This is a genomic window from Nocardia sp. NPDC003979, assembly GCF_053605015.1.
On the sequence record NZ_JBSGIJ010000003.1, the window covers coordinates 170,568 to 228,238 of the forward strand.

Annotated in this window: 40 protein-coding genes (2 of these 40 cut by a window edge); 8 read left to right on the top strand and 32 right to left on the bottom strand. The window is 68.7% G+C overall.

Annotation, left to right across the window (positions count from 1 at the left end; translation table 11 throughout):
- A protein-coding gene (locus ACWEVR_RS07550) for a TetR/AcrR family transcriptional regulator (protein ID WP_452466241.1) crosses the window boundary here: on the top strand, positions 1-164 show its final stretch. 1,048 nt of this gene lie to the left of the window's left edge; only the last 164 of its 1,212 coding nucleotides appear in the window; the start codon falls outside the window, past its left edge; the stop codon is at positions 162-164.
- A 35-nt stretch (positions 165-199) separates the two neighbouring features.
- Here ACWEVR_RS07550 and ACWEVR_RS07555 read toward each other — a convergent pair whose 3' ends face one another.
- From ACWEVR_RS07555 to mftA, 8 genes are all read right to left on the bottom strand, one after another.
- The gene (locus tag ACWEVR_RS07555) at positions 200-424 is read right to left on the bottom strand and encodes an MbtH family protein (protein WP_067485237.1); all 225 of its coding nucleotides are present in this window, start codon (positions 422-424) and stop codon (positions 200-202) included.
- Entirely contained in the window at positions 421-2,964 is a 2,544-nt protein-coding gene (locus ACWEVR_RS07560; RefSeq protein WP_452466242.1) for an AMP-binding protein, read from the bottom strand. The genes ACWEVR_RS07555 and ACWEVR_RS07560 overlap by 4 nt, the downstream gene beginning before the upstream one ends.
- Positions 2,964-21,452 carry a non-ribosomal peptide synthase/polyketide synthase gene (locus ACWEVR_RS07565; RefSeq protein WP_452466243.1) on the bottom strand — a complete coding sequence of 6,163 codons (18,489 nt, stop codon included), beginning with the start codon at positions 21,450-21,452 and terminating at the stop codon, positions 2,964-2,966. The genes ACWEVR_RS07560 and ACWEVR_RS07565 overlap by 1 nt, the downstream gene beginning before the upstream one ends.
- 433 nt (positions 21,453-21,885) lie before the next feature.
- Positions 21,886-23,256 carry a GAF domain-containing protein gene (locus ACWEVR_RS07570; RefSeq protein WP_452466244.1) on the bottom strand — a complete coding sequence of 457 codons (1,371 nt, stop codon included), beginning with the start codon at positions 23,254-23,256 and terminating at the stop codon, positions 21,886-21,888.
- Positions 23,257-23,361: 105 nt separating this feature from the next.
- Positions 23,362-24,741 carry a mycofactocin dehydrogenase MftG gene (gene mftG / locus ACWEVR_RS07575; RefSeq protein WP_452466245.1) on the bottom strand — a complete coding sequence of 460 codons (1,380 nt, stop codon included), beginning with the start codon at positions 24,739-24,741 and terminating at the stop codon, positions 23,362-23,364.
- Between the two features lie 10 nt (positions 24,742-24,751).
- Positions 24,752-26,149 carry a mycofactocin biosynthesis glycosyltransferase MftF gene (mftF, locus tag ACWEVR_RS07580; RefSeq protein WP_452466246.1) on the bottom strand — a complete coding sequence of 466 codons (1,398 nt, stop codon included), beginning with the start codon at positions 26,147-26,149 and terminating at the stop codon, positions 24,752-24,754.
- A gap of 142 nt (positions 26,150-26,291) precedes the next feature.
- Positions 26,292-27,782, bottom strand: coding sequence for a mycofactocin radical SAM maturase (gene mftC / locus ACWEVR_RS07585; protein WP_452466524.1), 1,491 nt, complete (start codon positions 27,780-27,782; stop codon positions 26,292-26,294).
- A gap of 2 nt (positions 27,783-27,784) precedes the next feature.
- The gene (mftA, locus tag ACWEVR_RS07590) at positions 27,785-27,889 is read right to left on the bottom strand and encodes a mycofactocin precursor MftA (protein ID WP_067485222.1); all 105 of its coding nucleotides are present in this window, start codon (positions 27,887-27,889) and stop codon (positions 27,785-27,787) included.
- Positions 27,890-28,052: 163 nt separating this feature from the next.
- On the opposite strand from mftA, the gene mftR2 reads away from it, so the two are divergent.
- Together mftR2 and ACWEVR_RS07600 are read left to right on the top strand one after the other, a co-directional pair.
- Entirely contained in the window at positions 28,053-28,691 is a 639-nt protein-coding gene (gene mftR2, locus ACWEVR_RS07595) for a mycofactocin system transcriptional regulator MftR2 (RefSeq protein WP_067485219.1), read from the top strand.
- A gap of 37 nt (positions 28,692-28,728) precedes the next feature.
- Positions 28,729-29,784, top strand: a complete 1,056-nt coding sequence (locus ACWEVR_RS07600; protein ID WP_357148362.1) for a ferredoxin--NADP reductase — start codon at positions 28,729-28,731, stop codon at positions 29,782-29,784.
- On the opposite strand, the gene ACWEVR_RS07605 is transcribed toward ACWEVR_RS07600, so the two are convergent.
- The 5 genes from ACWEVR_RS07605 to ACWEVR_RS07625 all read right to left on the bottom strand — a co-directional run bounded on the left by ACWEVR_RS07605 (position 29,781) and on the right by ACWEVR_RS07625 (position 34,528).
- A complete protein-coding gene (locus tag ACWEVR_RS07605; RefSeq protein ID WP_452466247.1) occupies positions 29,781-30,521 on the bottom strand; it encodes a DNA alkylation repair protein in 741 nt (246 codons plus the stop codon). The genes ACWEVR_RS07600 and ACWEVR_RS07605 overlap by 4 nt on opposite strands.
- A gap of 80 nt (positions 30,522-30,601) precedes the next feature.
- Positions 30,602-31,366 (bottom strand): glutamate racemase, encoded by a 765-nt coding sequence (locus tag ACWEVR_RS07610; RefSeq protein ID WP_452466248.1) that lies wholly within the window; start codon positions 31,364-31,366, stop codon positions 30,602-30,604.
- Positions 31,367-31,407: 41 nt separating this feature from the next.
- A complete protein-coding gene (locus ACWEVR_RS07615; protein WP_452466249.1) occupies positions 31,408-31,617 on the bottom strand; it encodes a hypothetical protein in 210 nt (69 codons plus the stop codon).
- 108 nt (positions 31,618-31,725) lie between these two features.
- Positions 31,726-32,922: an NAD(P)/FAD-dependent oxidoreductase gene (locus ACWEVR_RS07620; RefSeq protein WP_452466250.1), complete on the bottom strand. Its 1,197-nt coding sequence runs from the start codon at positions 32,920-32,922 to the stop codon at positions 31,726-31,728.
- 121 nt (positions 32,923-33,043) lie between these two features.
- Complete coding sequence (locus tag ACWEVR_RS07625; protein WP_452466251.1) at positions 33,044-34,528, bottom strand: MFS transporter; 1,485 nt, start codon at positions 34,526-34,528, stop codon at positions 33,044-33,046.
- Between the two features lie 102 nt (positions 34,529-34,630).
- Here ACWEVR_RS07625 and ACWEVR_RS07630 point away from each other — a divergent pair, with 102 nt between their 5' ends.
- Positions 34,631-35,527 (top strand): helix-turn-helix transcriptional regulator, encoded by an 897-nt coding sequence (locus ACWEVR_RS07630; protein WP_452466252.1) that lies wholly within the window; start codon positions 34,631-34,633, stop codon positions 35,525-35,527.
- 27 nt (positions 35,528-35,554) lie between these two features.
- Here ACWEVR_RS07630 and ACWEVR_RS07635 read toward each other — a convergent pair whose 3' ends face one another.
- Positions 35,555-36,007: a MarR family winged helix-turn-helix transcriptional regulator gene (locus ACWEVR_RS07635; RefSeq protein WP_452466253.1), complete on the bottom strand. Its 453-nt coding sequence runs from the start codon at positions 36,005-36,007 to the stop codon at positions 35,555-35,557.
- 99 nt (positions 36,008-36,106) lie between these two features.
- Here ACWEVR_RS07635 and ACWEVR_RS07640 point away from each other — a divergent pair, with 99 nt between their 5' ends.
- Complete coding sequence (locus tag ACWEVR_RS07640; protein WP_452466254.1) at positions 36,107-36,625, top strand: nuclear transport factor 2 family protein; 519 nt, start codon at positions 36,107-36,109, stop codon at positions 36,623-36,625.
- A 37-nt stretch (positions 36,626-36,662) separates the two neighbouring features.
- Here the strand turns inward: ACWEVR_RS07640 and fusA (ACWEVR_RS07645) are convergent, their stop codons facing one another.
- Positions 36,663-38,741: an elongation factor G gene (fusA, locus tag ACWEVR_RS07645; RefSeq protein WP_452466255.1), complete on the bottom strand. Its 2,079-nt coding sequence runs from the start codon at positions 38,739-38,741 to the stop codon at positions 36,663-36,665.
- A gap of 260 nt (positions 38,742-39,001) precedes the next feature.
- Between fusA (ACWEVR_RS07645) and ACWEVR_RS07650 the strand changes: the two genes are divergently transcribed.
- Complete coding sequence (locus ACWEVR_RS07650) at positions 39,002-39,430, top strand: PPOX class F420-dependent oxidoreductase (protein WP_452466256.1); 429 nt, start codon at positions 39,002-39,004, stop codon at positions 39,428-39,430.
- Between the two features lie 99 nt (positions 39,431-39,529).
- A complete protein-coding gene (locus ACWEVR_RS07655) occupies positions 39,530-39,865 on the top strand; it encodes a hypothetical protein (protein WP_452466257.1) in 336 nt (111 codons plus the stop codon).
- A gap of 30 nt (positions 39,866-39,895) precedes the next feature.
- On the opposite strand, the gene ACWEVR_RS07660 is transcribed toward ACWEVR_RS07655, so the two are convergent.
- The 8 genes from ACWEVR_RS07660 to hppD all read right to left on the bottom strand — a co-directional run bounded on the left by ACWEVR_RS07660 (position 39,896) and on the right by hppD (position 47,667).
- Entirely contained in the window at positions 39,896-40,708 is an 813-nt protein-coding gene (locus ACWEVR_RS07660) for an alpha/beta fold hydrolase (protein WP_452466258.1), read from the bottom strand.
- Positions 40,709-40,857: 149 nt separating this feature from the next.
- The gene (gene tuf / locus ACWEVR_RS07665) at positions 40,858-42,048 is read right to left on the bottom strand and encodes an elongation factor Tu (RefSeq protein ID WP_067485177.1); all 1,191 of its coding nucleotides are present in this window, start codon (positions 42,046-42,048) and stop codon (positions 40,858-40,860) included.
- Positions 42,049-42,162: 114 nt separating this feature from the next.
- Positions 42,163-44,265, bottom strand: a complete 2,103-nt coding sequence (fusA, locus tag ACWEVR_RS07670) for an elongation factor G (protein ID WP_452466259.1) — start codon at positions 44,263-44,265, stop codon at positions 42,163-42,165.
- 33 nt (positions 44,266-44,298) lie between these two features.
- A complete protein-coding gene (gene rpsG / locus ACWEVR_RS07675; RefSeq protein WP_067485171.1) occupies positions 44,299-44,769 on the bottom strand; it encodes a 30S ribosomal protein S7 in 471 nt (156 codons plus the stop codon).
- A 1-nt stretch (position 44,770) separates the two neighbouring features.
- Positions 44,771-45,145 carry a 30S ribosomal protein S12 gene (rpsL, locus tag ACWEVR_RS07680; protein ID WP_056814220.1) on the bottom strand — a complete coding sequence of 125 codons (375 nt, stop codon included), beginning with the start codon at positions 45,143-45,145 and terminating at the stop codon, positions 44,771-44,773.
- 272 nt (positions 45,146-45,417) lie between these two features.
- The gene (locus ACWEVR_RS07685) at positions 45,418-45,969 is read right to left on the bottom strand and encodes a DUF3558 domain-containing protein (protein WP_452466260.1); all 552 of its coding nucleotides are present in this window, start codon (positions 45,967-45,969) and stop codon (positions 45,418-45,420) included.
- Entirely contained in the window at positions 45,966-46,493 is a 528-nt protein-coding gene (locus ACWEVR_RS07690) for a DUF3558 domain-containing protein (protein ID WP_067485165.1), read from the bottom strand. Before ACWEVR_RS07690 ends, ACWEVR_RS07685 begins: the two co-directional genes overlap by 4 nt.
- Before the next feature lie 31 nt (positions 46,494-46,524).
- Entirely contained in the window at positions 46,525-47,667 is a 1,143-nt protein-coding gene (gene hppD, locus ACWEVR_RS07695; RefSeq protein ID WP_452466261.1) for a 4-hydroxyphenylpyruvate dioxygenase, read from the bottom strand.
- A gap of 131 nt (positions 47,668-47,798) precedes the next feature.
- Here hppD and ACWEVR_RS07700 point away from each other — a divergent pair, with 131 nt between their 5' ends.
- Entirely contained in the window at positions 47,799-48,347 is a 549-nt protein-coding gene (locus ACWEVR_RS07700; RefSeq protein ID WP_067641846.1) for an Lrp/AsnC family transcriptional regulator, read from the top strand.
- 173 nt (positions 48,348-48,520) lie between these two features.
- Here ACWEVR_RS07700 and ACWEVR_RS07705 read toward each other — a convergent pair whose 3' ends face one another.
- The 9 genes from ACWEVR_RS07705 to ACWEVR_RS07745 form a co-directional block, all read right to left on the bottom strand.
- The gene (locus ACWEVR_RS07705) at positions 48,521-49,195 is read right to left on the bottom strand and encodes a GntR family transcriptional regulator (RefSeq protein WP_452466262.1); all 675 of its coding nucleotides are present in this window, start codon (positions 49,193-49,195) and stop codon (positions 48,521-48,523) included.
- A 28-nt stretch (positions 49,196-49,223) separates the two neighbouring features.
- The gene (locus ACWEVR_RS07710; protein WP_452466263.1) at positions 49,224-50,213 is read right to left on the bottom strand and encodes an isopenicillin N synthase family dioxygenase; all 990 of its coding nucleotides are present in this window, start codon (positions 50,211-50,213) and stop codon (positions 49,224-49,226) included.
- Positions 50,214-50,224: 11 nt separating this feature from the next.
- On the bottom strand, positions 50,225-51,385 hold the full coding sequence (locus ACWEVR_RS07715; protein WP_452466264.1) for a nitrate ABC transporter substrate-binding protein: 1,161 nt from the start codon (positions 51,383-51,385) through the stop codon (positions 50,225-50,227).
- Between the two features lie 11 nt (positions 51,386-51,396).
- Positions 51,397-52,245 (bottom strand): ABC transporter permease, encoded by an 849-nt coding sequence (locus ACWEVR_RS07720; RefSeq protein WP_452466265.1) that lies wholly within the window; start codon positions 52,243-52,245, stop codon positions 51,397-51,399.
- Complete coding sequence (locus ACWEVR_RS07725; protein ID WP_452466525.1) at positions 52,245-53,030, bottom strand: ABC transporter ATP-binding protein; 786 nt, start codon at positions 53,028-53,030, stop codon at positions 52,245-52,247. The genes ACWEVR_RS07720 and ACWEVR_RS07725 overlap by 1 nt, the downstream gene beginning before the upstream one ends.
- Positions 53,031-53,136: 106 nt before the next feature.
- A complete protein-coding gene (locus tag ACWEVR_RS07730) occupies positions 53,137-54,444 on the bottom strand; it encodes an amidohydrolase family protein (RefSeq protein ID WP_452466266.1) in 1,308 nt (435 codons plus the stop codon).
- Between the two features lie 125 nt (positions 54,445-54,569).
- Complete coding sequence (locus ACWEVR_RS07735; RefSeq protein ID WP_452466267.1) at positions 54,570-55,676, bottom strand: winged helix DNA-binding domain-containing protein; 1,107 nt, start codon at positions 55,674-55,676, stop codon at positions 54,570-54,572.
- 67 nt (positions 55,677-55,743) lie between these two features.
- Positions 55,744-56,718, bottom strand: coding sequence for an NADPH:quinone oxidoreductase family protein (locus ACWEVR_RS07740; protein ID WP_452466268.1), 975 nt, complete (start codon positions 56,716-56,718; stop codon positions 55,744-55,746).
- Positions 56,719-56,770: 52 nt separating this feature from the next.
- A protein-coding gene (locus tag ACWEVR_RS07745; RefSeq protein WP_452466269.1) for a serine/threonine-protein kinase crosses the window boundary here: on the bottom strand, positions 56,771-57,671 show its 3' portion. Its footprint extends 797 nt past the window's final position; the window shows 901 of its 1,698 coding nt (coding positions 798-1,698); its start codon lies off the right edge, out of view; the stop codon is at positions 56,771-56,773.

A 57,671-nucleotide genomic window follows, 5' to 3' on the forward strand; every position in this document is an offset into this window, starting at 1 on the left:
GCCTCGTCCGCGAGGTCCGCCCCACCCTCACCCCCGCCGAGGCCCGCTTCCTCGTCCACGCCGCCTTCGCCATGGTCATCGACCTCGGCCAAGCGTTCGGCAACACACCCCTGGCCGGTCGCGCCCGAGTCGGCTTCCTCATGCGCCGGGTACTGCTCGGCTAGTTGTCGCGCCGCGGCCTGCCGCGACGGTGACGGACCTATTCGGGGCGGGGGTCGTTGGCCATGGCGGCGATGAGGGAGTTGGGGCGCATGTCGAGCCAGTGGGATTCGACGTAGTGCAGGCACGAGGTGCGGGGGGCGGCGCCGAAGGCCACGGTCCAGCCGCCGGGGACGGCGGCGAAGGTCGGCCAGAGGGAGTGTTCGCCTTCGGAGTTCACGAGGACGTAGAACTGGGCGTTGTCGTCGTCGAACGGGTTGGTCATGGGAGTGCCTTCCTGGTGGGGTTGGTAGTGCCGAGGCGGACCAGAGCGGCGGTGGTTCCGTCGATTTCCCAGCGGGCGCGTTCGCCGGTGCGGAACATGCGTTCGCCGGGGATGCCGAAGGGGTTGGCGACGAAGCGTTCGGCGGTGACGGTCGGGTCGTCGCGGTAGCCGCGGGCCAGTTGCGCGCCCGACAGGTACAGCTCGCCCGCGACGCCGGGACTGGTCGGGCGCAGTCGCGCATCGAGCACGTAGACGCGGCGGTTCCACTCCCGAACCCGGACCGGCGGGGGTTCACCCGAGTCGGCGCGGGGTTGTTCGGGGTAGGTGAGGGTGACGGTCGCTTCGGCGCGACCGTAGTCGTGGTGCAGGTGCGCGGCGGAGACGGCGGCGAAGTCGCGGATCTGTGCGGCGGTGAGCGGGGCGCCGAGAACGACGGCGCTGCGCAGGGTCGGCACGCCGTCGGCGGCGCCGGTGAGGTGCTCGGTGAATTCGGTGAGCCGCTGGGGCGTGAAGTCGGCGGCGGTGATGCCGTAGGTGGCGATCAGGTCGGTCAACCGGGCCGGATCAGGAGGTTCGGTGAGGACAACGGTGGCGCCGACCCGCAACGGCAGCACATATCCGTGCCATTCAGTGGCCTGGTGCAGATACACGTCGCGGCCGGTGAGCCCGTGCCTGCTCTGCATGGCGGTGATCCGGTGCACCGCCGCCGCGTGGCTCACGGTGACGCCCTGCCCGGCGCCGCGCGGATACAGCACGAAGGCCGGATGCTGCGGGAGTACGGGCGCGCGCCGCTCACCGGGCGTGACGGGTTCGTCGGAGTAGTCCGACAGCGTCACGTCGTCGATGACCACCCGCGGAATGTCGTACACCGCAGTGTGTTCGCGCCCGGCCACGGTGACGATCAGCGCGGGACCGACGACCGGCGGCAGCACCCCGGCCTCGACCGGCACCACCGCGCCACCCGCCTTCAGCACGGCGTACACACCGACGACCAGCTCGATCGAGCACGGAATATCCACCAGCACCGGGCATTCCGGCCCGATGCCGAGCGCGGCCAGGTGCCGGGCGAGCTGATTGGTCCGCCGGTCGAGGTCACCGTAGGTGATGATCGACCCGGAACCCGCCGCGTGGACGACAGCCGGATCGAAAGGCGTCGCGGCGGCCTGGGCTTCGAACTCGTCGAGCAGGAGTTCGCCCGGCAGTCCGCCGCGGGCCGGGACGACCGCGTACCGGTCGGCGCGATCGTCCACCCGCCCGACGTATTCGAGTTCGGCCGCCCACCCCTCCCCCGGCGGCCTGCGGCGCACCAGGTCGCCGGTGGCGAACATGCGGTCGTCGACGGGTCCGATGGGGTTGGCGAGGAAGGTGGCGGCGGTCGCCTGCCTGCCGAGGTAGCCGCGCGCCAATTGCACGCCGGAGATGTACAGTTCGCCCACTTCACCGTCGGCGACGGGTTCGAGATGTTCGTCGAGAACGAGCAGTTCCACGTCGTCGGCGGCGCACCCGAGTGGCACCACTTCGAGGTCGGCGCCGGTCACCTCGTGGGCGACGACCTCGCCCGCGGTTTCCGGTCTGCCGTACACCTGCCACAGGGTGGCGCCACTCACCGAACGCAGGGCCGCGGCGGTTTTCGCCGGAAGGGTCGCGCCTCGGGCCAGTACCACGCGTAGCGAGTCGAGTAGTTCCTCGGCGTCGGGTAGCTCGGTCAGTTCCGCGAGCTGGACCGGGTCGAATGCGGCTGTGGTCACCCGGGTTTCGGCGATATCCTCGGCGAGGGTGTCGCCGACCGGCAGCACGAGTGCCGCGCCCGATTGCAGGGCGAGCAGGAGTTCACCGATCGCGGCCTGGGAGCCCAGCGGTGCGTGCCACAGCACGGAATCGCCTGCCCCGATGCCGCACATGCGATACCGCCAGACCGAATTGGCGTGTGCCGCACGGTGTCCGATTACGACGGCGGTCGAGGCGGTCGGGTCGACGACGAGGTAGGCGGGATTGTCGGCACCCGGGCCCGGAAGGGCACGCGAACCTTCAACGGGAGGGTTGTCGGCGCCGGTCAGTACCTGAACCGAAATCGCCTGTTCGGCAATGCCTTCGGTGTTCGAGCCGGTGTCGAGACCCGGGTCGGCGGACGTGGGAACGGCCTCGGTGAGCAGCAGGGTGGGCGCCGCCAGCGCAAGGGTGCGGGCACGCAGGTCGGCGGGCGCGTCGGGATCGAGCAGAACGAACGCCGCCCCCGAGGCGATCACGGCGTGCACGGCCACCACCAGTTCGGCGGAACGTGGCAGGCATACCGCGACCGTGGTCTCGGGACCGGCATCGCGTTCCACCAGCACCGCCGCCAGCGCCTCGGCGCGGTCGGCGACCTCGGCGTAGGTGAGGGCGCGTTCGCCGTCGACGACAGCGAGCGCATCGGGGTCGTCGGCGACCTGGTCGATGAATGCGGCGAGCAGGGTCGCCGGATCACGCCCGTCTTCGTTCGGGAGCTCACGCCCCAGCGTGTCGAACGGGACGGCGGCCGTGACCGAATTCGTGTGCGACATCAGAGTTGTCCTTCCGAGTCGTCAGCCGACCCCGCCCCGGCGATCACCGCGGCGGCATCGGTCACCAGTGTGTGCAAAGTGGTGGCTAGACCCGCCGCGCCGAGGGCGCCGAGCACACCGGGCACCAGCCCGGCCAGCGCGACGTTGATCAGCGCTTCGGGTTTCATCTTCGCGCCCATCGACCGGCTCACGGCGGTGAGCTTGGCGTCGAGCTCGGCGAAGGAGATGGCGTGCTCGCCGTGGACGAATGCCACGGTCGCCGGCGCCACACGGGCCGCCGAGCCGATCAGGCTCGGCAGGTCGGCGGTGGTCGGTGCGGTGGGTGCCTGCTCGGCGTCGGTGCGCACGTCGATGGCCCGAACCACCACGGCGGGATCGGCGGCGACGGCGGCGAGCACCTTGCGGAATCGCTCGGTGAGCACCCGGATGGTCTTTTCGTCGAAAAGATCTGTGGCGTAACCGAAATGCATGTCGATGCCGTCGAGTTCGCCGTCGGCGTCGTAGCGCTGCACGGCGGTCAGGTGCAGGTCGAACTTGGCTTCGGTCAGGCCCGGGTCGAGCGGCTGCACGCGTAGGCCGGGTAGGTCGATGCTGCCCGGTGGCATGTTCTGGAAGGTGAGCATCACCTGGAACAGCGGCGTGTAGGCGCCCGATCTGGTCCGCCCGAGCGCGTCTACCACCTGCTCGAACGGGACATCGGCATGCGCGATGGCGGCCAGGTCACGGCGGCGGGCCTGCGCGAGCAGATCGGTGAACGGGGCACGGGAGTCGACCTCGGTGCGCAGCACGACGGTGTTGACGAACATGCCGACGAGATCGTCGAGTTCGCGCGCACCGCGACCGGCGACGGGGGCACCGACGGTGATATCGCTGCTGCCCGACTGCTTGGCGAGCAGCACGGCGAGAACGCTGTGGACGACGGTGAACAAGGTGGTGTTATTGCTGCGCGCCACCTCGTCCAGGCGTCGGGTCAGTGCCGAATCAACCGCGAATTCGACAGCGGCGCCGTGCAACTCGCGCCGCGTGGATCGGGGGCGGTCGGTCGGGAGCGACAGAAGTTCCGGTGCGCCCGCGAGCTCCTGCGACCAGTACCGCAGCTGCTGGGACACCACGCTGTCCGGGTCGTGCTCGTCACCGAGCATGGTGCGCTGCCAGACGCTGAAGTCGCTGTACTGGATTTCCAGTGGCGCCCAGCCTGGTTCGATGCCCTGAGCACGGTCGACGTAAGCGCGCACCAGATCCCGGGTGAGCGGTGCGATCGAGTAACCGTCGCCACTGATGTGGTGGACGACCACGACCAGTACGTGCTCGTTCTCACCGGGTTTGTAGAGCGCCACGCGAACCGGCGGTGCGGCGGTGATGTCGAACGGTTGGGCGACCAGGGCGGTGATCCGGGCCTCGACGTCGTCGGCGGCGACCGGGATGGGCGTCAGGTCGACCGCCGACGACCACGCGGGCAGCACCTGCTGCACCGGTCCGTCCGGGGTGTCCGGGTACCGGGTGCGCAGGCTCTCGTGGCGGGCCAGCAGGTCGGCGATCGCGGCCTGCAGGGCCGCAAGGTCGAGTTCGCCGGTGAGGCGGATGGCGGCGGGGATGTGGTACGCCGACGACTGCGGGGACAGCTGGTGCAGCACCCACATGCGCTGCTGCGCGGGTGCGAGGGCGGCGGGTCCGTCCTCGGTGCGCCGGGTGAGCGGCGGGCGCGCGCCCGTGTATTCGGCGACGGCCAGCCGCTCGGCGAGGGCCGCGACGGTCGGTGCCTCGAAAACGGCCGCGACCGGCACCTGGGCGCCGAGTGCCGCACCGAGCCGGGCGGCGAGCCGGGTCGCCATCAGCGAGTTGCCGCCGAGGGCGAAGAAGTCGTCGTCCAGGCCGGCGCTCGGGCAGTCGATCACCTCGGTGAAGACCTGTGCGACAAGCTGTTCCAGCGCGGTGGCCGGTGCGCGGAAGGCCGCCTCGGTGAAGGCCGGTTCGGGCAGCCGGACTCGGTCGACCTTGCCGTTGGCATTGAGCGGCAGGCTGTCGAGCACCACCACGGCGGCGGGGACCATATAGGCGGGCAGGTGGCCCGCGAGTTCGCCACGCAGGCGCGACGCGATGGTCTGCTCGTCACCGGGTGTCAGGTCGGCAACCGCCGCGTAGGCGATCAGGCGGTTGCCCGCGCGGTCGTCGTCCTTGGCGATCGTGACCGCCGCACGCACATCGGTGCAGCGCAAAAGGGCTGTTTCGACCTCACCGAGCTCGATCCGGAAGCCACCGATCTTGACCTGGAAGTCGGCGCGTTCCAGGTATTCGAGGGTCCCGTCGTCGCGCCAGCGGACGATGTCGCCGGTGCGGTACATGCGTGTCCCGGCCGGCTCGAAGGGGTTGGCGACGAAGCGATCGGCGGTCAGGGCGTAGCGGCCGTGGTAGCCACGCGCCAACTGCGCGCCGGCCAGATACAGCTCGCCCGCCACCCCGATCGGCGCCGGGTTGAGCCGGGTATCCAGCACGTACACCGCACAGTTCCATTCGGGCGAACCGATCGGGACCACATGCGAAGGGTGCTGCGCGACTTCGTGTTCAGTGATCGAGACAGCGGCCTCGGTCGGCCCGTACAGGTTGTGCAGACGAGCCGAGGTGCCGGACGCCAGGAACTGGGTGGCGGTCGCGGCCGGCAGCGCTTCACCGATGGCTAAGACCGCGCGCAGCGACCGGGGCAGGGTCGCTGCGGTCGGGACGTCGACATCGGCACTGGCGAGGAGCATGCCGATCAGTGATGGGACGGCGTGCAGCACCGTGACGCAGTAGCGGCTCATGGTGTCGCGCAGACGTTCTGGTTCGCGTTCGTCGCCCGGGCGAGTGACGATCAGCGCGCCGCCGCTGGTGAGCGGGGACCAGAACTCCCACACCGAGAGGTCGAAGGTGGCCGGGGTTTTCAGCAGCACCCGATCGGTGTCGGTCATGGTGAACCGGTCGTGCAGCCAGGCGAGCTGGTTGACGATCGCCGCGTGCGGAACCGTGACGCCCTTGGGGAGACCGGTGGAGCCGGAGGTGAAGATCACGTACGCCGGATGCTCCGGGCGCAAGGAGGCCACGCGATCGGCGTCGGTGATCGGTTCGTTCGAAACCACTTCCAGTGCACGGTGGTCCAGTTCGAACACGGGCACGTCGACCGTGACGGGCACACCGTCCGCGACAGTGGTGAGCACACACATCGGTGCGGCGGTCTCGATGATGTAGGCGATGCGGTCGGCCGGGTGGTCGGGGTCGATCGGCACGTACGCGCCACCGGCACGGACCACGGCGTGCATGGCGATCACCAGGTCGAGCCCTCGGCGCATGGCGAGCACCACGGTGCGTTCCGGGCCTACACCTTCGGCGATGAGCAGGCGGGCGATGCGGTTCACCCGGGCGTCGAAGGTGCGGTAGTCCAGGGATTCCCCGGTATCGGCGTCGATCAGGGCGGTCGCGTCCGGGGTCCGCGCCGCTTGCCGGGCGCCGAGGTCGGCCAGCGTGGCCGGGGCGACCGGGTGGGCGGTGGCGTTCCATGTCTCGAGCACACGAACGCGGTCGGCACCGAGCAGGTCGAGGTCGCCGACGCGGGTTTCCGGTACGGCGGTGACGGCTTCGAGGATGCGGTGCAGCGACCGGGCGAACCGCTCGGCGGTGGTGTCGTCGAACAGGTCGGTCGCGTAGCCGAGCACCATGTCGATGCCCGAGGGTGAACCGTCGGCGGTGTAGTAGTCCAGGGCGAACAGGTGCAGATCGAATTGCGCTACGCCGGAATCGAATTCGATGTCGGATACGGTGAGGCCGGGCAACTCCAGGTTTCCACGATCGTGGTTCTGGAAGGAGTAGCCCACCTGGAACAGCGGGTGCCGGGCGGTGGAGCGGGCCGGGTTGAGCACCTCGACCAGCCGCTCGAACGGCACATCGGCGTGGGCGAAGGCGGCGATGTCGGCGGTGCGGGCCGCGGTCAGCAGCTCGGTGAACGGCGCCGCGGGCGTCACCGGGGTGCGCAACACCAGGGTGTTGACGAACATGCCGATGACCTCGTCGAGTTCGGCCTCACCGCGACCGGCGGTCGGGGTGCCGACGGCGATGTCGCCGGTGCCGGAGAGCCGCGCGAGCAGGGCGGCGAAGGCCGCGTGCACCACCATGAACAGGGTGGCGCCGTGCGCGCGGCCGAGCGCGGCGAGCCGGGCGTGCAGGTCGGCGTCGACGGTGAAGGTCACCTTGTCGCCGCGCAGGCTCTGCCGGGCCGGGCGCGGACGATCGGTCGGCAGCGCCAGCTGATCCGGGAGGCCCGCGAGCTGTCGCTGCCAGAAGGCGAGTTGCTGAGCGGCAACCGATTCGGGGTCGCTGTCGTCGCCGAGGAGTTCACGCTGCCAGAGGGCGTAGTCGGCGAACTGGACGGCGGGCGGCGTCCAGCCGGGCGCGGTGTCGGCGAGCCGGGCGGTGTAGGCGCGCATCAGATCGGCGACGAACGGTGCGACCGATGAACCGTCGGCGGCGATGTGATGCAGGACCGCCGCCAGCACGAACTCGGACTCGCTCAGGCAGAGCAGGCGCAGCCGGACCGGGATCTCGGCGGTGACGTCGAAGGTGGTCTCGGCGAGCTCCCGAATCATGTGCGGCAGCACCTCGTCGGTGATCTCGACCGGGTTCAGGGCCGGGATCGCGCCGGAGTGCGCAGCGGGGCCGGTGCCGGACGCGTCGGCCGTCGGGCGGACAAGGGCGACCGCCTGCGCAGCGGGGCCGGTGCCGGACGCGTCGGCCGTCGGGTGGGCGGGTGTGATGGCCTGCGCGGCGGGGACGATCGACTGGACGGGGGTGCCGTCGACCTCGGGGTAGACGGTGCGCAGGGACTCGTGCCGGGCGATCAGATCGGCAACGGCCGCCTGGAGTGCGGGGATGTTCAGGTCGCCGGTGAGGCGGAGGGCGAACGGGATGTTGTAGGCCACCGAGGTGCGGTCGAAGCGGTTGAGGAACCACATGCGCTGCTGGGCGGGCGAGAGCGGCAGGCGGTCGGGGCGTGCCCGGCCGACGAGGGCGGGACGGTCCACCTTCGCCTGGGCGTCCACGGCGGCGGCCAGGTCGGCGACACACGGCGCTTCGAACAGGGTGCGCACTCCGACCCGGCGGTCGAGTGCCGCGCCGATGCGGGCCACGGCCTTGGCGGCCAGCAGGGAGCTGCCGCCGAGGGCGAAGAAGTCGTCGTCGGCGCCGACCGGCCGGTCACCGGTCCCGAGTACCTCGGCGAAGACCGCGGCCACGATCTCCTCGGTGACGGTGGCGGGCTTGCGGTACACGGTGGCCTCGAAGACCGGCGCGGGCAGCGCGGCCCGGTCGAGTTTGCCGTTGACCGTCAGCGGAATCCGCTCGACGGGCACGACCGCGGCCGGAAGCATGTGCTCGGGCAGTGTGCGCGACAGTTCCTGGCGCAGCGCCGAGGCATCGATGTGCGCGGTGCCCGGCACGAGGTAGGCCACGATCCTCGGCTCGTCGACGAGGTCCGTGCGCACCAGCACCGCGACTTCGCGGGGCGCCGCCGAGCTGTTCAGCAGCGCAGCCTCGATCTCGCCGAGTTCCACCCGGAAGCCGCGCAGGTTCACCTGCTGGTCGGCACGACCGAGGTACTCGAGGTCGGCGCCCTCGCCGGTCGCCTTCCATCGCGCCAGGTCGCCGGACCGGTACGCGAGGGCACCGGGCGGGCCGTACGGATCGGCGACGAAGCGGCTCGCGGTCAGGCCGGGACGGTTCAGATAGCCGCGCGCCAATTGCGGACCGGACACGTAGATTTCACCGGGCACGCCCGCCGGAACGGGACGCAGCCGCGAATCGAGAACGCGCACGGTGAGTCCGGCGATGGCGCCGCCGATCACGCTGGCCGAGCCGGTGTCCGGGGTGATCTCGCGGTAGGACACATGCACGGTGGTCTCGGTGATGCCGTACATATTCACCAGTCGAGGCGCGTGCGGATGGCGGGCGAACCAAGCATCCAGTCGCTGCGGTTCCAGCGCTTCACCGCCGAAAATCACCGCGCGTAGCGCGAAGTCGGCGGGAGCACCCTCGGCCGAGTCACGCAGACCCGGCGCATTCGCCGTGGCGCGGTCTACCCTCCCGCCCGCAGGAAGCGCATCCGGGTCGGCGTCCCCACTGCCGGATTCGACACCGGCGGACGGGTCACACGGCCGGGCCGCATCGGTGGCGCGCGCGACCGGATCGACAGCGACGGCGGGCGTGACCCCATCGGCGGCGATGGCTGGAGCGTCCAGATCGACGGCGATGGCTGGGGCGTCCAGATCGGCGGCGATGAGCTGATAGAACGCCGATGGGGTCTGGTTGAGGACGGTGACCTGTTCGCGGATCAGGAGTTCGCGGAACTGTTCGGGTGAGCGGGACGTGAAGTAGTCGACGAGGACGATCGAGCCGCCGTGCAGCAGGGCGCCCCACAGTTCCCAGACCGAGAAGTCGAAGGCGTAGGAGTGGAACATCGTCCACACGTCCGACGGCCCGAACTCGAACTTCGCGGCCGTATTGTCCAGCAGCGCGAGTACGTTCGCGTGCGGCACCTGCACGCCCTTGGGGCGGCCGGTGGAACCGGAGGTGTAGATGACGTAGGCCGTGTGCGCGGGTGCGAGCGGGGCACGGCGATCGGCGTCGGTGAGCGGTTCGGCTCCGAAGTCGGCCAGGTTGCCGCAGTTCGGGTCGATCACGGGCCCGCCGAACCAGTCGCGCGGCAGGCCGGTCTCCGCATTGGCGACGGCGCACAGCGGGCGGGCGTCGTCGAGGACGTACTCGATCCGGTCGGCGGGATAGTTGGGGTCGATCGGCAGGTAACCGCCACCGGCCTTCAGCACCGCGAGCAGCGCGACGGTGAGTTCGACAGTGCGCGGAAGAGCGACGGCCACCAGCGTCTCCGGGCCGACTCCTGCCGCGATGAGACGCCGGGCGAGACGGCTGGACCAGGCATCGAGCTCGGCGTAGGTGAGCTGCCGCTCCCCTGCCTTCACCGCGACAGCCCGGGGATCGATGAGGGCGGCGCGGGCGAACCGGTCGACCATGGTGTCGCCGGTCTCGGCCACCGCGGCCTCGACGCTCGCCCAGTCGTGCAGGGTGCGCTGCTGTTCCTCGGCGCTGAGCAACTGGATGTCGCCGACGACGACGGTCGGGTCCGCGACGACAGCGGCCAGCACCTGGGTGAAGCGGCGGGCGAGGACGGCCACGCTGGATTCGTCGAACAAGTCGGTGGCGTAGGCGATCTCGATGGCCATGCCGTCGGCGCGACCGTCGATGTCATCGGATTCGCGCAGGGTGAACTGCAGGTCGAACTTCGCGACGGCGGCGTCGAAATCGACGGGGGCCGCGTGCAATCCGGCCGCGTCGAGTGCGGGAACGGTGAAGTTCTGCAGGACGAGAGCCACCTGGAACAGCGGGTGCCGGTTGCGGGCCCGTGCCGGGTCGACGGTCTCGACGACCTGCTCGAAGGGGACGTCGGCGTGGGAGAGGGCGTCGAGGTCGCCCGCGCGCACGGCATCGAGGGTGGTTTCGAACTCGGCGCGCGGGTCGACCTGGGTGCGCAGGACGAGGGTGTTGACGAACATGCCGATCAGGCCGTCGATGGCGGCCTCACCGCGGCCGGCGACCGGGGTGCCGATGGCGATGTCACCGCTGCCCGACAGCCGCGCCAGCAGCACGGCCAGCGCCGCGTGCACGGTGCTGAACAGGGTCGCCTCGTGCTTGCGTGCGAGTTCCCGCAGCTCACTGTGGAGATCGGAGTCGATCTGGAACCGGTGCACGCCGCCGCGGAAGCTCGAGTCGGCCGGACGTGGCCGGTCGGTCGGCAGTTCCAGCTGTTCGGGCAGACCGGCGAGGGTGCGCTGCCAGAAGGCGAGCTGGGTGTGGGCGAGCGAGCCGGGCTGGGCGGGGTCGCCGAGGGCCTCGTCCTGCCAGAGGGCGTAGTCGGCGTACTGGACCGGCAGTGGCGACCAGGTGGGGGCGATGCCGTCGCGGCGGGCGGCGTAGGCGGTCATCAGGTCGGTGGCCAGCGGGCCGAGGGAGAAACCGTCGGCGGCGATGTGGTGGACGACGAAGACGAGGACGTGCGCGTCGTCCGTCGCGAACAGTGCCGCGCGGAACGGGATCTCGGTGGTCAGGTCGAAGCGCACCGCGGCACATGCCAGCAGGCGGGCCGGCAGTTCCTGCTCGGTGACCGGCTCGGGTGTCAGCGCGAGCGGGGCGGCAGCGGCGATCCGCTGCTCGGCGCCGTCAGGGCCCTCCGGGTAACTGGTCCGCAGGGTTTCGTGCCGGTCGACCACATCGGCGAGGGCCGCCTCGAGCGCGGCGATATCGAGGTCGCCGGTGAGGCGCAGGGCGACCGGGATGTTGTCGACAGCGTCGCCGGGACCGTCGGCGTCGGCGAGGAAGCGATTGAGGAACCACATGCGCCGCTGCGCGGGCGAGAGCGGAATATGTTGCGGGCGTGCGCGAGTCGTGAGCGCTACCCGGCCACCGGCGCCACGCAGAGCCACGCATCGTTCGGCCAGTGTGTGGACGGTCGGCGCGTCGAAGAGCAGACGCACGGGGACCTGCGTGTCGAGGGCGGCGCCGAGCCGGGCAACGACCTGGGTGGCGGTGAGCGAGTTGCCACCGAGGGCGAAGAAGTCGTCGTCGAGACCGACCTGCCGATCGGCCGGGAAGCCGAGCACGGCGGCGAAGGTGGCGGCGACGATCCGCTCCACCTCGGTCGACGGCGCGCGGAAGACCGCGGCCTCGAAAACCGGTGCGGGCAGCGCCTTCCGGTCGAGCTTGCCGGAAGCGTTCAGCGGGAACTCGTCGAGCACCACGAACGCCGACGGGACCATGTAGGCCGGGAGGGTGCGAGCCAGCGTCGACTCGACGACCCCCAGATCCGGGGCGCCGACGAGATAGCCGACCAGCACGTCGTCGCGGACCAGAACCGCGGCCTGGGCAACCTCGGGCACCCTCGACAGCGCTGCTTCGATCTCACCGAGCTCGATCCGGAGCCCCCGCAGCTTGACCTGAAAATCCGTGCGGCCCAAGTACTTCAGCTCCCCCGGTGCGAAGCGCTCCGGCGCACCGTCAACTCCTCCGGCGCGGATGTCGGCGTCGGCGGAGGAATCAGCCCCACCGGTGCGGGCGTCGATTCCCGACACAATCACTGACGAGTCGCTGTCGGTAGGGACCATCCAGCTCACCAGATCGCCGGTGCGGTACATGCGCTCGCCGGGGGTGAACGGGTTGGCGACGAAGCGGTCGGCGGTGAGGTCGGGGCGGCCCGCGTAGCCACGGGCCAGCTGAATACCTGCCAGGTACAGCTCGCCGGGGACGCCGGGCGGGACCGGGCGCAGGCGGGCATCGAGGACGTAGACCTGGGTGTTGTGGACCGGGGCGCCGATCGGGACGGTGACCTCGTCGGCGTCGACGACCTCGTGGAAGGTCACGTCGACCGCGGCTTCCGTCGGACCGTACAAGTTGTGCACAGCTGTACCGGTGAGTTCACGCAGGGCATGGGCGGGCGTCGGTGGCAGCGCCTCGCCCGAGGCGAAGACCAGCCGCAGTGACGCGCACCGGGTCGAGGTGGGCTGCCCGGTCAGGACGCCCGGCACCCCGCTGCGGCCGGTGAGCGGGACGATTCCGGAGGAAGCATCGAGCACAGCCCCCGAGGACCCGAGGTGCCCAGCCGACGGGACTACCGCCGACACAGTGGATCCGGCCGTCGGGTCGATGTCGGCACCCAACGCGCCCACGAACGCGGTGAGCATCGAGGGGACGAAGTGGGCGACGGTGACAGATTCGCGGTCGATCAGGTCGGCGAGGTACACCGGATCGCGGTGACCGTCTGGGGCGGCGAGAAGCAGTCGGGCACCGATCTGCAAGGGCCAGAAGAACTCCCACACCGAGACGTCGAAGGTGGCGGGTGTCTTCTGCAGGACGGTGTCGGCGGGGGTGAGGCGGTAGGCGTCCTGCATCCAGATCAGCCGGTTGACGATCGCGGCGTGCGAGACGACGACGCCCTTGGGCTTGCCGGTGGAGCCGGAGGTGAAGATCAGGTAGGCGGCATTGTCCGGGGTGAGGGTGGCGAGGCGGTCGCCGTCGGTGACCGGATCGGCCGGGTAATCGGTGGTGTCGACCTGATCCAGGTCGAGGACGGCAGCGCGCTCGGCACTGGCCAGATCGAGACCGTCCGCCTCGCGGGTGAGCACGCACACCGGGTCGGCGGCGTCGAGCACCTGCGCGATGCGCTCGGCGGGGTGGTCGGGGTCGAGCGGCACGTACGCCCCACCTGCGGTGAGCACCGCGTAGATGGCGACCACCAGGTCCGTGCTGCGGCGCAGTCCGAGGGCGACCGTGCGGTCGGGGCGCACCCCGATCGAGATGAGCAGGCGGGCAAGCCGATTCACCCGCTCGCCGAACTCGGCGTAGGTGAGGGACCGACCCTCGAATGTCACCGCGGTCGCACCCGGCGTGCGGGCGGCCTGTGCCTCGAACAGCGAGACCAGGTTCGCCCCCTCGATCACCGGGAACGCGGTGTCGTTCCAGGTTTCGAGCAGCAGGGTGCGCTCCGCGGCGCCGAGCAGGTCGATGTCGCCGATCACGACGTTGGGATCGGCGCTCACCGTATCCAGCACCCGTAGGAGGCGGGTGCTGAAATCTGTGATGGTCCGCGCGTCGAAGAGGTCCGTGGCGTACTCGAAGCGGGCGAGCAGGCCGTCGGAGGTTTCGCGCAGCGTCAGGTGCAGGTCGAATTTGGCTGTGCGGGTGTCGATCTCGAGTTCGCTTGCGGTGAGGCCCGCGAGTTCGAGTTCGGTCCGGGTGGTGTTCTGGAAGTCGAGCATCACCTGGAAGAGGGGGTGGCGTGCGGTCGAGCGTTGTGGGTCGACCACCTCCACGAGCCGGTCGAAGGTGACGTCGGCGTTGGCGAGTGCGCGCAGGTCGGCGTCGCGGACGGTGCCGACGAGTTCGGTGAAGGTGGCATCCGACGGGATCCGGGTGCGCAGCACGAGCGTGTTGACGAACATGCCGACGAGCCGGTCGAGAGCCTGGTCACCGCGGCCGGCCACGGGTGCGCCGACCGAAATGTCTTCCTGGCCCGCGAGTTTCGCCAAGGTGGTGGCGAACGCGGCGTGCAGCACCATGAACAGCGATGCGTGGGACTCGGTCGCCAGCGCACGCAGGCGGTCGGTGATCGTCGCGGGAATCGAGAAGGCGTGGCGGGCTCCGCGACCTGATGCCACCGCCGGACGCGGACGGTCGGTGGGAAGCGTCAGCAGGTCGGGCAGGTCCGCGAGTTCTGTTGTCCAGAAATCGATCTGACGGGACATCGGCGACGACGGGTCGTCCTCGGCACCCAGCGCGTCCCGCTGCCAGAGGGCGAAGTCGGCGTACTGCACGGGCAGCGCGGTCCACTCCGGAGCGGTGCCCGCGCGGTGGGCCGCGTAGGCGAGCATCACGTCGTGGGTGAGCGGGGCCACCGACCAGCCGTCGGCGGCGATGTGATGCACCACGAGCACCAGGACGTGCTCGTCGGCGGCGGTGCGCAGCAGGCGCAGGCGGACCGGCGGCTCCTGATCCACCGCGAACGGCACGGCGGCGAGTGCACGGACACGATCGTCGAGCGTCGCGGGATCGATGTCCTCGGGCTCGAGGGCGACGGAGAACCGATCGAGAACCTGCTGGAACGGGATACCGTCGACGGCCGGGTAGCGGGTGCGCAGCGCTTCGTGCCGGGCGACCACCGCGTCCACCGCCGCGGCCAGCGCGGCGTGGTCGAGATCGCCGGTCAGGCGGATGGCGGCGGCGATATTGTCGGCCACCGACTCCGCGTCGAACTGGTTGAGGAACCACATCCGCTGTTGCGCGTAGGACAGTGGAATCCGCTGCGGCCGTGCGAGCGCCGTCAACGCAGGCAGCGCGGTGTCGGGCGCCGAGTCGGCAAGGCGGGCTGCGAGGGCGGTGACGGTGGACGCTTCGAACAGCGTCTTCACAGCGACGTCGACGCCGAGCACGGCCCCCAGCCGGGAGGCGACCTGCGTGGCGATCAGCGAGTTGCCGCCGAGCGCGAAGAAGTCGTCGTCGGCCCCGACCCGCTCGACCCCGAGCACGTCCCCGAATACCTGCGCCACGACGGACTCGGCACCTTCAGCAGGCGCACGGAAGGACCGCGCCGCGAACACCGGCTCCGGCAACGCCCGCCGATCCAGCTTCCCGTTCGGGGTCAACGGCAACGCATCGAGCACCACGAACGCCGACGGCACCATGTGCGCCGCCAGCCGTCCACGCAGCGCCTCGGCGATTCCCTCGACATCCAGAAGCGCTTCAGAGCCTGCGCTTGATCCGACACGCCCGTGAGTCACCGCGGGCGTGGCCCCGGTCTCGTCGGCGGGTCGGCCCGCCGACGGTGTGTCCGGCACGAGGTAGGCGACGAGCTGGTCACCGCGATGGGCATCGCGGCGGACCGTCACGACGGCCTGGCGAACCGAGGCGTCGGCGAGGAGGGCGGATTCGATTTCGCCGAGTTCGATGCGGAAGCCGCGCAGTTTCACCTGGTCGTCGTTGCGGCCGACGTAGACGAGGGTGCCTTCGGGGCTCCAGCGGACCAGGTCGCCGGTGCGGTACATGCGGGCGCCCTGCTCCCAGGGGCAGGCGACGAAACGGGTGGCGGTGAGGGCGGCGCGGTCGCGGTAGCCACGAGCGAGCTGGGCGCCCGCCACGTACAGCTCACCGGTGACGCCCGCGGGCACCGGGCGGAGCCTGCTGTCGAGCACCCACTGGGCGATGCCGCGCAGCGGTGTGCCGAGGGTGAGTGGGGTGTCGGCGGTGAGGGGTGCGCTGATGTTCGTGGCGACGGTGGTCTCGGACGGGCCGTAGGCGTTGACGAACACGCGGCCCACCGGGCCCTCGGTCCAGCGGGCGACCAGCTCGGGCGGGCACGCCTCGCCACCGACCATCACCATCCGCAGGTGTTCGAGCCGGGCGGGATCGAGCACGGCCAGCGCCGACGGGGTCATGAGCGCGTGGGTGACCCGCTGCTCCGAAAGCAGTTGCGCCAGTTCGTCACCGACGTGCCGACCGGGCACGGCGAGCACCAGGGTGGCGGCCGAGTTCACCGCGAGCAGGAACTCCATCACCGAGATGTCGAACGACGGTGAACCCACCTGCAGCACTCGCGCGTCCGGCGAACCGGCCATGCGATCGGTCTCCTCGGCGGCGAACCCGGCGATCCCGGCCTGGGTCACCAGCACACCCTTGGGCAGACCGGTGGAACCGGAGGTGTAGATGACATAGGCGAGGTGCTCGGCCCGCAGCGGACGGACCCGGTCGAGATCGGTGACGGGTTCGCTGGAGCGCGAGGCGCATTCGGCCATCAGCTTGAGTTCGTCGAGGGCCAGCCATTCGATCGAGATGGGCAGCGCGGCAGCCGACCCGTCGACGGTCAGGCCGAGGCGGGCACCGGAATCGGTGACCATGTGGGTGATCCGGTCCAGCGGGTAGCTGGGGTCGACGGGCAGCCACGCCGCACCCGCCTTCGCGACCGCCCACACGGCGAGCACCGATTCGATGGAACGCGGGATGCCGACGGCGACGACGTCGTCCGGTCCGACACCGGCATCGATGAGTACCCGGGCCAGTCGCGACGAGGCCCGCTCGAGCTCCCGGTAGGTGAGGCTGCGGTCGCCGTCGGTGACGGCCTCGCGCTCCGGGTCGGCCGCGACGGCGGCGGCGAGCAGGTCGGGCAGCAGACCGGTGGCGGTGACGGGTGCGCCACGCATGCCGGTGAGCCGGGCCTGTTCTTCCACCGACAGCAGCGGCAGGTCGCCCACGGCGGTTTCCGGAGCGGCCGAGGCGGCGGCGAGCAAACGTACGAAGCGCGCACCGAGGTCACGGATATCGGTTTCGTCGAACAGATCGGTGGCGTACAGGGCGACGGCCTCGATGCCGTCGGCTTCGCCTGTGACGGAACGCTTTTCGCCCAGGGTGATCTGCAGATCGAACTTGGTGATGTCGAGTTCGATCTCGTGCACGGTGACCGGCGAGCCCGCCGGCTCGAAGGTGGTGTCGAGCACCGCCTGGAAGTTCAGAGCCACCTGGAACAACGGGTGGCGTGACTGCGAGCGCGCCGGGTTCACCACATCGACGAGCCGGTCGAAAGGCACCGTGGTGTGCGCGAACGCGGCCAGGTCGGTCTCGCGCGTGTGTTCGAGGGCGGCCGCGAAACTGGCGGCCGGGTCGACCTCGGTGCGCAGCACGAGCGTGTTGACGAACATGCCGATCAGGTCGTCGATGGCCCGGTCACCGCGGCCGGCGACACCGGTGCCGACGGCGATGTCGGTGGTGCCCGACAGGCGGGCGAGCAGCACGGCCAGCGCGGTGTGCAGCACCATGAACAGCGAGGCACCCGCTTGCTGAGCCAAGTCGGTGAGCTGCCGGTGCAGGGCGGGGTCGATGGCGAAGCCCACCCGCGCCCCGCGCATGCTCGGCTCCACCGGACGCGGCCGCGCCGACGGCAGTTCGAGCTGATCGGGCAGTCCCGCCAGAGCCCGTTCCCAGAAGGCGATTTCGCGTGCGGCGAGCGAGTTCGGGTCGCTCTCGGCGCCGAGGAGCTCACGCTGCCACAGGGTGTAGTCGGCGTACTGCACGGTCAGCGGCGACCAGTCGGGGGCGACGCCGTCGGCGGCGGCGCGGTAGGCGGTGAGCACATCGCGGACGAGCACCTGCAGCGAAACACCGTCCGCCGCGATGTGATGCAACACGACGGCGAGCACGCATTCACCGTCACCCGCACCGACCGCGGCGCCGTTTTCGTGACGGGCTTCGGGGCCGAGCTCGTCGGAGTCCGTGTGCGGTTCGCCTCGCGCTGCGGTGTCGGCCACCACGAACACCTGCGCGCGGAACGGCGCCTCGCGCTCCAAATCGAAACCGGTGGAGGCGAATCGGGTGAGCTCGGCATCCAGTTCGGCGGCGGCCACCTCGGTCGGCGCACCGATGCGCACCAGCCCGGCCGGGCACACCACCTGCTCGGCCACCTCGCTCCCCGTGTCGACAGCCGGGAAGATGGTGCGCAGGGCCTCGTGCCGGTCCACCACGGACTCGAGCGCGCGCAGCAGCGCGGGGAGATCCGCGGTGCCGCGCAAACGCACCACGAAGGGCATGTTGTAGCCGGGCGCGGCCGGGTCGAACCGATTCAGGAACCAGATGCGTTGCTGTGCGGGGGAAAGCGGAATCGTCGACGGGCGCGGCCGTGCGGCGAGCACCGGCAGCTGGGCGCTCACACCGGCGTCGGCGCGCTCGGCGATCACCGCGGCCAGCCGCGCCACCGTAGTGGCGCCGAACAGGTCGCGCACCGTCAGACCGCAGCCGAGATCGGCGCCGAGGCGCGCCGCGACCTGGGTGGCGACGAGGCTGTTGCCGCCGAGTGCGAAGAAGTCGTCGTCACGGCCGATCCGCTCGAGGCCGAGCACCTCACCGAACACCCGCGCCACCGTCTCCTCCACCGGCCCGGCGGGCTCGGTGTAGGCCACGACGGTGCGAGCGGGAGCGGGCAGGGCCTTGCGGTCGAGCTTGCCCGAGGCGTTCACCGGCAGCTCGTCGAGCAGCACGAACGCGGCGGGAACCATGTAGGCGGGCAGGGCGCGCAGGGCGGCCGCACGCAGCGCGTCGACGGTGACGGCACCGGCCTCGGCCACCACATACGCGACAAGTTGTTCGCCGACACCCGCGTCGTCACGCACGACGACAACCGTGCGCGCGGCGCCCTCGACGCCGTCGAGGATCGCTTCGATCTCACCGAGTTCGATGCGCAGGCCACGCAACTTCACCTGGAAGTCGGTGCGGCCCAGGTATTCCAGTTCACCGTTGGTCGTCCAGCGCACGAGGTCGCCGGTGCGGTACATGCGTTCGCCCGCCGCCGCCGGGTCGGCGACAAACCGGCCCGCGGTGAGCTCGGGGCGGCCGACATAACCCCGGGCGAGCTGTACCCCCGACAGATACAGCTCACCCGGAGCCCCGACCGGAACCGGCCGCAGCCGCGAGTCGAGAACATGGAGCCGGGTATTGAACACCGGCGCGCCGATCGGCACCGTCACCCGGTCGGCGTCAATCACCTCGTGGAAGGTCACGTCGACGGCGGCCTCGGTGGGACCGTAGAGATTATGCAGCCGGGCCCCGGTGAGCAACCGCAACCGCTGCGCCAGCGGGGCGGGCAGCGCCTCCCCCGAGGCGAAGACCAGTCGCAGCGAACCACGTTCGGCGATCTCCTGCTGGGCAAGGAAGGCCTCCAGCATCGACGGCACGAAATGCGCGACGGTGACGCCGTATTCGGCGATCACCCGGCGCAGGTAGGCGGGATCGCGGTGCCCGTCCGGCTCGGCGAGCAGCAGTGTGGCACCGATCTGCAAGGGCCAGAAGAACTCCCACACCGACACGTCGAAGGTCGTCGGCGTCTTCTGCAGCACCGTGTCCACGCCGTGCAGGCGGTAGCTGTGCTGCATCCACACCAGCCGGTTCACGATCGCGGCGTGCTCGACGGCCACGCCCTTGGGCAGACCGGTGGAACCGGAGGTGAAGATGACGTAGGCCGGATGCTCCGGCCGCAGCGGGGCCGTGCGGTCGGCATCGGTGAGCGGCTCGTCGGCGTACCAGCTCAGGTCGATGTCGTCGACCGCGAGTACCGGCACGTCCGTGTCGAGGGACGCCTCTCGTGTGGTGGTGAGAATTGCGGCGGGCGAGGCGGTTTCGAGGATATGGGCGATGCGATCGGCCGGGTGGTCCGGATCGATCGGTACGTACGCCGCGCCGGCGGCGAGCACCGCGTACATGGCGATCACGAGGTCGGTGGAACGCCGAATGCTCAGCGCCACCAGCGATTCCGGGCCTATCCCTTCTGCCCGCAGCCGTCGTGCCAGCCGGGCGACCCGCTGCGACAGTTCGCGATAGGTGAGCGCATCGCCGGAACCGGCCATCCGGACAGCCACGGCATCGGGCGTGCGGAGAACCTGCGCCTCGAACATCGCGGGCAGCGTCGCCGATGCCACCGCGCGCTCCGTGAGCGCGGCCGTCACATCGAAGCCGGTGGCGTTCCAGATCTTGGTGCTGACCTCCAGTTCCAGCTCGGTGGCCACCTCGACGGCGCCGACCGGGGTATCCAGGTCGACAGCCGTCAGCCGCTCCAGGAAGCGCCGGAAACGGCAGTGATGCCGGGCCAGCGAATCGGCGTCGTAGAGGTTGGGGTTCGCCTCGAAATCGACATGCACCCGGTCGTGATCGCCGTAGTACACATTCAGGCTCAGATCCTCGATCGGACCCGTCGACAGCACCCGGTAGCGCCCGGTGGTGTTGCCGAGCAGCAGGCTGGTGCGGAACAGCATGAAGTTCGCGAGCGGACCGAACAGCGCGCGACGGGCCGGGCGACCGTCGTCCTCGGCGTCGCGGCGGATGTCCTCGGCGCGGTAGCGCTGGTGGCGCAGCGCACCGGCCACCTCCACCCGGGCCGCGCGCAGCAGCTCACCCCAGGTGGTGCTCGCCCCGGCCGCGCCGGTCGGCAGGCGCAGCGGAACGATATTGGACAGCATGCCCGCCGAGCGCCGCATGACAGCGGTGGTCCGGGCGGTGACGGGCAGGCTCAGCACCGCGTGCGGCCGGTCGGTGAGCCGGCCGAGGTAGGCGGCGAACGCGGCGAGCAGCACCGCCGACAGTGTCGAATCATCGCTGGCGGCAATGGTTTCCAGGCGCTGCACCAGTTTGTCGGTGAGCCTGCCGCCGGTGACCAGGTTGATCGCCGAGCGCGGCGCGGTGCGCGGGTCGAGCGCGGTCGGGCTGTCCAGGCCCGCGATGCGCTCGGCCCAGTGCTCGCGATCGGCGGCGAAACGGGTGCTCTCGCGGTAGCGCTGTTCGCCCTCGACGAGTTCGGCCAGGTCACCCGGCACCACCCGCGACGGGTCGAAGTCGAGCACCCGGGCGGTGTAGAGCTCCGCGATGCGCTGCGACAGCGTGAACGCGCCGTACCCGTCGAGCACGATGTGGTGCCCGCGCAGGTACCAGAACCAGCGCTGCGCACCCACCCGCAGCACCGCGCCCGCGACGAGGCGGTCGGTGAGCAGGTCGAGCGGGGCGCCGAATTCCGCGCGCATCCATTCCTCGGCCGCGGCGACGGGGTCGTCGTGGTGGCGCAGATCGATCAGCGGGAGCTCGTTCTCGATCGGGAGCGAGTGGTCGACCACCTGATACGGAACACCGTCGCGCTCACCGATCCGCACCAGCGGCGAACCGTAGGTGTGTGCCGCCTCGGCCGTAACCGCTTGCAGCACATCGGGATCCAGCTCGCCGGTGATGTCCACGTACTGGGCGATGGTGATCGGCACGTCGGGGTCGAGCAGCTGCGCGTACCAGACCCCCAGCTGAGCTGGGGTCAGCGGGAACGGTGCCGACGCACCCTCCGCTTCCTGCGGTCGCGCGCTGAACCCACCCAACTCCGTACCGTGCACCAGAGCCTCCTCGTATCGCGAAAAAACAGCAGTCCGAACGTTTTCGGGCAGCACGAAGACACCTGAGGTACCTCGTGGGCGCCGATGGGTCCGGCCAAGAGCGCGATGGGCACAACGCCGCATCCGCGCAGATCCCCGACAGATCATGTGGACGAGAGCGGCGATCCTCCTCGGACCGCCTGCGGCGGCGGACAGATCGTCGGCCGCGGTTGGTCTAACTGTTGATCGTTCCTCCAATGTCGCCTACATCACATGGCGCCTGTCCATGCAGTGCCGACACTAGGCGTTGAGTTAATAAAAAGGAACTTATTCCGATAAAAAAGTCAGACGGGCGTCCAGTCGGTTTCCGGAGCTGGGCACGACCTGGCCATGAGTGTGCGCTCCAACACATCGGCTACAGATATGTGAGCTAGCACACTTTCAGAACCGGAGACTAAGAGCCGAAACGTTGCATCTGCGTTGCATCGGCACCGAGGCGCCGATCGAGCACCCGGATCTTGGCCTCGATCTGCGCATACAGGGGTGAATCGCGATCGACGGTCGCCCGATACGCGGCCCAGGCTGCGGCATCGTCGCGCCCCTCCTGACACGCGGTCCACCGGCGCAGCACGGCCGGGTCGGCCGAGGCGAGCACAGCGGTACGCAACCGCACCCGCAACTCGTCGCGGAGGTCGCAGATGCCCGGCGCCGAGGAGCGCGGCAACACCGGACCGGCATACAACCGCAATGCGGATTCGATATCACCGGAATCCAACGCGGCCCGCAGCGCCTCCACATCGGTTGCGACATGCACCTGCAAACGGTATGGGCGCGAGGCGACCACCGTCGCGCCGACCACCGCGCGCAACCGGGACATGGCGGCGCGGATCGTGCCGTTGTCCAGATCGGTGTCGTCGAGCAGCAGCGCGAGATGATCCGAACCGAGACCCTCGGGATGCTCGGTGAGCAACAGCAGGATCTCGGCATGACGTTGTGACAGCGGTACCCGCTCCCCCGCCACACTCAAGTGCGGTTGCCCGAGTCCTAGCACGTCGAGCGCCAACCTGGCCGGTTCGGCCTCGGCCGCCGGGTCGCTTCCGCGTACCGAGGTGGTTTCGCGCCGGCCCGCCCGCATGGCTCGCAGCACCAGATCCATCTCCGCGGCGGTGGCGGCGGCCTTGACCAGGGCGAGGATTTCCGGCTTGGCGACCCGCATCCCGCCGGCAATCATCAGCACCCCGACGAGCCTGCCGTCCGGCTCGTGCACGGGTGCCGCTGCCCCGGTGATCTGGTGCATGCGATGCAGGAAGTGCTCGGGCCCATGGATCCAGGTGGCCCGGCCGGTGCGCACGACGAGGCCAACGGCATTGGTGCCGATGCGCCGTTCACTGAGGTCGTCGCCTTCGCGCAGGCCGATCTCGGCGGCGGCGGCGACCTGGTCGGGATGACCGTGCACGCAGAGCACTCGCCCGAACTGGTCGGCGACGGTGACGATGAGTCCCGCCCGCGCCGCGTCCTGGACCAGCAGTTTGTCGATCAACGGCATGAGGGCGGCGATAGGGTGGGCATCGCGATACCGCACCAGGTCGGCGCCGCGCAGACCGCGACCGTCGACCATATCGGTGGGATCGATCCCACCGCGTACGCTGCGTAACCAGGACTCGAGAACGAGCGGACGCAACAGACCGGCCAGCTGGGTCAGCTGTTCACCACCGGCACTGAGAAAACCATGGGCCTGTGCGGCATAGGCTTCCAGAGCACCGAGCTGCGCGCCCGCCTCCGTAGCCTGCCGTGGGGGCCGCCCACCTGCAAGATTGCTGACCATTTGCCTTTCTTTCCCGCTACAAACTGTACCGGGCAGTTATCGGGCCAAACGCCAGAAGTGCGGGTTTGTCCCGCAGGTCACATTGTGCTAGCGGATGTCACTCCGTCACACCGTGTAGCACGCCGCTATGGCTGCGGCGAGCGTCACTACCGTGGCCTGCGGACCCCGCGTCAGCGGCACCGGGACGACCGAAAGGTCGGCAATACTCAATCCTTCGATTCCGTGCACGCGCCCTAGCTCGTCGACGACAGATTGCTCATCGTTCGCCGGACCCATCCGGCAGGTGCCGGACAGATGCTGGGACGTCCCACTATTGGCACGTAGCCAGTGGTCGTCGACGGGGGCGAACCCCAGGTCGAACAGTTCGCACGCCAGCTCGACGCCCGCGCGCAGGTTTGCCCGGTCCGCCGCGGTGAGCAGCCGGCTCTGATCGATGTGGGCGGGCACGGTGGGGTCGGCCGAACACAACGTCAGTTCGGCGGCGCCGGTCGGCCGCATGTGCGCCACCCCGAGCCTGCGCAGACCAGGTGTGAACACAGGTGTGTACGGGCGGAATTCGAGGTCGTCGTGTTCGAGCACGTATTCGAGGGCGACGGTCGACGCGGCCGGCTCGGGGCCGGGGAACTCGACGCCGATCTCGGGGTGGTCGGTGCACCACGACCCGACAGGGGCGGGCCGGACCACCGGAATGCCGAGTGCGCGCAGTTGCCGCTCGGGTCCGATGCCCGAGCGCAGCAGCAGCGCGGCTGATTCCACGGCGCCCGCGCACAGCACTATCCGGTCGGCGTCGGTGCGTCCGTGGTCATGGCCGCGCACCCATTCCACACCGACGGCCCGGCTGCCGTTCATGACCACGCGCGTCACCGTCGTCCCCCCGACGACGGTGAGGTTGGGCCGGTCGAGGACCGGATAGAGATGGGTGATGCCCGGTCCGGCGCGCCGGTTCCCCGAGATCGCGAGCGGTACCCGCCCGAAACCGTCCGAAGCGTCTAGTGCGTTGAGGTCGGCGACCTCGCGCAATCCGGCTGTCGCGCATCGTTCGGCGAATTCGGCACTGAACGGAGTGGGATCGGTGGCCCGCACAACCGGGATCGGGCCGTCGGTGCCGTGGCCGGGGTCGGTGCCGTGATCCAGGTCGTTCTCCAGGCCCCGGAAGAACGGCAGCAGCGCGTCGAAAGTCCATCGCTCGCTGTTCCAGTCCGTGAAGCCCGCGGCGGGCGGCCGGATGAAATAGCTGCCGTTGATCGCCCCGGAACCGCCGATCAGCTTGCCACGCACCAGGTTTCCCGCGTAGCGCCAGAGCACCGCCGACTCCGGTCCGACCGGGAGATGGCCGGGGTCGAGCAGTTCGGCGGGAATGTCGGCCGTTGCGGGCCACACCTGTCCCGCCTCGAGCACCAGCACCGTGTGGGCCGGGTCGTCACTGAGCCGAGCCGCGAGCACACACCCCGCCGAACCGGCCCCGACCACCAGCGTATTCGGCAACGCGGACAGCTCAGTTCGGCGGAACGTGCGGCTTCAGCGCTTCGAAGCTGCGTGCCCGGATGACGCCGAGCCACAGCCCGGTGCCGTAGGCGACATCGTCGAGTCGCTTGTAGGCCACATAGCGCAGCGGGTCGAGGCCACCGGAATCGCGGTGGGTGAACCAATCGGCCAGTCCGTCGGCCAGTGCCATGGTGACCGCGATCTTCCTGATCCGCCTCGACGCGAGCACCGCCACCAGCGTCACCGGCCAATAGTCACGACACATCGCCGAGGCCAATCGCCAGAGCCCGGCGAAGAATCCGCGCGCCAGGTACACCGCCGCGATGCGGGTGGGGTTGTCGAGTTCGGCGAACACCCGACGCATCCGGACCAGCGCCGTCGCCAGGGTGACCAGCCCGCCGAGCAGCCCCCATTTCGACAGAGTGGCGAACAGGATGGCGGCGAGGACCGTCCACTTCGGCACGCTCAGCGGCGAGACCATCTCCCCGTGCCGCTTACCCAGCGGCGCGGCGCCCGTGCCGTAGAACAGCTTTCGCGTGAACCAGGCCCGGAACTCGACCCGGTGGTCGTGGGCGACGTGGGCGGCCGGTTCGTAGCGCAGCCGCCAGCCCGCCCGCTCGAGTCGCCAGCACAGGTCGACATCCTCGGCCACCTGCATGGATTCGTCGAACCCGCCCTCGCCGAGCAGTGCCGCGCGCCGGGCGAGCAGTGCCGCGCTCGGCACGTACGACACGATGCCGCGCGCGTGCACCGCCGCCTCGCGCCTGCCCAGATCCAGCGAGGATCGGGTGTGTTCGTAGCGGGCCAGCGCGTTGGACTCCGAATCCAGGGCGACGATGCGCGGGGCGACCAGCGCCACCTGCGGATCGCTGAAATGCCCGAGCATCACCTCGAGCCAGCCGCTGCGCGGCACCACATCGGAGTCGAGGAACGCGACGAAACCCGTTGACGCCGCCCGCAACCCGGCATTTCGGGCGGCAGCCGGGCCGAGTGGGCGCTCGTGACGCAGCACCGTCACCTGACCGCGCCCCGGCCGGGGCGGGATGCGCACCGGTTCGTCGGAACCGTCGTCGACGACGATCACATTGTGTCCGCGCAGCGAGCCGAGCAGCCGCACGAGTCCGTCGGCGTTGTTGTAGAGCGGGACGACGACCGTGACGTCGTCGGGTGAGGGCAGCAGCCGGGGTCGCGGGTTGGCGACCCCGGAATCGAGGAGTCTGCGGGCGACGATCGCGGACTTGGTATCGGTGACCTCGAGGTACCCGTCGCCGATCAATTCGGCGGCCTCGGGTGCCAGGCGCAGCATCCGTGCGGGCGATCCGCCGATCAGGATCCGACCCCCGGAAAATGCGCGTACCCGTGGATCGATCCGTACCCCGAAGCCGTCGGGCAGACGATCATGGCGCATTCCTCGCATGCTATTCGCACTTGGCCCGCCAAACATCATCACCCCAGAAAAAAGGAAGAAACTCCGCTCGAAATGCCGCTCCGACCGGTTGGTTGACGTGTCGAGCAAGATCGGCAGCGCACCGCTGGCAACCGCGACGCGACTACCCGAGCGGACTCTCGTTGCACGCCTTGGCCGGTGGCTGACGCACGGTCAGCGGCAGCGACACCCGGGTGCGGGCGCGCACCGGCCGCGAGTGGTCCACAGCCGGGCGCGGAACGACGCGGCCCGGTGCCGACAAGGCCGCCTCCCCGTACCCCTGCACACACTCCGGGTCGGGTCCGTTGGCGGGCAGACCGGTGAAGAATTTGGCGGCCATGCAGCCGCCACGGCAGGCGTCGTAGTGGCTGCACTTGGTGCAGGCGCCGCCGTCGACCGGCTCGCGCAGTTCGGCGAACAGTTCGGCATCGGTCCACACCCCGTCGAAACCGCCGTCGGTGAGGATGTTTCCGGCCTTGAACCGGTCGTGGATGGCGAACGGGCAGGCGTAGACATCGCCGACCGGGTCGACCAGGCAGACCACGCGGCCCGCGCCGCACATGTTCAGGCCGGGCAGGGCCGAGCCGAAGGCCGACAGGTGGAAGAAGGAGTCGCCGGTGAGCACGCCCTCGCCGTTGCGTACGAGCCAGTCGTAGAGCTCGCGCTGTTGTTCGGGCAGCGGGTGCAGCTCGTCCCAGACGTCGGCGCCGCGGCCCGACGGGCGAAGCCTGGTCAGGCGAAGGGTTGCGCCGTATCGGTCGGCGATGGCCTTGAATTCGTCGAGCTGGGCGATGTTGTGGCGGGTCGCGACCACCGAGAGCTTGGCGTCGCGGAAGCCCGCCTCGGCCAGGTTCGACAACGCCTTGACGGCGGTGTCGTAGGAGCCGGGACCGCGCACGGCGTCGTTGACCTCGGCGGTGGCGCCGTCGAGGGAGATCTGCACGTCGACGTAGTCGCTGGCGGCCAGCCGAGCGGCGACCTGCTGGTTGATCCGAACCCCGTTGGTGGAGAACTTGACCCCCACGTGGTGGGCCGTGGCGTAGTCGACCAGCTCCCAGAAGTCCGGGCGCACGGTCGGCTCACCGCCGCCGATGTTGACGTAGAAGATCTGCATGCGTTCGAACTCGTCGATCAGCGCCTTGCACTGCTCGGTGCTCAGCTCGTTCGGGTCGCGGCGACCCGACGACGACAGACAGTGCACGCACGACAGGTTGCACGCGTACGTCAGCTCCCAGGTGAGACAGATCGGCGCGGCCAGACCGGACTCGAAACGGTCGATCAGCCGTCCGCCCTGCGGGGCGCCGACCGGGGCAGGCGGGCTCGGTTCCACCGGCGTGACCGGACCCGGCGCGGGCACGATCATGTCGGTGCGGGCCAGCTGGTCGAGCGCCTCGACATATGCCGTCGACGCGCTGAAGCCCTTGGCATGCAGCGCTTCCCGCACGGAATGGTGTGCGGGCAGCGACCGGACCACATCGACGAGCTCGCGGCTCTTGAGGAACGAGAGCTTGCGGGTGCCGAAGTGGTACAGCAGCGCACCGAAGGACTCCGGACGCAAGGAGACCCGGGGATGCAGCGCCCATCGGGCATCGAGATCGAGCACGCCTGCCGCCATGGTCAGTACACGCCGCACATGCCGTCGATGCTGACCTCTTCGATCAGCGTCTCGGCGATCAGGTCCTCGCCGGTGTCCTCGCTCGCGGGTGCCGGGTTCTCGGCCATGACTACCTCCCATGTGTTGACGGTCACTCGCGACTTTAACGTCAGCCACTGCCATAAAGGCGGGATTCGGAAAAACTCACCGGACGGGCCACGACATCTAGACTTCCGGGAGCAGGACGGAAGGGGCCCGAGAGCCCAGCGGCAGTAGAGGTGAGGCAGAGGCTTGCGTAACCACGGTGGGGTCGGCAGCGGCGCGAATTCGACACTCTCGGAAGCGGAGATCGTCGAGGCGGCGCTGCGCGTAGTACGCGAGGACGGCGTGGAGAAACTGTCCATGCGCAGGCTCTCGCGTGAGCTCGGGGTGTCGCCGATGGCGCCCTACTACTACGTCGCCGACAAGCGCGAACTCCTCGACCTGGTCGCCAGCGCGGCGCTGGTGGGCGTGCGCAAGCCGCCGCGCGAGTCCGGCCCGTGGCAGGTACGCCTGCGCGATCTGATCGATCAGATAGACGATAAACTGCGCAGGCATCCCGGCCTGGGCGACATCCTGCTCGAGCAGATGCTCGGCAAGCAGCTCGACCTGATCGAAGCGGTGATGGAGATCCTGTTCGACGCGGGATTCTCCGATCGCAACGTGCTGGCCGCCTACGCGACCATCCACACCTACCTGTTCGGCCGCAGCAGGGTGAATCCGCGCGACCGCTCCGCCCCCGCGGACGTGCTGCTGCCCGAAGCGGTGGCCCGTGCCACGAAGTACATGTCCGACCTGCGCGGCAAGTACTCCTACGACTTCGGGATGGAGGTGCTCGTGGCCGGGCTCGAGGCGCAGCTTGCCCTGCAGGCGCGTCCGGACTTAGCATGAAACTGAAACACGTTCTAGTTTTGCCCGAGAGGACGACATGACCACAGTCGAGGTTCCGCACGGCTCGCGCTCGGTGGTACTGCGGGTCGCCGCAGTCATCGCCGAAACGACCGACACCCGCTCCGTGGTCTTCGAGGTGCCCGACGAGCTGCGCGAACGCTTCGCCTACCAGCCCGGGCAGTTCCTCACCCTGCGCATCCCCAGCGAGCTCACCGGTTCGGTGGCCCGCTGCTACTCGCTGGCCAGTTCGCCGTTCACCGACGACCTGCCCAAGGTGACCGTGAAGCGCACCGAGGGCGGCTACGGGTCGAACTGGCTGTGCGACAACATCAGCGCAGGCGACGAGCTGGAAGTACTCCCGCCGTCGGGCGTGTTCACCCCCCGCGACCTCGACACCGATCTGCTGCTGTTCGCGGCGGGCAGCGGCATCACCCCGGTCATCTCCATCCTGAAGTCGGCACTCGCCCAGGGCAGCGGCAAGATCGTGCTGGTCTACGCCAACCGCGACGCCGGCTCGGTGATCTTCGCCGACGAGCTGCGCGAACTGGTCGGCAAGTTCCCGCAGCGACTCAGTGTCATCCACTGGCTCGAACCGCTGCTCGGCCTGCCGACCGCCGACATGCTCGCCCGCCTGGTGAGCCCCTACACCGCCTACGAGGCGTTCATGTGCGGGCCGAAACCGTTCATGGACCTCGTGCACACCGCGCTCGCCTCGCTCGACGTGCCGCGCAGCCGCACCCACGCCGAGATCTTCAACTCGCTGGCCGGTGACCCGTTCGCCGACCACGCGCCCGCCGAGGTGTCCGAGGAAGAGGCCGCCGACGCCGCGACCGTCGAGGTGGAGCTCGACGGGCAGGTGCACGAGCTGAGCTGGCCGCGCAAGCAGACGCTGGTCGACATCATGCTCGACAAGGGCCTCGACGTGCCGTACTCCTGCCAGGAAGGCGAATGCGGGTCCTGTGCCTGCACGGTGCTGGAAGGCAAAGTGGAGATGGAGAATTCGGAGATCCTCGACCCCGAGGACATCGAGAACGGCTACATCCTCGGTTGCCAGGCCCGGCCGGTGACCGACCACCTGAAAATCCAGTTCTAACGCATCGCCCGATACGCGGCGCGCTGTTCCTTGTCGAGGTGTTCGGTCGCGTAACTCAATGCGGTGCGGCCCATTTCGCGTGCGTTGGCATCCAGGAAGCCGGTGAGTAGCGCGGGGTCGACCTTCTTGCCGACCTCGCGCAGCATCCACCCGAGGGCCTTCTGGATCAGGTCGCGGTGATCGTCGAGCAGCTCCTCGGCCAGGGCCAGGGTGGTGCTCGCGTCGCCCGCGCGGATGAAGGCGAAGGTCGACAGCAGCGCGACTCTGCGCTCCCAGAGCGAATCCTGGTGTGCCAGTTCCAAAAGCAGGGTGCGGTCTTTGTCGAGCAGCCAGGCACCGAGGATGTATTCGGCCGACGAGTCGACCAGGTCCCAGTTGTTCACCCGGCCCCGGCACACGGCGGCCAGGTAGCGGTCGACTATCTCCTCGCGGGCCTTGTCGTCACGGGTGCGTGGTTTCGACGCGGTGGCGAACTTCGCGTCGAGAATGAGCAGGGCGACAAGGCGTTCCTCGTGGATCGGGCTGTCGAGGAGTTCGTCGACCTGGTCGAGCGGCAGCGCGGTGAATCCTTTGGCGACCCTCCGACTGACAGGCACGCGCACGCCGAGGAACACGTCACCGTCGCCGTACTCGCCGGGTCCGGTTTTGAAGAAGCGTTGCAGGTGTCGCGCGTCGGCCGGGTCGGCGTGTTCGGCGAGCGCGGCGCGTACGTCGTCGGCGGTGGGAGCCTCGGTCACAACGCACCTCCAGGGTCGGTTATGCGCATTCAACACCACAGGACACCCTGCCCGGTCACCGCACCAGCCGGACCGGAACGTCAGAGGCCGACGGCGCCCAGCAGGCGGCCCGACTCGAAAGTCGCTGCGCTGGTAGGCAATTCCCCCGGTTCACCGCTGGTGCGGACGATGACTGTTCCGGTGCCGGTGGTCGGCCTGCCGAGTTCGTTCATTTTGCGGACGGTCTGGGCGGCGACGGCTTGGGCGCTGTCGAAGAGGCGGACGCCGTCGGGTAACGCGGCGACGATGGCGTCGATGACCAGCGGGTAGTGAGTGCAGCCCAGGACCACGCCCTCCACGTCGGCGGGGGTGCGGGCCGCGGCGGCGGCGATGGAGGCGTTGATCGCGGGCACGTCACCACGGTCGATGGCGTCGGCCAAGCCGTGGCAAGCCACCCCCACGACCTTCGCATCGCCACCGAAGCGGGCGATGAGGTCGGCCTGATAACGGCTGGCCGTCGTCGCCGCCGTCGCCCACACCGCAACCGAACGACACTGCGCCGCAGCAGGTTTGATCGCCGGAACCGTACCGATCACCGGCACCGACTCCCCCACCTCGGCGCGCACCTGGGCCAGCGCCGTCACACTCGCCGTATTGCACGGCAGCACGATCACCTCGGCCCCCAGCGCCAGCGCCTGCCGGGCCGTCGCCAGCACCCGCTCGACCACCCACTGTTCCGGCTTGGGCCCCCACGGCGCGCCCTCGGGATCGAGCAGCAGCAGCAGATCCACATCCGGTCGCAGTTTGCGCAGCCACGCGGCCGTCGGCAACAAGCCGAGACCCGAATCGATAAGCGCGACGATCACGGGTCCACCGTATTACAGGCCCGCGAAGCCCCCCGTCCCGCCTACAGCAACTCGACCTCGTCGAACCCGACGGTCAGCCGATGCCGATCCTCCCGCAGCACCCCGCCCTCCCGATGCGTGGTGCCAACGGCGAACTCCAGCCCGAGCGTCGACCGCCGGGTGTCGACGGACTGGACGACAGCACAGATCCCACCGAACGGGCCGTGTGAAAAGACGACCACGTCGCCGGGTGCAAACTCAGAAATCCCCACGGCGCCAGAGTAATCCGATTCGCGTGCCGGAACCCGAGTCATTTGCCTGCGCTCGGCGGCACCGCCAGTGATCCGTGCCCCACCGGCAGTCCGCCACACGCCTCAGGATCAGGACGTCGCAGCCAGCAGATCGGCCACCGGCGTGGGCGCGGCCAGCTTCGCACGCAACTTCATCACCTGGGCCGTCATTCCCGCCCCGAGCACAGCGGTGAGAATCCCGTCCCTGGAGTAGTAGGCGAGGAACTTGTGCCCGTCTTCGGACACGACGGTGACCTCGTCGGCCGGATCGGGCGTACCGAGGGCCTGGATCTTGACGTCGTACTGATCGCTCCAGAAGTACGGCACCCGCGCGGCCGTAGGTGCCGCGCCGCCGAGCAGCGCGGTAACCACCAGCTTCGCCTGCTCACCCGCACTGGTCCAGTGCTCGACCCGCTTGCGAATGTCACCGTAACGCCAGGCAGCAACGTCACCGACCGCCCAGACGCCCGCAGCGGACGTACGACCCAGCTCGTCGGCAAGCACGCCGCCGCCCGCCGTCGGGTCGGCCAGTTCGATACCGGAACCGGCCAGCCAGTCGGTGGCGGGCACAGACCCGATTCCGATGACCACCAGGTCGGCATCGATATCGGAACCGTCGCTGAGCAGCGCGCCGCGCACATGCCCGTCGACGTCCACCCGAAGCGTGTCGACACCGACGCCACAGTGCAGGTCGACACCGTGGTCGCGGTGCATCCGCGCCACGTACCCACCGATCTGCTCGCCGAGTACCGACGCCAGCGGGGCAGGCTGCGGTTCGACGAGGGTCACGTCCTTGCCCGCGGCGCGGAAGCTCGCGGCCAGTTCGCAGCCGATGAATCCGGCGCCGACGATGAGGGCACGCTGGGCGGCGGCCAGGTCGGTGCGCAGGGATTCGGCGTCGTCGTGGGCACGCAGTACGTGTACGCCCGTCACCTCCTCCACCCCGGGCAGGCGGCGGGGGCGCAGGCCCGTGGCGATGACGAGCTGGTCGTAGGCGATGGTGTCACCGTCGGCCAGGGTGAGGGTGCGCGCGGCGGTGTCGACTCGGGCGACAGCGGTGCCGAGGCGCAGCTCGATGTTCTTCTCGGCGAAGAACTCCGGCGGGCGCAGGGTGGTGTCGTCGGTCTCGCCACGCACGAACTGCTTGGACAGCGGTGGGCGATCGTACGGTGGCCGCGCCTCGTCCCCGACGAGCAGCACACCCCCCTCGTACCCGGCTCGGCGTAATTCCTCGGCGGTGCGCAGGCCTGCCAGGCCCGCTCCGACGATGACGATCGGCGCGCTCATATATTTCGTCCTTCCCTCTCGCTTGTTTGTACCAGTGCGCCGGTCGGGAGTGTGGTTCACATCGCATTCGGGCAGCGATGTGATGCCGCAGGCAATCGGAGCGTCGCCGATGGTTCCTTCGTCAGAGGCCCACCGGAGCGGGTTGCGCGGCCTCCACATCCACTGGACGCGAGCGCAGAACGCGCAGCGCGACCAGACCGAGGAGGGCGTGCAGCACGGCGGCGGCCGCGGCGACTACATGCACCCCGTCGACGAACGCCGATCGCGCGTCGTCGGCGGCCGCCGGGAGCAAACCGGGTAGGTCGAGGGTTGCGCCGAGGGTGGGCGCCAGGTCCGGACCGCCGATACGGAAGACGAGCGCGGCCAGGGAACCGAACAGGGCGATGCCGAGAGCATTGCCGAGCTCGTTGCCGGTTTCGGCGAGCGCGGCCGCCGACCCCGCGCGCTCGGGCGGGACCGCCGCGACCGCGATATCGGCGACCACGCTGAAGGAGATGCCGTAACCGATGCCCGCCACGGCCGTCGCCGCGATATACCAGCCCGCTCCGGTGCTCGTGCCGGTCGGCAGCAACAGCAGCAAACCCGCCACGATGGTGAAATGCGCGGTGACGAGCGCCGCCGACCGGCCGATCCGGGCGGCGATCGCCGGGGTGACGACGGCGGTGACGGTGAGGACCACGGCCCCGGGCACCGCGAGCAGCGCGGCATCGGTGACGGTGAGGTCGAGCACGGACTGCAGATAGATGCCGCCGAGGTAGGCGGTGGCCGACCACGCCGCCAGCGGTAGGAAGCCGGTGACGATCGCGATCGTGAACACGCGGTTGCGGAACAACGCGAAGTCGATCAGCGGGTTCGCGATCCGCCCCTGCCTGCGCCCGAACCAGCCGAGCAGCACCGCCCCCACCAAGCCCGCGCCCGTGACCGAAGTGTAAATGCCTTCTGCCGCTGTGTGTTTCACGGCGTACATCGCGAGCAACAGACCCGCCGCCGAGGTAGCCACGCTCGCCACGTCGATACGGCCGGCCACCGTGGCCCGCACTTCTCCGAGCAGGATCGGCGCGAACATCAGGAACAACAGCACCACCGGCACATTGATCAACAGGACCGAACCCCACCAGAACCGGCTCAGCAGCTGACCCGCGACGATCGGTCCGATCGCGAATCCGGCGGCGAACGTGGCCGCGAAGATACCGATGGCTTGTGCGCGGCGCCTCGGGTCGGTGAAGAGGGTGCCGAGCACGGCCAGCGCCGACGGCAACAGCGTCGCCCCGGCCACGCCCATCAGCACGCGGAACACGATCAGCGATTCTGGGCTGGTGGCGAAGGCCGCGCCCACCGAGCCGAGACCGAACATCGCGGCACCGATCAGCAGGAGCCGTTTGCGCCCGTAGCGGTCGCCGATGGTGCCGAACGCGATGAGCAGGGAGCCGACGGCGAAGCCGTAACTGTCCAGGATCCACAGGCTCTGATCGGCGGACGGGGACAGCGCGCCGGTGATCGCGGGCATCGCCAGGAACAGCACCGAACCGTCCATCGCGACGAGCAGAACCGGACCGAGGACCACCAGCAGGCCCAGCCAGGCCCGCACCGGAGAAGCATTGTTCATGTCACCGAATCTGGGCCCTGCCGTACACGGCAACCAGACCCGGCGATGGGTACACCCGGCAGGGATACCCACGAGCGCACCGGGCTCCCTACGATCGGGAACATGGAGCTGGAAAGCCTCGGCGTATTCCTCAAAACCCGCCGCGACCGCATCACCCCAGCCGACCTCGAGCTGCGCACCTACGGCGCGACCCGCCGGGTGCCCGGGCTGCGCCGCGAAGAACTCGCGCAGCTGGCGGGCGTGAGCGCCGGCTACTACACCCGGCTCGAACAGGATCAGGCGGGCACGGCGTCGCCACAGGTCATCGACGCCCTCGCACGGGTACTGCGGCTCGATGCCGCCGAGACCGCACACCTGCACAACCTGGCCGGACGACCGACCACACCACGACTCACCCGCGACGAACCCGAACACGCCCACCCCCGCGTCCTCGCCCTACTCGACGCGCTCGGCGACACCATGCCTGCCCTCGTCCTGGGCAGGCGCGGCGACGTGCTCGCCTGGAACCACAGCGGACACGCGCTCTTCGCCGAACACCTCGACTTCGCCGCCCCCGCCGACCCGGTCGAGCGCCCGTCGGTCCCACGCCAATTCTTCCTCGATCCGCTCACCAGGGACCTGCATCGCAACTGGGACGAACTCGCCCGCATTCACGTCGGTTACCTGCGGCTCACGGCGGGCCGCTACCCCACCGACGCACGCCTGGCCGAACTGATCGGCGAATTGTCCATGCGCAGTACGGAATTCGCGACACTGTGGGCCGAGGGCGAAGTCGCCGACTGCACCGTCGGCACGATGCGACTACAGCATCCGACGGTCGGCAGCGTGGATGTGGACTATCAGGTGTGGTTGCAGCCCGACAGCCCCGACCACCGGCTCGAGGTCTACACCGCCCGCAACGAGACCTCCGCCGACGCCTTGCATCTGCTGCGCGGGGCATCGGCTGCGCGTCGGCCCACGACACCGGAAGGCCAGGCCCTCACGGGCCAGCACCGCTGATCGAATAGCACCGTCGCCGAACGAGCTTCACCGCCCCGCGTGGTCGTCCAGCACGCGGCTGAGCAGACCGACGAGCTGGTCGCGTTCGCCCTCGGACAGCGCACCCAGTAGTTCCTGCTGGGCGGCGCGCAGCTTGCCGTCGAGGTCGGCCAGGTGCGAGTCGCCGGGCTCGGTGATCGTGACGATATTGCGGCGCCGGTCTTCGGGGTCGGGGGTGCGGTCGACGAAGCCGCGCCCGGCCAGGTCGTTGAGCGCACCGACGATATCGCTGCGGTCGATGCCGGTGCGCCTGCCCAGCTCGGCCTGGCTGGCGGGACCGAACTCGGCCAGGGTGGCCAGCAGCGCGAAGTGATGCCTGCGCGAGCCGGTGTCGGCGAGGGCGCGTTCGGCAGCCCGGTCGGCCAGCACCGCGACCTGGGTGAGCAGTCGAGTCGGCATCCCCCGCAGCTTCGCCGCCGCCTGCGCTCCCGCTTTTTCCATGACCTCATCGTATCAAGCACTTGTTGGTACCACCCACGAATGTTATCGTTGGCCGCACCTACATTGGTGATACCAACAATCAAGCCGAAGGCTGGGATCATGACCGAAATCCGTTACCTCCTGCCGATCCTCGCGCTGCCGACCGCGTTGTTCGCCACCGCCTGCACCGACTCCACCGAGCAACGACTGCGTGAGCTCGAAGACCGCAACGAGATCCACGCCCTCGTCGACAATCTCGCCGCAGCACTGGAAGAAGGACGATTCGACGCCTTCGCCACCATCTACACCGCCGACGTGACCGCCAAATCGCCCGGCGGGGAGGCCACCGGGCTCGACAAGGTCATCGCGCTGGCCAGCCGCAACCACTCCGACCAGCAGCGCTCGCCGCACTACATCAGCAATGTGCGCATCGAACTCGCGGGTGATCGGGCCCAGGTCCGGGCGAACTCGCTGTTCGCGTTCGTTCCCAGCGCACCGACCCCCGGGCGGGTAGCCCCCGAACCGTTCTACGCCGGTGGCGGCACCTACCGATTCGATGCCGTGCGCACGTCCGGCGGATGGCGCTTCGCCCGCGTGGAAACCGCGCCCCTGTGGACGGTCGGCACCCTGGCACCCTGAGTCGGTGGCGCCCGAGAAGACGCCACCGACATCCTGGTCAGCTGCCCGCGATGATCGACTTCGCGACCTCGGGTGGGACCGGGGCGTAGGAGTCGAACGTCATCGAGAAGTTCGCTCGGCCACGGGTTTTCGAGCGAAGATCGCCGATGTAGCCGAACATCTCCGACAGCGGGGTCAGCGCGCGGACGACGTGGGCGCCGCCGCGCTCGGCCAGCTCGGTGATCCGGCCACGCCGGGTGTTCAGATCACCGATCACCTCGCCGACGTACTGCTCGGGCGTGACGACCTCCACGGCCATCATGGGTTCGAGCAGCACCGGCTTCGCGCGCGCCACCGCCGCGCGCACCGCCGCCGCACCGGCCAGCCGGAACGCCAGATCCGAGGAATCCTGCACGTGGGCGGCGCCGTCGAGCAGCGTCACCAGCACGTTCACCAGGGGGAAGCCGGCGAGCGGGCCGACCGCGAGCGCGTCTTGCGCGCCCGCGTCGACCGCGGGGATGTACTCCCTCGGCACCCGCCCACCGGTGACCTGGTTGCGGAATTCGTAGACGGCGCCGTCGTCGGCCACGTGCGGGGCCAGCGCGATCGCCACCTTCGCGTACTGCCCGCGTCCACCCACCTGTTTGCGGTGGGTGTGCTCGAGCAGATCGACGGGAGCGGTGACGGTCTCGCGGTAGGCCACACGTGGTTCGCCGATGGTCGCGTCCACCCGGAACTGTCGTTTCAGCCGGTCGACCAGGATTTCCAGATGCAGCTCGCCCATGCCGCCGATCACCGTCTGTCCGGTTTCGGCGTCGACGTGCACGGTGAACGTCGGGTCCTCGTCGGCCAGGCGGGCCAGGGCGGTGCCGAGCTTGTCCTGGTCGGCGCGAGTCCTCGGTTCGATCGAGAGCGACAGGACCGGGTCGGGGAAGGTCATCGACTCCAGCACGATCGGGTCGTGCCGATCGCACAGGGTGTCGCCGGTGCCGGTGGCTTTGAGGCCGATGACGGCACAGATCTGACCCGCCCGCACCCGATCGATCGCGATCTCGGTGCTCGCGTGCATCTGGAACAGCTTGCCCAGGCGCTCCTTTCGTCCGTTCGTCGAATTCAGCACGGTGGCACCGGGTTCGGCGGTGCCGGAGTACACGCGCAGATACACCAGCGTCCCGAAGAACGGATGCGCCGCGACCTTGAACGCCAGGGCCGCGAACGGTTCGGCGATATCGGGAGCGCGGTGCACGTGTGTTCCTTCCATCGAGAAGCCGTGAACAGCTACGACATCCACCGGTGACGGCAGGTAGTCGACGATGGCGTCCAGCAGCGGTTGTACGCCGATATTGGCCAGCGCCGAACCGCACAGCACCGGGTAGGCCGTGGCGTCGAGCGTCATCCGCCGGATCGCGGCTTTGAGGACGTCGACAGCGATCGGCTGGCCGGACAGGTAGCTTTCCAGCACGTCGTTGTCGGCTTCGGCGACCGTCGCCAGCAGTGCTTCTCGATGCTGGATCGCTTTGGCCCGCAGCTGTTCCGGTATCTCGACGGTCTCGTAGCGGACACCGTTTCCGGTGTCGCCACGCCAGCGCTTCGCGGTCAGGTCGACCAGGTCGATCACGCCCTCGAAGTCACGTTCGGCACCGATCGGCAGCTGGACCACCAACGGGCGCACACCGAGTCGTTCCGCGATGGTCCGCACGGTGAAGGCGAAATCGGCGCCGAGCTTGTCCATCTTGTTCACGAAACAGATCCGGGGCACACCGTAGGTGTCGGCCTGGCGCCACACCTGCTCCGACTGCGCCTCCACACCCTCCTTGGCGTCGAACACCGCGACCGCGCCGTCGAGCACCCGCAGCGTGCGCTCCACCTCGGCGGTGAAGTCGACATGGCCAGGGGTGTCGATGACGGTGATCTGGTGCTCGGCCCACTCGCAGGTGGTCGCCGCGGAGGTGATGGTGATGCCGTGCTCGCGCTCCTGCACCATGTGGTCCATCACGGCGGTACCGTCGTGCACCTCACCGAGGGTGCGAATCACGCCGGTGTAGAACAGGATTCGTTCGGTGATCGTGGTCTTGCCCGCGTCGATGTGGGCGGCGATGCCGATATTGCGTAGGCGGGCGAGGTCGGTTCTGGTCATGGGAGGCTCCCGGCCGAGTCGGTTTCAGAGATCGACGCTCGCCGGTGAGGCGCTCCGGGGGACGGCACGGGCGTCGGGTCACGCGGCGCCGCCTCGGCGCCACACGGACCCGATGCGAACTAGAACCGCGACTGCGGACGTACCGTAAACATGGATTCTTTGTACGCGGCCCGATCCGGGATTGTCGACAGGTTTTCCGCGCGGGCATAAACGCAGGTGCACAACGGTTCGTCAGAACACATCGACAACAGGAGTCGCCCATGTCCGAACAGTTCGATCCGCACGCCCTGCTCGCCGAGGCGAAGATCGGTGTCCTCGCCACGATCAAAGCCGATGGCAGGCCCCAGCTTTCACCGGTCACCCCCTACTACGACCGCGAGGCGGGCGTCATCTACGTCTCGATGACCGAGGGCCGCGCCAAGACCGCCAATCTGCGCCGCGACCCACGCGCCGCTCTCGAAGTGGGCAGCGCCGACGGCTGGTCCTGGGCAACTGCCGAGGGCACCGTCCAGCTCACCGGGCCGGGCACCGACCCCAACGGCCCCGAGGTGGAGGCCCTGGTCGCCTACTACCGCGCCGCCGCAGGCGAGCACCCGGACTGGGACGAATACCGCGAGGTGATGGTCTCCGACCGCCGCGTCCTGATGACGATGACCGTCGAGCATGTCTACGGAGCCAAGATCCGCTGACACAGTGAGCTCTCAATGAATTGCCACAGTCGATCGGTACGGTCGAGACCACACATTCCGTGACAGATCCGGGGCAAGTAGATGTTTCAGAATCCGATGATGCGACGCGGTATGCGCGTCTTCAACGCGATCGTCCTCGCCGTGACGAAGGCGCCGGGCCTTCGCAAGGTTCTCGGCAAATCCTTCGCCGAGGTGAGTTATGTCGGCCGCCGCTCGGGGCGCACGTTCAGCACCCCGGTCAACTACCGCCGGTCCGGGGACGAGTACGTCATCGGCGTCGCCATGCCGGATCAGAAGACGTGGTGGCGCAACTTCCTCGGTGCGGGTGGGCCGATCACCCTGCGCATCGACGGCCTCGACCATTACGGCCATGCCGTCGCGCACCGCGGCGAACGCGGCGGTGTCACGGTCCGGGTACACCTCGACGAGCGGTGAAGACCGTTCGCCGGATGCCTCGACCCTCGATTACGTTGCCGATTCCAGGAATTCGGTGACTTCGGGAGCGAAGCGTTCGTGTTTGATCGCGCCCATGTGGGTGGTGCCGGGGTAGATGATCAAGCGGGAGTCGGGGATGCCCTCGGCGGTCTGGTGGAAGATCGACTGGGGGTAGAACTCGTCGCGTTCGCCGCCGATCACCAGGGTGGGGGCGGTGATGTCGGTGAGGCGGTCGGTGACGTCGAAGGCGTCTTCGGCGCGGACGAACGCCAGGGTGTCGGCGGGGTTCTTCGGGCGCATCAGCGGGTCGGCGAGCCAGGCCACCGCACCGACCAGGCGGGCCTTCACCGGCGACTCGATACCGACGGTCGCCATGTGCTGGAGTGCGCGTTTCCCTTCGGCGGCGGCCGTCGCGTACTTCAGCTGTGAGGCGCGAGCGGGCTCGGGCAGCCGGCAGCCCGACGACGCGATCACCAGCCTGCGCACCGACGACGGATGATCGGCGGCCAATTGCAGGGCTACCGACCCGCCCGAGGAAATCCCCAGCACATCGACGGGCTCCCCGAATTCCTCCCGCAAAGCCTCCGCGTGGTCGCGCGCGATATCGGCCATCGAGGTCCCCTCCGCCATCCCCGGAGCCCGATTCACCGCGTACACCCGGAAGTTCCTGGCCAGCGGCGCCAGCGTTTTCACCTCACTGGCCCGCATCCACCCGCTCGGGTTCGTGTGATCCGGCGTGAACCACCGCAGGAACACCAACGGCCGCCCCTCCCCGAACGCGAAATACGGCAACCCGTGCCCGAGCTCCCCCTCGACAACCTCGAACCCCTTCACCACAACCACGCCGCCTCCATTCACCGGAACACCTGAACCAGGAACGCTACCCACCACCGGCCCCCTGAGCGATGACCCCAAAGGTGGTGCCCCCGGAAACGCCGAACGGCGCCGCTCCCGAAGGAGCGACGCCGTTGCGGTGTCAGCGAGTCAGAGACTCACTTGATGATCTTCGTGACGCGACCGGCGCCGACGGTGCGGCCACCCTCGCGGATCGCGAAGCGCAGGCCCTCGTCCATGGCGACCGGCTGGATCAGCTTGACGGACATCTCGGTGTTGTCACCGGGCATGACCATCTCGGTGCCCTCGGGGAGGGTCACAACGCCCGTCACGTCCGTGGTACGGAAGTAGAACTGCGGGCGGTAGTTGTTGAAGAACGGGGTGTGGCGACCGCCCTCGTCCTTCGACAGGATGTAGGCCTGGCCCTCGAACTCCGTGTGGGGAGTGGTGGTGCCCGGCTTCACGACGACCTGGCCACGCTCGACATCTTCGCGCTTGATGCCACGAACCAGCAGACCGACGTTGTCGCCGGCCTGGCCCTGGTCGAGCAGCTTGCGGAACATCTCGATACCGGTGACGGTGGTCTTGGTGCTCTTCTCGCGGATGCCGACGATCTCGACTTCCTCGTTCACGTTGATGATGCCGCGCTCGACACGACCGGTGACGACGGTGCCACGACCGGTGATGGTGAACACGTCCTCGACCGGCATCAGGAACGGGAGCTCGGTCTCACGGACCGGGTCCGGGATCGAGTCGTCGACGGCCTTCATCAGCTCGACGATGGACTCGGCCCACTTCTCGTCACCCTCGAGGGCCTTGAGGCCGGAGACGCGCACGACGGGGGCATCCTCGTCGAACTCCTGCGACGCCAGCAGCTCGCGGACCTCCATCTCGACGAGCTCGAGGATTTCCTCGTCGTCGACCATGTCCGACTTGTTCAGCGCGACCAGGATGTAGGGCACGCCGACCTGACGGGCGAGCAGCACGTGCTCGCGGGTCTGCGGCATCGGGCCGTCGGTGGCGGCGACCACGAGGATGGCGCCGTCCATCTGGGCCGCACCGGTGATCATGTTCTTGATGTAGTCGGCGTGACCCGGGGCGTCGACGTGCGCGTAGTGGCGCTTTTCGGTCTGGTACTCGACGTGGGAGATGTTGATCGTGATACCACGAGCCTTCTCCTCCGGCGCCTTGTCGATCTGGTCGAAAGCGAAGCTCTCGTTCAGGTCCGGGTACTTGTCGGCGAGCACCTTGGTGATGGCCGCAGTCAGCGTGGTCTTGCCATGGTCGACGTGACCGATGGTGCCGATGTTGACGTGGGGCTTCGTCCGCTCGAACTTCGCCTTCGCCACTGTTGTCCTCCTGGACTAGTTAGTGCGTGCTTTTTTGCAGCAGTGCGGTTAATAAGGGGGGTCGTGCTGACGCCCGGTTGCCGCGGCCAAGCGTACAAGGCCGCGGCAAGCGAATTACTCGCCGGTCGCCTTGGCGATGATCTCCTTGGACACGTTGGCCGGAACCTCCGCGTACTGGGCGAACACCATGGAGTAGTTCGCGCGACCCTGGGTCTTCGACCGCAGGTCACCGATGTAGCCGAACATCTCCGAGAGCGGAACCAGCGCCTTGACGACACGGGCACCACTGCGTTCCTCCATGGCCTGGATCTGGCCACGGCGGGAGTTGAGGTCGCCGATCACTTCACCCATGTAATCCTCGGGTGTGATGACCTCCACCGCCATGAGCGGCTCGAGGATCACCGGACCGGCCTTACGGGCCGCTTCCTTCAGGGCCTGCGAACCCGCGATCTTGAACGCCATCTCCGAGGAGTCGACGTCGTGGTACGCGCCGTCGAGCAGGGTGACCTTCAGGTTCACCAGCGGGTAGCCGGCGAGCACGCCGTACTGCATGGCGTCCTGGGCACCCGCGTCGACCGACGGGATGTACTCACGGGGCACACGACCGCCGGAGACCTTGTTCTCGAACTCGTAGTGCGCACCGTCTTCGCCGACGAAGGGCTCGACCGCGATGATGACCTTCGCGAACTGGCCGGAGCCACCCGTCTGCTTCTTGTGCGTGAACTCGAGCTTCTCGACCGGCTTGGTGATCGTCTCACGGTAGGCCACCTGCGGCTTACCGACGTTCGCCTCGACCTTGAACTCGCGCTTCATGCGGTCGACGAGGATGTCGAGGTGGAGCTCACCCATACCGCCGATGACGGTCTGGCCGGTCTCGGAGTCGAGCTTGACCGAGAACGTCGGATCCTCGCGCGCCAGCTTCTGGATCGCGGTGCCGAGCTTCTCCTGGTCGGACTTGGTCTTGGGCTCGATGGAGACCTCGATGACCGGGTCCGGGAACGTCATCGACTCGAGGACGACCTGGTTCTGCGGATCCGAGAGGGTGTCACCGGTGGTGGTGTCCTTCAGACCGATCACGGCGTAGATGTGACCCGCCGAAGCGGTGGTCACCGGGTTCTCCTTGTTGGAGTGCATCTGGAACAGCTTGCCCAGACGCTCCTTCTTGCCCTTGGTCGAGTTCACGACCTGCGAGCCGGAGTCCACCTTGCCCGAGTACACGCGGATGTAGGTGAGCTCACCGAAGAACGGGTGCACCGCGATCTTGAACGCCAGGGCCGAGAACGGCTCGTCGACGTTCGGCTTGCGGGTCAGGATCTCGTCTTCCTTGCCGGGCACGTGGCCGGTGGTGGCCTCGACGTCCAGCGGGGAAGGCAGGTAATCGATGACCGCGTCGAGCATGGGCTGCACGCCCTTGTTCTTGAACGCGGAACCGCACAGCACCGGGTACAGCTCGGAGTTGACGGTCATCTTGCGGATGGCGCCCTTGATCTCCTCGACGGAGAGCTCCTCGCCACCGAAGAACTTCTCGAGCAGCGCCTCGTCGGACTCGGCGACGGTCTCTAGCAGTTCCTGGCGGTACTGCTCGGCCTTGTCCTTGAGGTCGGCCGGGATCTCGACGACTTCGTACTCTTCGCCGAGCTTGGTCTCGCCCTTCCAGACCTTGGCGTTGTTCTCGACCAGGTCGACGATGCCCTCGAAGTCGTTCTCGGCGCCGATCGGCAGCTGGATGACCAGCGGCTTGGCACCGAGACGGTCCTTGATGGTCTGCACGGTGAAGTAGAAATCAGCGCCGAGCTTGTCCATCTTGTTCACGAAGCAGATACGCGGCACGTCGTACTTGTCGGCCTGACGCCACACCTGCTCGGACTGGGGCTCGACACCCTCTTTGCCGTCGAACACCGCGACCGCACCATCGAGCACGCGCAGCGAACGCTCCACCTCGACGGTGAAGTCGACGTGCCCGGGGGTGTCGATGATGTTGATCTGGTTGTCTTTCCAGAAGCAGGTGGTAGCGGCGGAGGTGATGGTGATACCACGCTCCTGCTCCTGCTCCATCCAGTCCATCGTGGCCGCGCCGTCGTGAACTTCACCGATCTTGTACGTGATGCCGGTGTAGAACAGGATGCGTTCGGTCGTGGTGGTCTTGCCCGCATCGATGTGGGCCATGATGCCGATGTTGCGGACCTTGTTCAGGTCGGTGAGCACGTCCTGTGCCACGAAATTCTCCCTTTTAAGTGACGGGCCGGACTATCACCAGCGGTAGTGCGCGAAGGCCCGGTTCGACTCGGCCATCTTGTGGGTGTCCTCGCGACGCTTCACCGCGGCACCGAGGCCGTTGCTCGCGTCGAGGAGCTCGTGGGCGAGACGCTCGATCATCGTCTTCTCACGACGGGCGCGGGAGTAGCTGACCAGCCAGCGCAGCGCGAGGGTGTTGGCGCGGCCCGGACGGACCTCGACCGGCACCTGGTAGGTGGCGCCACCGACGCGGCGGGGCTTCACCTCGAGGGCGGGCTTGACGTTGTCGAGCGCGCGCTTGAGGGTGACGACCGGATCGGTGCCGGTCTTCTCGCGCGCCTGCTCGAGGGCACCGTAGACGATGCGCTCGGCGGTCGACTTCTTGCCGTCCAGCAGAATCTTGTTGACCAGCTGAGTGACCAGCGGGGACCCGTAGACCGGGTCGTTGATCAGCGGACGCTTGGGTGCGGGGCCCTTGCGTGGCATATCAGCTCTTCTCCTTCTTGGCGCCGTAGCGGCTGCGGGCCTGCTTGCGGTTCTTCACACCCTGGGTGTCCAGCGAGCCACGGATGATCTTGTAGCGGACACCCGGGAGGTCCTTCACACGACCGCCGCGGACGAGCACCATGGAGTGCTCCTGCAGGTTGTGGCCTTCACCGGGGATGTACGCCGTGACCTCGATCGCGCTGGTCAGGCGAACGCGCGCGACCTTACGGAGCGCGGAGTTCGGCTTCTTGGGGGTGGTGGTGTACACGCGAGTGCACACGCCACGACGCTGCGGGCTCCCCTTCAGGGCCGCAGTCTTGGTCTTGGTGACCTTGTCGCGGCGACCCTTGCGGACCAGCTGGTTGATGGTTGGCATAGACCGGCTTTCCTTATTGGTGATTGCGGTAGCGGAACACGTGTCTTCAGTTCATCGAGCTTTCACTCGCACGTCCGACCGTGTTTCCGTTTACCCGCGGTCGGGCGTGTCGCGCGCAGCTCAGGGCCCTTTTTCTGGGCACGCTGGAACGTATCAGCCGCTCTCGCTGGCCTACGTTCACGCACGAACTTGCCCGTAGCAATCCGGGCACAGCGATCCACGATACGCGCCTGCCCGAACCGGGGTCAAAGCGGGGTCGTGCGTCAAGGCTTCTACCTGGCCAGATCCAAGGTCAGTTCGACCAGCTTCTGCGCTCCCGCACACGGATCCGGGTGGGCCGAGCCCGGCCGGTAGTTGATCCACCAGCCGATGACCCCGACATCGGCGGCCGGCGCGGTGACTCCGCAGGAGTCGTTGTCGCCCGGCCTGCGCACCTGCAGGGCCCTGCGACCCTGCACCGTGATGTCACCGGTGAGGTACCCCAACTTCTCGTTGGTGGTCTTCTCGTTGTTCAGCGTACCCATCTCGTACCAATTGAGGGTGGCCATGGCCGAGCCGCCCGGTGCGTCGTCGATGTCCCACATGCAGACGGCGCCGCTGAAGGAGGTGGTGACGCTGAGCGCGTTGCCGACGATCTCACCGATCTTCGTGGGTTCGACGACCTCGCATTCGCGCAGCAGCTTGTCGAAATCGGTGTTCACCGACTCGCCGCCGCCACCGCCGCCCGCCGGGCGCGCATTGCCCTCGACCTTCTCACCGCAGCCCGCGAGGGTGACGGTGAGCAGCAGCGCCGCCGCGGCGGTCGCGATCCTGGTGGCGCTCATCCCAGCCGTCCTACCGTGAGCTCGGCCAGTTTCCGTGTGCGGTCGCACGGGTTACCGCCCGTGGCGAAAGTGCCGGTGGAGATGGACCATTCGAAGAAGTCGTCGTCGAGTTGCACCGCGAAGTCGCAGACGGTCCCCTGCGGGTCGAGCGCCTGAAAACCGGGGCGACCCGCCACATCGATCGACTCCGGGTTGCGGCCGACGCTGGACACCCACGCCTTCTCGCGTTCGATCGGGCTGCCGCGATAGGAGGCGAATGTCACGCTCGGGGCGAACAATCCGGCCGACTGCCAGTTGCAGCCGGTCGAGTTCTTGTACACCCGCGCGATCTGGGACAGGCCCGCCAGCTCGCGCACCTCGTCGTCGGTGACGTGCCCGCACTCGCCGACGAACGGGCCGAGTGAGGCCACCTTCGGTGGTGGCCGATTCGGGCCCGCCGGCGAATCGGAGTCGCCCCCCGATCCGCACGACGACAGCACGACAGCCAGGGCCATGCCGGTGATGATCGCCGAGGGGATCCGCATGCCATGAACTGTAGTGCGTGCGCGGACGCACTCACAGGTTCCCGCGGGCCGCCTGCTCGCGTTCGATGGCTTGGAAAAGGGCTTTGAAATTGCCTTTTCCGAAGCCGAGTGAGCCGTGTCGCTCGATGAGTTCGAAGAACACCGTCGGACGGTCGGTGATCGGGCGGGTGAAGATCTGCAGCAGGTAGCCGTCTTCGTCGCGGTCGACGAGGATGCCGCGCCGCTGCAGTTCCTCGACGGGGACGCGGACATGGCCGATGCGGGCGCGCAGTTCGGGGTCCTCGTAATAGGTGTCGGGGGTCGGCAGGAATTCGACGCCCGCGGCGCGCAGGGCGTCGACGGTGGCGAGGATGTCGCCGGTGGCCAGGGCGATGTGCTGCACGCCCGGTCCGCGATAGAACTCGAGGTACTCATCGATCTGGGAACGTTTGCGGCCGACGGCCGGCTCGTTGAGCGGGAACTTCACCCGGTGGTTGCCGTTGGCGACGACCTTGCTCATCAGCGCGGAGTATTCGGTCGCGATGTCGTCGCCGACGAATTCGGCCATGTTCGTGAAACCCATGACGCGGCGGTAGAAGTCGACCCAGCGGTCCATCATGCCGAGTTCCACATTGCCGACCACATGGTCGATGGCCTGGAACAGGCGCGGACCGTCGCGAAGGCTCGAGGTGCGTGCGATATAGCCGGGCAGATAGGGGCCCGCGTAGGCGGAGCGATCGATGAGGGTGTGCCTGGTCTCGCCGTAGGTGGCAAGGGCGGCGGAGCGGACGGTGCCGAATTCGTCGCTCTCGTCGTGTGGTTCGACCACGATCGTCGCGCCGTGCTCGCGCGCCCAGGTGACGCACCGGTCCACGTCGGGGACCTCGAGAGCGATGTCGACCACGCCGTCGCCGTGCCGGTCGTGATGGGCGACCAGCGGACTGTCCGGATCGACCGCGCCCTTGACCACGAACCGCGCTCCCCCGCTGCGCAGCACGTAGGCCTTGTGGTCGCGGTTGCCGGTCTCGGGGCCGGAGTATGCCTCGAGCCGCATCCCGAAGGCCGATTGCAGGAAGTGCGCGCACTGGGTGGCGTTGCCGACAACCCATACCAGCGCGTCCCAGCCGGTGACAGGGAACGGATCGACACTGTCGTCGTGCTCGATCAGCCCGACGAGCTGCTGCTCAATGGTCATGACCTAGGGAAACGCGCCACCCGTGAGCTAGGCAACAACACGGCTCGCGCCTGGTCATGCTGACCAAAGTTGATACCTCACGCTGCCGGATGGTGGACAATTTGAATAGCACCCGAGGACGGAGGTCTGGCATGCGCACACCCGCGAAACTGGACGAACTCGACCTGGCGATCCTGTCGGCCATGCACGAGTTCCAGAAGGCCGGAATCCTGGAACTCTCGCGGCGCACGAAGGTGGCCCGCGCGACGGTGCAGGCCAGGATCAACCGGATGGAGGAGGCCGGGGTGATCGCCTCCTACGACCCCCAGATCGATGTCACCGCAGCGGGTTTCGATGTGCAGGCGTTCGTCACCCTGGAGATCGCCCAGGGCGCGCTCGACACCCTCACCGCCGAACTCGACGCGATCCCCGGCGTGCTCGAGGCCTACGCGACCACGGGTTCCGGTGACGTGCTCTGCCGCATCGGCGCCGACTCACACGCCGGTCTACAGGCCGTGCTGCTCAGCATCGACCGCACCAGCGCGGTGGTTCGCTCGCACAGCGTGATCGTGCTGTCGACGGTGATCGAACGGCGCACGCTCCCCCTGCTGCGCACGCTGACACCCGCCGGCACCGCGAAGGCGCCCGCCTACCGGGACCGGCGTGTCAGCCCGCCGGGTACCCGCGCCACGGACCGGTAGGACGTACGCGAAAACCTCTAACGCTGTGGCCGACTAGGGCCATCGAGCGTGACACCCGCCTCGGCACCGGCTCAGGCAAGCCGGTGCCTGGCGAGGCCGTCGAGGCACGGCGCAGCGCCGGGCGGGGTCGTTGAAGCGCGGCACGTCAAAGCTTGGCCGCGGGGCGAGGCGCGTCAGTGCCGGGTGAGGCGCGTCATCAGGCCGTGGACGTGTGCCTCCGCGGCAATGCGGGCCGATTCGGGGTGGCCTGATTCCAGGGCTTCGAGGATGCGGCGGTGCTCGCGCAGGGCCACGCGACGGTTGCGCGCCGAGCACCACAGATCGCCTCGGTAGAGGTGTGCCTGGGCTTCCAGGCGCGCCGATTCGTCCACGAGGCAGCTGTTTCCGGATGCGTCCCGGATGAAGCTGTGGAATTCCAGGTCGAGCTGGGCGTCGCGGGCCGCGTCGGTGGCGTCGTCCAGGTTGGTTTCCTGGGCGGCGATGACGGCCGCGAGTTTGTCGAGGTCGGCGTCGGTGAGGCGGGAGGCGGCCGTGGCGGCGGCCAGGCCGTCGAGGACGGCGCGGACCGCGAGTACCTCGCGGATGCGGTCGTCGTCGACGGCGGCCACCTTCGCGCCCGCGTGCGGTGTGCTCACCGCGAGTCCCTCGTAGATGAGCTGCTGCACGGCCTCGCGTACCGGGCTGCGGCTCACCCCGAGCCGAGTCGCCAGCGCGGGCACGCTGAGCGGGCTGCCCGGGGCGAGTTCGCCGGAAAGGACCAGCTGCCTGATCCGGCGATGCACCGACGGGCCGAGCAACGAGGTGCCGTCGCCACGCTCCGCTTCCGCCTCCGGGCGCTGACCGCTCATGCCGTGTCCCTTCCGTTGTCTGCGCCGATTATCCCTGCGGCCGGTAGTTGGCTCGCACACGCTGGGAGAGGAAATCGGCCGCGGTGACCGGTGGGTATTTGCCGCCGGGGCCCTGGATGATCGCGTCGCGGTCGGCCTGGGCGAAGTAGGCGATGCTGTAGCGCTCGCCCTGGTATTCGCCCTCGCCGGGGCTGCGGACCCGGTGGAAGTTCGACGGCAGCAGGTCGTCGCTCCAGCGGGTGAGCATGTCACCGATATTGCAGGTGATCAGGCTCGAGGACGGGGTGATGGAGGTCCATTCCTGTTCGGCCATCTCCTTACCGGGACATACCTGCAGCCCGCCTTGGCCGTCGCGCTGGAAAAGCAGGGTGAGGCAGTCGAAGTCGGTGTGCGCGCCTGCCCGCCAGCGGCCGGGAACGCCGCGCAGTTCCTCGGGCACCGCGAAGTAGTGCAGCAATCGCAGTGCGCTCTGGTAGTCCGGCGATGCGGGATCGTGTGCGGCGGTGAAGTGTTCGCGCGCCAGTCCGAGCCGGTCGGCGAAGCAGGACAGCACCCGCATCGCCACCTCCCAGGCGCGGTGCTCGAAATCCAGGACACGCGAACGGAATCCGGGCAGCTCGGTTTCGCTCGGCCAGAGCCGGTCCATGTGCGGCCGGGTGACCTGATACGACTCCTTCTGATCTGGAACTCCGATGGACGGGCGCACCTGGCTCATGCTCTCCCAGCCGGCGTTGTGTTCCTTCACCAGCGGATACTTGCCTTTTATCTCCTCTGGCAAAGCGAAGAACTCCGCTGTGGCACCGAACATCTCGTCGATCAGAGCTTGCGGAATGCCGTGCCCGGAGAGCTGGAAGAAGCCGATCTCGGTGGCCGCCGCCCACAGTTGGTCGGTGATCTCGGCGCGGCGATTCTCGAAATCGGTCAGGTCGACGACGCGGATCTCACGGGCGGTTTCCCTGCCGAGGCCGCCCATCCGCTTCTCGCGCGAGACCTCGGACAGGTCGTAGCTGGTGCTCATGGAATGTCTCCTTATCCGGTGACGGAGATGGACGGGTCGAGGAATTCCTTGGTGACGAGATCCGATGCCCGCAGGCCGGACGGCACATTCGCCCCACCCGCGCGCAGGATGGGCGCGAACTCGTCGATGATGCGCTGCACGCGGGCCTCGTCGAAGCTGCCGAGCACACCGTCGCTGTCGTTGCCGATCAGGCCGCCGTCGATCAGCGCCTTGGAGCCGAACGCGGCGAGCTCGGCACTGTAGGGGCTGAGCTTGGGGTTCTGCTCGACCACATCGACGACCACCTCGTCGACATGCGTCGAATCGGCCCGGAATTCGGCGGTGGCCCGCTGGATCATCGGCACCAATTTCTGCAGGCAGGGCCGCAATTCGGCGAGTTTGTCCGCCCGGACGTTCACTGTGCGGGCGTATCCCTCGTAGCCGACATCCTTGAGCAGCTGGTAGCGCACGGGCTTGTTCCAGGCGCGCACCTCGTGTTCGTAGGTGTAGGGCTCGGCGTTGACGAAACCCTGCTGCGCGAAGGACCGATCGGTGACGAACCGGGACGGCGAATTGTCGTAGGAGGCGTCGATCTGTTCGGCTTTCACCAGGCCACGCGCCACCAGCCAGTCCGGGTACAGCTGCCCCTTGGACACCACGATCGGCTTGCCGGAACGACCGATATCGGCGATCCCCTGCCAGCCGGGATTGGTCGCCGGATCCCACATCAGCAGCTGCGGGCTGTTGCGCAGCAAGGTGGTGACCGCCACGATCGGCTGCTGCCCGGCGGCGGCGATGGCGTGCTCGGAGTGGGCGAGGCCGAGGGTGATGCTCTCGTCGACGTACATCTGCGACGGCACGGTCTGGAAACCGATGGCCGGTCCGCCCGCCCGGATCTCGAGTTCCACCCCGGTGTCCTTGCCCGCGGCGACGAGCGGACCGGTGATCTTGTTGTTGTCGGCGTCGACGGTGTAGCCGGGACCGAGCAGGCCGAAGATCGGGCCGGAGTCGGTTTCCGGGGCCCATTGCAACTGCACGACAACGGTATCCGGGCAGACACCGGCCAGCCGTTGTTCGGCGGGTGCGGGATCGAGGGCGACGGCGGTGTCCTCGCCGGTTTCGCCGGAACAGGCGGCGAGGGTGAGGGCCAGGGCCGCGATACCGAGGCGGCGCAGGGGGCGTGTGTTTTTCATGGCGGTTCCTTCTAGTGGGCCGAGTCGTGCCAGCGGCCGACGCTGACCTTCTGGATCAGCGTGAAAATGGTGAACACGAGCACCCCGAACAGGGCGGCGAGCAGGAGCGCGCCGATGAGGTCCTCGGATTGGAGCCGGGCGCGGTAGGTGTCGAGCAGGGTGCCGATGCCGGGTTTGCCCTGTGCGAAGAACATGTCGCCGATGATCGCGCCGGTGACGGAAAGCCCTGCGGCCGTGCGTAAACCGGTCAGGGTGGAGGGCAGGGCGGCCGGTAGTTGCAGGGACCAGAGCCTGCGCAGGCGCCCGGCGCGGCCGAGGGTGAACAGCTCGCGCAGGTTCGCGTCGACGGATTTGATGCCGAACAACGTCATCGCGATGATCGGGTGAATGGCGATGAGCACACAGACCGTGGTCCGCGCGGCAAAACCGTAGCCGAGCCACAGCCCGATCAGCGGGACCACGGCGAGCACCGGAATCGCCTGCAGCACCACGGCATACGGATAGACGACGTTCTCGATCGGTTTGGCCTGGCTCATCAGCACCGCGATGGCGACACCGAGCACGGCCGAGATCAGCAGCCCGGTGAGCGCGACCCGCGCGGTCACCGCCAGCGCCTCGCCCATCACCTCGAGCTTCTTCGGGTCGGCCAGCGACTCGGTGAACACCACATGCGGTGGTGGCAGCAGGAAGCGGCGACCTTCGCCGAGTACCAGCATCGACACCGCGTACCAGGCGGCGAGGGCAAGGGCGATCGAAATAGTCGGCGCGGCAAGGGCCTTGGCGATCTTGCGCACGCGTGCGGTGGACAGCTCGGTCCCCGGCTTCGCCGGTATCACGGCCCGGGCGGCGATACTCACCATCAGGCAGCCTCTTTCAACGAGTGCGACACGCGCGCGACGAGTTCGGTGAAGGCGGGATCGAAGCGCAGTTCCCGGTCGCGCGGATAGGGCAGGCCGACGTCGATCACCTCGTGCACCCGCCCCGGCCGCGCCGACATCACCACCACCCGCGACGCGAGGAACACCGCCTCCGCCACCGAGTGCGTGATGAACAGAGCGCTGAAGGCGTTGTCGCGGTAGAGGCGGAGCAGCTCCTCCTGCATGGTCAGTCGCGTCATTTCGTCGAGCGCGCCGAACGGTTCGTCGAGCAGCATCAGGCGCGGTTCCAGCGCCAGTGCCCTGGCCAGCGAGACCCGCATCCGCATACCGCCGGAAAGCTTGCGCGGCAGGGCATTCGCGAAGTCGGCCAGTCCGACCGCCTCGATCGCCCGTTCCACCCGTGCCCGCCGCACAGCGCGCGGCACCCCGGCCAGCTCCGCCGAGAGTTCGACATTGCGCCGCACCTTGCGCCAGGGCAGCAGAGTGGCTTCCTGGAAGATGAAGCCGATCGAATTCGTGCGCACCGCAACGGCTCCCGCGCTCACCCGCTCGAGGCCCGCGGCCAGGCGGAGCAGGGTGGACTTGCCGCAGCCGGACGGCCCGACCACGGCGACGAACTCGCCTTCGCGGATATCCAGGTCGATGCCGGTAAGGGCCAGGGTGCCGTCGTCACCGCCGAAACGTTTGCCGACGCCCGCGAAGGAGACCTCGAGTCCGGCGAGCAGCGTCCTCGCGTCCGCGTCGTTCACTGTGTCGTAGAGCGTCACCGTGATCACCTTCCTACGGTGGATGTTGCGTGCAACATGTGAATGAATTCAGTGTGGACTGGCTGGATTACATGCAATATGTGAGCTGTTTCCGCTGGATTAACATTCATCGCATGTGGATCAGGCAGTGAGTCAGTTCGTCGGTGTCGACCCTTGTGCTGCGGCCGTCGCGGATCACCGCCTCGCCGTCGACCCAGACCGTGTCGACCACGCGCGGGGAAGCGGTCGTCAGCAGCGTCGCGCCGGGGTCGAGCACAGGCAGACAGGCGAAGTCGCGGTCGAAGCGGACCAGGGTGAGGTCGGCCCGGTCGCCGACGGCGATGCCGGTGTGTACCGGCCCGTCGAGCACCCGACCAGCCGCACCCGTGGCCATGTGCAGCATGCGATCGATGCCGAACAGGTCGGCACGCCGGTGTGCGGCGCGCTGCAGATACGCGCCCATGCGCAGAGTCAGGAGCATGTCCTGCGTGTCGTTGCTGGCCGCGCCGTCGACGCCGAGGGTCACGTCGATACCGGCGGCCAGCATGTCGCCGATCGGGGCGATGCCGCTGCCGAGGCGCATGTTCGAGATCGGGTTGTAGGAGACGGTGACACCGCGCTCGGCGAAGACCGCGCGACCGTGCGCGTCGAGGTTCACACAGTGCACGGCGAGCGTGCGCTCGCCGAGGAAGCCGTTGGTGTCGAGGTAGTCGACGGCGCCCATGCCGGCGTGCAGACGGCACATGTCGTCGTCGGTGGTGGTCTCGAGGACATGGATCGACACCGTCTTGCCGGTCGACTCGGCGTAGGCGCGGGCCGCCGCCATGCCGTCGGGGGTGAGACAGCGCGGGTTGGGCACGGCCAGCGCGGTGGTGATGCGCGAGCCCGCCAGCTGCCGGTCGAGTGCGTCGATATGGGCGAACGCCTCCTCGAGCGGCTGCATCAGGCGCGGGTCGAGCCCCCATTTGCGGGTGACGTCGGCGCGGTCGGCGATGCCGCGCCCGAGGACCACCCGGATGCCGAGCTCGTCGAGCGCGCGGATCACGGCCTGGTGGACCTGGTCGGACGGGTTCGGCCACAGGTGCTCGACGACCGTTGTCACCCCGCTGCGCAGCAGTTCCGAGCCACCGGCCAGAGCCGAGAGGTAGGTCTGTTCAGGAGTGGCGGCGACGGTGTGCTCGCCGACGCAGCGCAACCATTCCAGCAGCGGCAGCCCTTCCCCCACGCCGCGAAGTACCGCTTGTTGCAGGTGGGTGTGGGTGTTGACGAAGCCGGGAAGCAGATAACCGCCCGCACCGTCGAAGCGTGGGAGCGCCGCGTGCTCCTTGTCCGCCCGCAATGCGGCGACCCGGCCGTCGCGAACGACGACTTCACCAGGCTGCCACCCCTGCGGCGTGTAGACGGTGACATCGGTGATGACCACGGACGAACCCATGCGCGCACCCTTTCGGTTGCGGCTGGTTCGCTCGCCGGGTTCAGCCGAGCACGTCGTCCGTTGCAGCCATGAACGTCGTAGGACCGACCCTAGGAATCCGGTATTTCCCCGGCGTTAAAGCCGTGTCACGGACGGAGGTCGGCCTCCGGGGCGAGGATCTCGACGACCGGGGCGGATTCCGGCTCCAGGAACGCGAGCAGGGCAGCGGCCTCCGATTCGACCTCTGCCGCTTCGGCTTTCGTCCATGCACGGGTAGGGCTCACCCGGAGGCGGGCGGTTCCCGACTTCACGAAGACTTTGTAGACCCCGGCGGTGAAGCCGTCGATCAGGACCGGCGAGACATTGGCACCGAAGGAACGTGGGGCGATGGTTTCGCCGATGACGCGGCTGCGGTCCTGGTGGGAGAGCAGGGCGTTGTCGTACCAACCGAGCAGGCGGACCGGGGCGGGCAGGTCGGGGTCGGCGAGTTCGAGTTCGGCGGCGTCGTAGAGGGTCCGGCCGCGCTCGTCGGTGTAGGTGCGGACGCGGTCACCCAGGTCGGCGACCACCTGTTTCATGCCGGGCAAGCGCGACCAGGTCTGCATGTCCATGGTCGAGGCCGGGCCGAAAGCGCGCAGGTAGCGCAGGATCAGTTCGGCCACCGGGTAGTCCGGGTCGAGCGGGGCGCCCAGCCACGGCTGCACCCGCGACCAGACGGGTCGGCTGTTGTCGCGCCAGCGGCCGCGCGGTGGGGTCTGCAGGACCGGGAGCTGGTAGAGCCAGGTCTGTGACACCGCACCCGGATCGCGATCCGGGTAGCGGAGGGCGGCTTCGGCGCGCAGGTCGGCGGCCGACATCGGCTCGTCGCCGAGCACCGCCTCCCCGTCGGCACGGACCTGCTCGGGGTCGAGCCCGACCATCGCCCCGTAGTTGAAACCCTTACGGAAGGGCACCTTTTCGAGTTCGGGCTGGATGTGCGGGGCGATGCGGAGGGCGTCGGGCGGGGTGACGAGGTGGATGGTGCCGCGCATCAGGGTGATCCGCACCAGCGTGCGGTCGTCCAATCCGCGAGACACCGTGTCGGGGTCGAAATCGATTGTCCGGCTCCACAAACCGATGAACGGCGGCGGCACATCCTGCGCCTGCAACCCGACCAGATGCTCGCACATCTGCGGTGTGCTCAGGGTGGACCGTTCGAGGAGGTGCTGCCGCGCGAGCAGCGTCCGGTTCAGTACCCGATTCGACAACTGCACGGCGCGCTCCTTCGGTCCCGGCGACGAACCGGACGCTACCCCGGCGGTCCGACAACCTCACCCCGAGTCAGCGCAGTTGTACGACGACCTTGCCGGTCGCGGTCCGGTTGTCCAGGGCCGCAACGGCTTCGGCCGTGCGCTCTAGGGGGTAGAGCACAGGTTCCGGCGCCGTGACGGCACCGGAGGCGAACAGCGGCTCCAGGTCGGCCCATTGTTCGGCCAGGTAACCGGGGTGGGTCATCACCCATTCACCCCAGGCCGCACCGACGACCTCCACGTTCTTGAGCAGCAGCCGGTTCACCTTCACCGTGGGGATCTCGCCCGCGGTGAACCCGACGACGAGCAACCGGCCACCGCCCGCGAGGCTGCGGATGCTGTCGGTGAAACGGTCGCCGCCCACCGGGTCGAGCACGATGTCGACGCCCCGCCCGCCGGTGAGTTCCTTGACCGCCGCCAGCCAGCCGTCGGTGAGCACCACGTCGGTGGCGCCGTTGGCCTTGGCGACCTGCGCCTTGGCCTCGGTGCTCACCACGGCGATAACCCGGCCCGCGCCCAGCGCCTTGGCCAGCCGCAGGGTCGAAGTACCGACGCCACCGGCCGCACCGTGCACGAGGACCGTCTCGCCCTCGGCCAGCCTGCCGCGCTCGGTGAGGCAGAAGTGCACGGTCAGGTCGTTGAACAGGATGCCCGCACCCGCCTCGAGCGACACGTTGTCCGGCAGCTTGAAGACCGCGTCGGCGGGTGCGACCGCCACCTCCGCGACGCCGTTGCCGAGCATGGTCAACGCCGCGACCCGGTCACCGGCACGCAGCCCGGACTCGGCGGGCGCCTCGCGCACCACGCCACCGACCTCACCGCCGACGACGAACGGCAGACCCGGCTTCATCTGGTAGAGACCGCGCGTCATCAGGACATCGGGGAAGGCGATCCCGGCGGCGTGCACGTCGATGAGGACACCGCCCGGGTAAGCGACCGGTTCGGGCAGGTCGACGACCTCGATCGACGACGGACCTTCCAACTTGCTCACCTGAGCTGCACGCATCCGGGAAACCTCTCTCGACATCGAACCCCTGTCGAACATATCCCGACCACGCTCAGCGATGGGCGAATTCCAGCATCGCCTCACTGGAGAGCACCGAACCACCCTTGATGATGGTCAGGCCGGCAGGCGTGACCTGGTATTGCGTTCCGTCGCTCGGATTGGTCGCGGTGAATCCGCCGCCACCGGTCGGGACGGGATCGTCGAGTTCGATCGCGTTGCCGTTACGCACCGCGACACCCTTGTAGTAGAAGCGGTCGGCCCCGGTGTGGCAGATGACCACCCGCGAGGTGGTGGTGCGCGCGATCGTCATGGCGGCGTCGTTGTCGTTGCAGCGCGGGCCACCGCTGAGGAAACCCTGCCCGTCGGCACCGGTGACGGCCGAATTCAGCGGCGGCACAGTGGTTGTGGTCGGTTTCGGCTCCGTCGGCGGTGCCTGCGGAACGCCGGTGGGCACTTCCTGGCTGACCGACACCACCACCGGCGGCGGCATCTGCAGACTGGACGAGGACACCGGCTGACCTGCGCGATCGGTACCGGAATCGTTGACGCTCAACATCACCCACACCGCCACACCCACCGCGGCCACGACGATCAGCGCGCCGAGCGCACCGGCGAGAATCGGCGTCGCCGAATTCCGCTGCGGAAGGGGCAGCGGTTCCGACGGATGGGCGTAGGCACCCGAGGAGAACTGGGGGCCGGTGCTCATCCTGGTCTGCTGCCGCCCGGACTGCGCGAAACCGGCGATCGGCTGCTGCGGTGCGGACCGGTGCGCCGCGGCGGGGGGCTGAGCAGGCGAGGGAGCGGTCGGCGGCGGTGGTTGCGGCCCGGTGACCCGGGTCTGCCCGGTGAACGGGCGCGGCGGCGGCTGCTTCACCAGCGGCGTCACCCGCGGGCCGGGAACGGTTGCGGGCGCGTCGCGTTCGGCCTGCACCAGCGCGGCACGGGCGGCGCGA

What these genes read in the sequence shown, in the direction of transcription:
- ACWEVR_RS07555 (WP_067485237.1), bottom strand. Translation starts at nt 424, where the DNA reads ATGACCAACCCGTTCGACGACGACAACGCCCAGTTCTACGTCCTCGTG.
- ACWEVR_RS07560 (WP_452466242.1), bottom strand. Translation starts at nt 2,964, where the DNA reads ATGTCGCACACGAATTCGGTCACGGCCGCCGTCCCGTTCGACACGCTG.
- ACWEVR_RS07570 (WP_452466244.1), bottom strand. Translation starts at nt 23,256, where the DNA reads ATGGTCAGCAATCTTGCAGGTGGGCGGCCCCCACGGCAGGCTACGGAG.
- mftF (WP_452466246.1), bottom strand. Translation starts at nt 26,149, where the DNA reads ATGCGCCATGATCGTCTGCCCGACGGCTTCGGGGTACGGATCGATCCA.
- mftC (WP_452466524.1), bottom strand. Translation starts at nt 27,782, where the DNA reads ATGGCGGCAGGCGTGCTCGATCTCGATGCCCGATGGGCGCTGCATCCC.
- mftA (WP_067485222.1), bottom strand. Translation starts at nt 27,889, where the DNA reads ATGGCCGAGAACCCGGCACCCGCGAGCGAGGACACCGGCGAGGACCTG.
- ACWEVR_RS07600 (WP_357148362.1), top strand. Translation starts at nt 28,729, where the DNA reads ATGACCACAGTCGAGGTTCCGCACGGCTCGCGCTCGGTGGTACTGCGG.
- ACWEVR_RS07620 (WP_452466250.1), bottom strand. Translation starts at nt 32,922, where the DNA reads ATGAGCGCGCCGATCGTCATCGTCGGAGCGGGCCTGGCAGGCCTGCGC.
- ACWEVR_RS07625 (WP_452466251.1), bottom strand. Translation starts at nt 34,528, where the DNA reads ATGAACAATGCTTCTCCGGTGCGGGCCTGGCTGGGCCTGCTGGTGGTC.
- ACWEVR_RS07630 (WP_452466252.1), top strand. Translation starts at nt 34,631, where the DNA reads ATGGAGCTGGAAAGCCTCGGCGTATTCCTCAAAACCCGCCGCGACCGC.
- ACWEVR_RS07635 (WP_452466253.1), bottom strand. Translation starts at nt 36,007, where the DNA reads ATGGAAAAAGCGGGAGCGCAGGCGGCGGCGAAGCTGCGGGGGATGCCG.
- ACWEVR_RS07640 (WP_452466254.1), top strand. Translation starts at nt 36,107, where the DNA reads ATGACCGAAATCCGTTACCTCCTGCCGATCCTCGCGCTGCCGACCGCG.
- fusA (WP_452466255.1), bottom strand. Translation starts at nt 38,741, where the DNA reads ATGACCAGAACCGACCTCGCCCGCCTACGCAATATCGGCATCGCCGCC.
- ACWEVR_RS07650 (WP_452466256.1), top strand. Translation starts at nt 39,002, where the DNA reads ATGTCCGAACAGTTCGATCCGCACGCCCTGCTCGCCGAGGCGAAGATC.
- ACWEVR_RS07655 (WP_452466257.1), top strand. Translation starts at nt 39,530, where the DNA reads ATGCGACGCGGTATGCGCGTCTTCAACGCGATCGTCCTCGCCGTGACG.
- rpsG (WP_067485171.1), bottom strand. Translation starts at nt 44,769, where the DNA reads ATGCCACGCAAGGGCCCCGCACCCAAGCGTCCGCTGATCAACGACCCG.
- rpsL (WP_056814220.1), bottom strand. Translation starts at nt 45,145, where the DNA reads ATGCCAACCATCAACCAGCTGGTCCGCAAGGGTCGCCGCGACAAGGTC.
- ACWEVR_RS07685 (WP_452466260.1), bottom strand. Translation starts at nt 45,969, where the DNA reads ATGAGCGCCACCAGGATCGCGACCGCCGCGGCGGCGCTGCTGCTCACC.
- ACWEVR_RS07690 (WP_067485165.1), bottom strand. Translation starts at nt 46,493, where the DNA reads ATGCGGATCCCCTCGGCGATCATCACCGGCATGGCCCTGGCTGTCGTG.
- hppD (WP_452466261.1), bottom strand. Translation starts at nt 47,667, where the DNA reads ATGACCATTGAGCAGCAGCTCGTCGGGCTGATCGAGCACGACGACAGT.
- ACWEVR_RS07700 (WP_067641846.1), top strand. Translation starts at nt 47,799, where the DNA reads ATGCGCACACCCGCGAAACTGGACGAACTCGACCTGGCGATCCTGTCG.
- ACWEVR_RS07705 (WP_452466262.1), bottom strand. Translation starts at nt 49,195, where the DNA reads ATGAGCGGTCAGCGCCCGGAGGCGGAAGCGGAGCGTGGCGACGGCACC.
- ACWEVR_RS07710 (WP_452466263.1), bottom strand. Translation starts at nt 50,213, where the DNA reads ATGAGCACCAGCTACGACCTGTCCGAGGTCTCGCGCGAGAAGCGGATG.
- ACWEVR_RS07715 (WP_452466264.1), bottom strand. Translation starts at nt 51,385, where the DNA reads ATGAAAAACACACGCCCCCTGCGCCGCCTCGGTATCGCGGCCCTGGCC.
- ACWEVR_RS07720 (WP_452466265.1), bottom strand. Translation starts at nt 52,245, where the DNA reads ATGGTGAGTATCGCCGCCCGGGCCGTGATACCGGCGAAGCCGGGGACC.
- ACWEVR_RS07730 (WP_452466266.1), bottom strand. Translation starts at nt 54,444, where the DNA reads ATGGGTTCGTCCGTGGTCATCACCGATGTCACCGTCTACACGCCGCAG.
- ACWEVR_RS07740 (WP_452466268.1), bottom strand. Translation starts at nt 56,718, where the DNA reads ATGCGTGCAGCTCAGGTGAGCAAGTTGGAAGGTCCGTCGTCGATCGAG.